Source organism: Microtetraspora glauca (assembly GCF_040656155.1).
GTDB lineage: Bacteria > Actinomycetota > Actinomycetes > Streptosporangiales > Streptosporangiaceae > Microtetraspora > Microtetraspora glauca.
The window spans coordinates 217,283-270,436 of the sequence record NZ_JBFALK010000013.1; the positions used below are offsets into that span (position 1 = coordinate 217,283).

The 53,154-nt window shown below is 68.4% G+C and carries 47 protein-coding genes, 1 tRNA gene, 1 CRISPR repeat array and 1 riboswitch; of the genes, 19 read left to right on the plus strand and 29 right to left on the minus strand.

All coding sequences use genetic code 11. The features are described from left to right. The first annotated feature begins 90 nt into the window (after positions 1–90). Positions 91–213: riboswitch (TPP riboswitch) on the plus strand. Continuing rightward, positions 203–1,549, plus strand: coding sequence for a purine-cytosine permease family protein (locus tag AB0I59_RS24000; protein ID WP_358136140.1), 1,347 nt, complete (start codon positions 203–205; stop codon positions 1,547–1,549). Its footprint overlaps the riboswitch before it by 11 nt. Before the next feature lie 63 nt (positions 1,550–1,612). On the opposite strand, the gene AB0I59_RS24005 is transcribed toward AB0I59_RS24000, so the two are convergent. Further along, entirely contained in the window at positions 1,613–2,911 is a 1,299-nt protein-coding gene (locus AB0I59_RS24005; protein WP_082776909.1) for a lipase family protein, read from the minus strand. A gap of 176 nt (positions 2,912–3,087) precedes the next feature. Next, positions 3,088–3,651 carry a methylated-DNA--[protein]-cysteine S-methyltransferase gene (locus AB0I59_RS24010; protein WP_061255907.1) on the minus strand — a complete coding sequence of 188 codons (564 nt, stop codon included), beginning with the start codon at positions 3,649–3,651 and terminating at the stop codon, positions 3,088–3,090. A gap of 86 nt (positions 3,652–3,737) precedes the next feature. On the opposite strand from AB0I59_RS24010, the gene AB0I59_RS24015 reads away from it, so the two are divergent. Continuing rightward, positions 3,738–5,612: a PAS domain S-box protein gene (locus AB0I59_RS24015; RefSeq protein ID WP_358136144.1), complete on the plus strand. Its 1,875-nt coding sequence runs from the start codon at positions 3,738–3,740 to the stop codon at positions 5,610–5,612. A gap of 96 nt (positions 5,613–5,708) precedes the next feature. Then, positions 5,709–6,155, plus strand: a complete 447-nt coding sequence (locus tag AB0I59_RS24020; RefSeq protein ID WP_308066883.1) for an ATP-binding protein — start codon at positions 5,709–5,711, stop codon at positions 6,153–6,155. A 1-nt stretch (position 6,156) separates the two neighbouring features. On the opposite strand, the gene AB0I59_RS24025 is transcribed toward AB0I59_RS24020, so the two are convergent. Then, on the minus strand, positions 6,157–6,324 hold the full coding sequence (locus AB0I59_RS24025) for a hypothetical protein (protein WP_228646313.1): 168 nt from the start codon (positions 6,322–6,324) through the stop codon (positions 6,157–6,159). Positions 6,325–6,423: 99 nt separating this feature from the next. Here AB0I59_RS24025 and AB0I59_RS24030 point away from each other — a divergent pair, with 99 nt between their 5' ends. Further along, positions 6,424–7,128 carry a winged helix-turn-helix domain-containing protein gene (locus AB0I59_RS24030; protein ID WP_358136148.1) on the plus strand — a complete coding sequence of 235 codons (705 nt, stop codon included), beginning with the start codon at positions 6,424–6,426 and terminating at the stop codon, positions 7,126–7,128. Here the strand turns inward: AB0I59_RS24030 and AB0I59_RS24035 are convergent. Continuing rightward, the gene (locus AB0I59_RS24035; RefSeq protein WP_358136151.1) at positions 7,121–7,501 is read right to left on the minus strand and encodes a hypothetical protein; all 381 of its coding nucleotides are present in this window, start codon (positions 7,499–7,501) and stop codon (positions 7,121–7,123) included. The genes AB0I59_RS24030 and AB0I59_RS24035 overlap by 8 nt on opposite strands. Before the next feature lie 155 nt (positions 7,502–7,656). Between AB0I59_RS24035 and AB0I59_RS24040 the strand changes: the two genes are divergently transcribed. Genes AB0I59_RS24040 through mptB form a run of 3 tightly spaced genes read left to right on the plus strand, consistent with a single transcriptional unit; the run spans position 7,657 to position 10,259 of the window. After that, entirely contained in the window at positions 7,657–7,998 is a 342-nt protein-coding gene (locus AB0I59_RS24040) for an STAS domain-containing protein (protein ID WP_082776933.1), read from the plus strand. After that, positions 7,995–8,741 (plus strand): glycosyltransferase family 2 protein, encoded by a 747-nt coding sequence (locus AB0I59_RS24045; RefSeq protein WP_061255901.1) that lies wholly within the window; start codon positions 7,995–7,997, stop codon positions 8,739–8,741. Before AB0I59_RS24040 ends, AB0I59_RS24045 begins: the two co-directional genes overlap by 4 nt. A gap of 54 nt (positions 8,742–8,795) precedes the next feature. Then, the gene (mptB, locus tag AB0I59_RS24050) at positions 8,796–10,259 is read left to right on the plus strand and encodes a polyprenol phosphomannose-dependent alpha 1,6 mannosyltransferase MptB (RefSeq protein WP_358136154.1); all 1,464 of its coding nucleotides are present in this window, start codon (positions 8,796–8,798) and stop codon (positions 10,257–10,259) included. On the opposite strand, the gene AB0I59_RS24055 is transcribed toward mptB, so the two are convergent. Next, positions 10,159–12,390: a hypothetical protein gene (locus tag AB0I59_RS24055; protein ID WP_358136157.1), complete on the minus strand. Its 2,232-nt coding sequence runs from the start codon at positions 12,388–12,390 to the stop codon at positions 10,159–10,161. The genes mptB and AB0I59_RS24055 overlap by 101 nt on opposite strands. A gap of 163 nt (positions 12,391–12,553) precedes the next feature. Between AB0I59_RS24055 and AB0I59_RS24060 the strand changes: the two genes are divergently transcribed. The 3 genes from AB0I59_RS24060 (at position 12,554) to serS (ending at position 16,134) form a co-directional block, all read left to right on the plus strand. Then, the gene (locus tag AB0I59_RS24060) at positions 12,554–13,822 is read left to right on the plus strand and encodes a glycosyltransferase 87 family protein (protein WP_061255897.1); all 1,269 of its coding nucleotides are present in this window, start codon (positions 12,554–12,556) and stop codon (positions 13,820–13,822) included. Positions 13,823–13,883: 61 nt separating this feature from the next. Beyond that, positions 13,884–14,804, plus strand: coding sequence for a prephenate dehydratase (pheA, locus tag AB0I59_RS24065; protein ID WP_061255894.1), 921 nt, complete (start codon positions 13,884–13,886; stop codon positions 14,802–14,804). A 67-nt stretch (positions 14,805–14,871) separates the two neighbouring features. Beyond that, positions 14,872–16,134: a serine--tRNA ligase gene (gene serS / locus AB0I59_RS24070; protein WP_061255892.1), complete on the plus strand. Its 1,263-nt coding sequence runs from the start codon at positions 14,872–14,874 to the stop codon at positions 16,132–16,134. 24 nt (positions 16,135–16,158) lie between these two features. Here serS and AB0I59_RS24075 read toward each other — a convergent pair whose 3' ends face one another. From AB0I59_RS24075 to AB0I59_RS24090, 4 genes are all read right to left on the minus strand, one after another. Then, positions 16,159–17,607: a beta propeller repeat protein gene (locus AB0I59_RS24075; protein WP_358136160.1), complete on the minus strand. Its 1,449-nt coding sequence runs from the start codon at positions 17,605–17,607 to the stop codon at positions 16,159–16,161. An 89-nt stretch (positions 17,608–17,696) separates the two neighbouring features. Beyond that, positions 17,697–19,142: a beta propeller repeat protein gene (locus AB0I59_RS24080; RefSeq protein ID WP_358136163.1), complete on the minus strand. Its 1,446-nt coding sequence runs from the start codon at positions 19,140–19,142 to the stop codon at positions 17,697–17,699. Positions 19,143–19,529: 387 nt separating this feature from the next. Next, positions 19,530–20,078, minus strand: a complete 549-nt coding sequence (locus AB0I59_RS24085; protein ID WP_061255884.1) for a hypothetical protein — start codon at positions 20,076–20,078, stop codon at positions 19,530–19,532. A gap of 332 nt (positions 20,079–20,410) precedes the next feature. Further along, positions 20,411–20,614 (minus strand): cold-shock protein, encoded by a 204-nt coding sequence (locus tag AB0I59_RS24090; RefSeq protein ID WP_061255882.1) that lies wholly within the window; start codon positions 20,612–20,614, stop codon positions 20,411–20,413. Positions 20,615–20,853: 239 nt separating this feature from the next. Here AB0I59_RS24090 and AB0I59_RS24095 point away from each other — a divergent pair, with 239 nt between their 5' ends. Next, positions 20,854–21,651, plus strand: coding sequence for an HAD family hydrolase (locus tag AB0I59_RS24095; RefSeq protein ID WP_061255879.1), 798 nt, complete (start codon positions 20,854–20,856; stop codon positions 21,649–21,651). Between the two features lie 18 nt (positions 21,652–21,669). On the opposite strand, the gene AB0I59_RS24100 is transcribed toward AB0I59_RS24095, so the two are convergent. Beyond that, positions 21,670–22,191, minus strand: coding sequence for a bacterial proteasome activator family protein (locus tag AB0I59_RS24100; protein ID WP_061255877.1), 522 nt, complete (start codon positions 22,189–22,191; stop codon positions 21,670–21,672). Between the two features lie 62 nt (positions 22,192–22,253). Beyond that, positions 22,254–23,207 (minus strand): NAD(P)H-quinone oxidoreductase, encoded by a 954-nt coding sequence (locus AB0I59_RS24105; protein WP_061255875.1) that lies wholly within the window; start codon positions 23,205–23,207, stop codon positions 22,254–22,256. 113 nt (positions 23,208–23,320) lie between these two features. Here AB0I59_RS24105 and AB0I59_RS24110 point away from each other — a divergent pair, with 113 nt between their 5' ends. From AB0I59_RS24110 to AB0I59_RS24120, 3 genes are all read left to right on the plus strand, one after another. Then, the gene (locus AB0I59_RS24110; protein WP_358136167.1) at positions 23,321–25,729 is read left to right on the plus strand and encodes a MinD/ParA family ATP-binding protein; all 2,409 of its coding nucleotides are present in this window, start codon (positions 23,321–23,323) and stop codon (positions 25,727–25,729) included. Positions 25,730–25,817: 88 nt separating this feature from the next. After that, a tRNA-Ser gene (locus AB0I59_RS24115) sits at positions 25,818–25,905 on the plus strand. 1,052 nt (positions 25,906–26,957) lie between these two features. Then, the gene (locus AB0I59_RS24120; RefSeq protein ID WP_358136170.1) at positions 26,958–27,563 is read left to right on the plus strand and encodes a hypothetical protein; all 606 of its coding nucleotides are present in this window, start codon (positions 26,958–26,960) and stop codon (positions 27,561–27,563) included. 177 nt (positions 27,564–27,740) lie between these two features. Here the strand turns inward: AB0I59_RS24120 and AB0I59_RS24125 are convergent, their stop codons facing one another. The 8 genes from AB0I59_RS24125 to AB0I59_RS24160 form a co-directional block, all read right to left on the minus strand. Further along, positions 27,741–29,111, minus strand: a complete 1,371-nt coding sequence (locus tag AB0I59_RS24125; protein WP_358136173.1) for a tyrosine-type recombinase/integrase — start codon at positions 29,109–29,111, stop codon at positions 27,741–27,743. Next, the gene (locus AB0I59_RS24130; RefSeq protein ID WP_358136176.1) at positions 29,108–29,299 is read right to left on the minus strand and encodes a helix-turn-helix transcriptional regulator; all 192 of its coding nucleotides are present in this window, start codon (positions 29,297–29,299) and stop codon (positions 29,108–29,110) included. The genes AB0I59_RS24125 and AB0I59_RS24130 overlap by 4 nt, the downstream gene beginning before the upstream one ends. After that, positions 29,299–30,690, minus strand: a complete 1,392-nt coding sequence (locus AB0I59_RS24135; protein ID WP_358136179.1) for a replication initiator — start codon at positions 30,688–30,690, stop codon at positions 29,299–29,301. The genes AB0I59_RS24130 and AB0I59_RS24135 overlap by 1 nt, the downstream gene beginning before the upstream one ends. A gap of 96 nt (positions 30,691–30,786) precedes the next feature. Then, complete coding sequence (locus AB0I59_RS24140) at positions 30,787–30,927, minus strand: hypothetical protein (protein WP_358136182.1); 141 nt, start codon at positions 30,925–30,927, stop codon at positions 30,787–30,789. Between the two features lie 5 nt (positions 30,928–30,932). Then, complete coding sequence (locus AB0I59_RS24145) at positions 30,933–31,094, minus strand: DUF3970 family protein (protein WP_157530828.1); 162 nt, start codon at positions 31,092–31,094, stop codon at positions 30,933–30,935. Between the two features lie 18 nt (positions 31,095–31,112). Then, positions 31,113–31,850 (minus strand): DUF2637 domain-containing protein, encoded by a 738-nt coding sequence (locus AB0I59_RS24150; protein WP_358136185.1) that lies wholly within the window; start codon positions 31,848–31,850, stop codon positions 31,113–31,115. A gap of 36 nt (positions 31,851–31,886) precedes the next feature. Next, a complete protein-coding gene (locus tag AB0I59_RS24155) occupies positions 31,887–33,239 on the minus strand; it encodes an FtsK/SpoIIIE domain-containing protein (protein WP_358136188.1) in 1,353 nt (450 codons plus the stop codon). After that, positions 33,232–33,573, minus strand: coding sequence for an SCO3933 family regulatory protein (locus tag AB0I59_RS24160; protein WP_358136190.1), 342 nt, complete (start codon positions 33,571–33,573; stop codon positions 33,232–33,234). The genes AB0I59_RS24155 and AB0I59_RS24160 overlap by 8 nt, the downstream gene beginning before the upstream one ends. A 108-nt stretch (positions 33,574–33,681) precedes the next feature. On the opposite strand from AB0I59_RS24160, the gene AB0I59_RS24165 reads away from it, so the two are divergent. Next, entirely contained in the window at positions 33,682–34,041 is a 360-nt protein-coding gene (locus AB0I59_RS24165) for a GntR family transcriptional regulator (protein ID WP_358136192.1), read from the plus strand. Positions 34,042–34,215: 174 nt separating this feature from the next. Here the strand turns inward: AB0I59_RS24165 and AB0I59_RS24170 are convergent, their stop codons facing one another. After that, a complete protein-coding gene (locus AB0I59_RS24170; protein WP_358136194.1) occupies positions 34,216–34,434 on the minus strand; it encodes a hypothetical protein in 219 nt (72 codons plus the stop codon). 152 nt (positions 34,435–34,586) lie between these two features. Between AB0I59_RS24170 and AB0I59_RS24175 the strand changes: the two genes are divergently transcribed. Genes AB0I59_RS24175 through AB0I59_RS24185 form a run of 3 tightly spaced genes read left to right on the plus strand, consistent with a single transcriptional unit; the run spans position 34,587 to position 36,328 of the window. Further along, the gene (locus tag AB0I59_RS24175; RefSeq protein ID WP_358136242.1) at positions 34,587–35,327 is read left to right on the plus strand and encodes a helix-turn-helix transcriptional regulator; all 741 of its coding nucleotides are present in this window, start codon (positions 34,587–34,589) and stop codon (positions 35,325–35,327) included. A gap of 2 nt (positions 35,328–35,329) precedes the next feature. Further along, on the plus strand, positions 35,330–35,806 hold the full coding sequence (locus tag AB0I59_RS24180; protein WP_358136196.1) for an NUDIX hydrolase: 477 nt from the start codon (positions 35,330–35,332) through the stop codon (positions 35,804–35,806). Between the two features lie 27 nt (positions 35,807–35,833). Further along, a complete protein-coding gene (locus AB0I59_RS24185) occupies positions 35,834–36,328 on the plus strand; it encodes a hypothetical protein (protein WP_358136199.1) in 495 nt (164 codons plus the stop codon). Positions 36,329–36,337: 9 nt separating this feature from the next. On the opposite strand, the gene AB0I59_RS24190 is transcribed toward AB0I59_RS24185, so the two are convergent. The 3 genes from AB0I59_RS24190 to AB0I59_RS24200 all read right to left on the minus strand — a co-directional run bounded on the left by AB0I59_RS24190 (position 36,338) and on the right by AB0I59_RS24200 (position 37,770). After that, entirely contained in the window at positions 36,338–36,886 is a 549-nt protein-coding gene (locus AB0I59_RS24190; protein WP_358136202.1) for an HD domain-containing protein, read from the minus strand. Between the two features lie 79 nt (positions 36,887–36,965). Next, entirely contained in the window at positions 36,966–37,442 is a 477-nt protein-coding gene (locus AB0I59_RS24195; RefSeq protein ID WP_358136205.1) for a GntR family transcriptional regulator, read from the minus strand. Further along, positions 37,429–37,770 carry a hypothetical protein gene (locus AB0I59_RS24200; protein ID WP_358136208.1) on the minus strand — a complete coding sequence of 114 codons (342 nt, stop codon included), beginning with the start codon at positions 37,768–37,770 and terminating at the stop codon, positions 37,429–37,431. The genes AB0I59_RS24195 and AB0I59_RS24200 overlap by 14 nt, the downstream gene beginning before the upstream one ends. Positions 37,771–37,933: 163 nt before the next feature. On the opposite strand from AB0I59_RS24200, the gene AB0I59_RS24205 reads away from it, so the two are divergent. Then, complete coding sequence (locus AB0I59_RS24205; RefSeq protein WP_358136211.1) at positions 37,934–38,665, plus strand: phospholipase D-like domain-containing protein; 732 nt, start codon at positions 37,934–37,936, stop codon at positions 38,663–38,665. Positions 38,666–38,882: 217 nt separating this feature from the next. Here the strand turns inward: AB0I59_RS24205 and AB0I59_RS24210 are convergent, their stop codons facing one another. From AB0I59_RS24210 to cas3g, 6 genes are all read right to left on the minus strand, one after another. Continuing rightward, entirely contained in the window at positions 38,883–40,811 is a 1,929-nt protein-coding gene (locus AB0I59_RS24210) for a hypothetical protein (RefSeq protein ID WP_358136213.1), read from the minus strand. 1,348 nt (positions 40,812–42,159) lie between these two features. Further along, positions 42,160–43,322, minus strand: a protein-coding gene (locus tag AB0I59_RS24215) for an IS3 family transposase (RefSeq protein ID WP_358136245.1) whose coding sequence is annotated in 2 segments (ribosomal slippage) — positions 42,160–43,055 and positions 43,055–43,322 — 1,164 coding nt in all. Because the reading frame shifts where the segments join, the coding sequence is not laid out codon by codon here. Between the two features lie 708 nt (positions 43,323–44,030). Next, positions 44,031–44,429: a CRISPR direct-repeat array (repeat unit 34 nt; unit sequence GCAATGGAGACCCTCGCCGAAGCGGGGGTGAAAC). Between the two features lie 207 nt (positions 44,430–44,636). Continuing rightward, positions 44,637–46,058, minus strand: a complete 1,422-nt coding sequence (gene csb2, locus AB0I59_RS24220) for a type I-G CRISPR-associated protein Csb2 (RefSeq protein WP_358136216.1) — start codon at positions 46,056–46,058, stop codon at positions 44,637–44,639. A 1-nt stretch (position 46,059) separates the two neighbouring features. Then, complete coding sequence (gene cas7g / locus AB0I59_RS24225) at positions 46,060–46,989, minus strand: type I-G CRISPR-associated RAMP protein Csb1/Cas7g (protein WP_358136218.1); 930 nt, start codon at positions 46,987–46,989, stop codon at positions 46,060–46,062. Continuing rightward, positions 46,986–49,184 (minus strand): type I-G CRISPR-associated protein Cas8g1/Csx17, encoded by a 2,199-nt coding sequence (cas8g1, locus tag AB0I59_RS24230; protein WP_358136220.1) that lies wholly within the window; start codon positions 49,182–49,184, stop codon positions 46,986–46,988. The genes cas7g and cas8g1 overlap by 4 nt, the downstream gene beginning before the upstream one ends. Next, positions 49,181–51,625: a type I-G CRISPR-associated helicase/endonuclease Cas3g gene (cas3g, locus tag AB0I59_RS24235; protein WP_358136222.1), complete on the minus strand. Its 2,445-nt coding sequence runs from the start codon at positions 51,623–51,625 to the stop codon at positions 49,181–49,183. Before cas3g ends, cas8g1 begins: the two co-directional genes overlap by 4 nt. Between the last annotated feature and the right edge of the window lie 1,529 nt (positions 51,626–53,154).

A 53,154-nucleotide genomic window follows, 5' to 3' on the forward strand; every position in this document is an offset into this window, starting at 1 on the left:
CGTCCCTCGCCCGCTCGCTTCTCGTCAAACCACCGCCGCGCCCCTCGCTGTTGGACATTTCGCTCGTGAATGCCATAATCCGGGGCGATAACTCGATACCGCGGGAGCTCGGGCGTTACCGGGCTGAGAGGGCGGCTCCTCCACGAGGCGTGCCGCCGACCGCATGAACCTGTCCGGATAATGCCGGCGTAGGGAGCGTGCGATGGCGTCTGCCGTCTTCGATGCGGAAGCCCCCCTCACCCTGGAGGAGGAGGCCCCGAAGACCCTCGGGGTCCTCGACCAGGGAGCCTTCTGGGCCAATCTCGGTGTCAGCCTCCTCGGCTTCTCCGGGGCGCTGTTCCTCCTCGACCCGCTCGGTGGCAAGCCGCTGACCTTCACCGGGGCGATCGTCGCGGCCGTCGTCGGCAGCCTGATCGGGACCGCGATGGTCGGGCTCGCCGCCATCCCGGGAGCGCGCACCGGGCAGCCGGCGATGGTGCTGCTGAGAGGGCTGTTCGGGGCCAAACTGTCCTACGCGCCGACCGTGCTCAACATCGTCCAGCTGCTGGGATGGGGGGCGTTCGAGTTGTGGGTCGTCGCCACCGGCGCCCAGGCGATCTTCGGGACCGCCGTGCCGTACGCGGTCTGGGTGATCGCGGCCGGGCTGCTGACCATCGCGTTGACGATCCGTCCGCTGGGCGCGCTCCGGCTGCTCAGGCGGTACGTCACGGTCGGCGTGATCATCTCGATGGTGTGGCTGTCGGTCGCGCTGTTCAGCCAGGGGCCGTCGCTGGGCGCCGGGTCGTGGGACTCGTTCGCGCCCGCGGTCGACTACGTGATCGCGCTGTCGGTGTCCTGGGTGCCCCTCGCGGCCGACTACGCGCGGCACTCGCGGTCGAGCGGCAGCGCCTTCGCGGGCGTCGTGGGCGGTTACACCGTCGCGCAGGTCGCGTGCCTGGCCCTCGGCATCGCGGCGCTCGCGCTGGTCGGCAACGACGCGGAGAAGGTCTGGGACCCGTTCGTCGCGGCGCCCCTCGGCGCCTTCTTCTTCGGCATCCTGGTGCTTCGCGAGGTCGACCAGTCGTTCGCCAACGTCTACTCGATCTCGATCTCGATCCAGAACTTCGCGCCGCGGGTGGACCGGCGGATCATCTCGGTGGTGATCGGCGTGCTCACCATCGCCATCGCGCTCTTCGCCGACGTGAACTCCTACGGCGCGTTCCTCAGCGTCATCGGCGCGGTGTTCGTCCCGATGTTCGCGGTCCTCGCGGTGGACTACTTCCTGCTCGGCGGCGCGGCCAGGTGGAACACGGCGCAGAACGCCCCGCTGCGCTGGGTGACGCTGCCGCCGTGGATCCTCGGCTTCGCCGCGTACTGGATCGTCACGGTGACCCCGACGGTGGCGTGGTGGGACGACGTCTGGGCGAGGGTCCGCGATGCGATCGGGTTCGCGCACCAGCCCTGGATGAACGCTGCGCTGGCCGCGTTCCTGGTGTCGGCCCTGACGATGCTCGTCGCCGGTCATCTGGCCCGCCTGTCCGGTGCCCGGGCCGTACGGCGTGGCAGGTGAGCGCCGCCGGGGCTCCGGGCGCGTGACGCCCGGAGCCCCGGCCCGACCGACTAGGTCATGCGTCTAGTCACCGAACTCGTTCTGCACTCCGGGCGGAGTGAGCGCGGAGAGATAGTGGTGCGGCAGGTGATCGTCGATGGAGTACACCGCGGGGAGTGATCGGGCCACGGGGAACATGCGGGCGACGAAGGCCGGTGCGGAGACGGGCATGCCCAGCAGGTGCGGCACCTGTCCGGCCGGGTGGCCGCCGGTCCTCCACTCGCCCGCGTGACCTCCCGCGTGGGATTCCGAACGGCCCAGCACGTCGGCGACGACGTTGCGGATGTGTGGAATCTCATAGCGGTACTCCCGGCCGAAGTGCCGGAAGGGGCCCGATGTCGAGGGCGGGAGGTGCGGGACGACATCCCGGTCGTAGATGTACCGGATGACGTTGTCGTGGAGGAACTCGTCCCGCTCGCACGCCTCGGCGAACCTCGGGTCTCCGATCATGGGCTGCCCGTATGTGTAGACGGCCTTCAGGCGGTCGCCGAGTGCCTCGCGGTACTTCCGCTCGTGCCGGATCATCACGCCCATGAGCGCGGCCATCGCGCCGCCGTGGCCGTGTCCGGTGATGTAGAGCGCCTCAAGCCGGCCGTCGACGCGCCCGAGGTCGAGGCCGGGAGAGCCGTTCGGCAGCGACGTGCGGACCGAGTGGCGGTCAGAGGCGTGCCGGAGCGCGTTCATGACCTCGTACCTGGTCGCCCGTACGTTGCGGTAGATGCCCGCGTGCACCGTGGCCGACGGATGGCAGGCCCGGTACGCGATCCGCTCGGGCTCGCGGTCGGCGTCGCCGAGCCGGTGGGCGGCGTCGTGCGGCTCCGCGCCCCGGTAACAGAGGATTCCGACTCTTCCGCTCTTGCTCTGTATCAGGAACGCGGTGGAATGAATCATCATCGCGTCGACGGATGCCTGGATCATGCGGCATTGATTGTCCTGGAGACCCATTCTCGCCATGATCATCGAGACCGTTTCCGGTCCCGAATAGGCGTAGGCCGCGCAGGCCGCCATGACGTGCGCGATTTCCGGATCCGGATGTGCGACGGCGTCGAGTAGCCGTTGTTCCAGGTCCTTGTATACGGGGAATCCGGCGGTTTCCCTGGGCCCGTACGGGCGGAGTTCCTCGTAGGTCGGTGCCTTCGCGTCGCGGGTCCAGAGGCCGCCGATTTCGAGCGTGTCCCGTAGCCGCATCTCCCATTCGAGGGAGCGGAACTCGCCCGGTGTCCTGGTCGCTGATGTTACTTTCGCCGTGCTCGCCTGCTCGGTGGTGGAGGGAACAGACTTGTCCGCCTGGCGGGTATTCCGCGCGGTGTCCACATTCGCCATGCCGTACACCTTCCGGTCATGAGATCAGGCGGTGATGACGACCATTCCCGGGGCCATGAAAAACCGGGGCGGCTTGTGCCGTCCCGCGTCGAGCGCCCCGTGGGTCCCGCCTGTCCGTCACAATTTCCATGACAAAGCGGGACAAATCCCTTAGGCGCGCAAAGTCATTTCCAGGGTCAGCCGAGAGCACCTTCGAGCCGGAGCAGATTCTCCTTGGCCACCGGCCCTCCGGCGTACCCGCCGAGCGCGCCCGGCGCCTCCACCGCGCGGTGGCAGGGGACGAAAAGGCACACCGGATTGGCGGCGAGGGCGTTGGCGATGGCGCGGAGCGCCTGCGGTCGCCCGATCCGCTCAGCGATGTCGTGATAAGTCGTGACCTGTCCGTACGGCACCGCGGCCGTCATCTGCACGACGGTCCGCGTGAACGCGGAGACGAGCTGGAAGTCGACGGCCGACGAGAAGGTCCGCAACCGCCCGTCGAAGTACGCGTCGAGCTCCCGGCGCACCGGGTCGAGGCGGCGCGGATCGGGTCCGATGAAGGAGCTGATGTCCCGGTGGATGCGGGCGAAGACCGCGTGCTCGTCCTCGTAGCTGCACGCCACCACGCCGCGCGCGGTGGCGGCGAGCACCAGGCGGCCCACCGGGCTGTCCACGGTGCCGAAGGCGACCTCGGGCGGGGACTCTCCAACATATCCCCGGGCGGTCACCCGCAGCAGGGCTTCGAGGTCCCCTGTGGACATGCGCCCCACTTCCTCTCAGTGCCTGAGCGAAGCGTATCGGATGCAAAACCTCAAGATCAGGCTGGGAAAGGGGGCACCATGGGGGAGTGGGTGACGACAGCAGCGACTACGAGGACGGCATAGCCCGCGCCGCCGTCGCGAGTTCCCCCGACGCCATCGTGGCCCTTGACCGTGATCTCTCCGTCCTCGGATGGAACCCCGCGGCGGAGCGGTTGTTCGGGTGGCCGGCGGAACAGCTCATGGGCAGGCGGGCCCCGATCGTCCCGGCCGAGTTGATGGCCGAGCACAACGCCGTCATGGAACGCGTCCGCACCGGCGGCCAGGTGTCGCTGCGTACCAGGCGTTTCCACCGCGACGGCCGTCTCCTGGAGGTCCGCGTCGACACCAGCGCCTTACGCACCGACACGGGAACCCTGCTCGGCTACGTCAGCGTCTACCACCTCGCGGAGGACGACGAGGCCGCGCGTGCGGCGCGGCGGGCCCGGCTGGTCCGGCGGCTCACCGACGTCGTCGGCGACATCAACGCCGAGCTCGACCTGCCCACCGTGCTCGACCGGATCGCCGGCAGCCTCACCGAGCTCACCGGCGCCGACGCGGGCGGCTTCGTCCTGATCGAAGGCGATCGGCTCCGGCTCGTCAGCGGGCACCACCTCCCGCCGGAGCTGCGCGGAGTCACCGCCGACCTGCACAGGAGCCTCGTCGCCAAGCTGCTGCGCACGGGCAAGACCGTGCTGCTGGAGACCAATCCGGATGGCCTGCAGGATCTCGTCTGGGCCCGGCTCCCCGGGTTGCACACGGTCGCGGTCGGCATCGCCGCGGTCGGCGGCCGCCCCTACGGAGCGCTGTACGCGCTCTTCGCCAAGGGCAAGGCCGGACACGTCGAGCTGGAACTCCTGGAACTGCTGGCCGGACACGCCGGCATCGCCGTCGGCAACGCGGTGGCCTACCAGGAGGCGGTACGGCAGCGCGCGCACGAGCGGGCGGTCTTCGACGCCAGCGCGGACGGCATCGGCGTGCTCGACGGGGCGGGTCGGGTGACCCAGTGGAACCCCGCGGCGGCCGAGCTGACCGGGTTCCCCGCCGAGAGGGTGATCGGCGGGCCCCCGCCCTTCCCCCTGCCGGACCCGGGCGAGAAGCTCACCATCCAGCTCGCCTCGGGCCGCTGGCTGGACGTGCTGTGCGCCGAGATCCCCGAGACGGGCGAGGTCGTGGCCGACTTCCGCGATGTGACCAGGGCGAAGGAGCTGGAGGAGGCCAAGGACCTGTTCCTCGCCACCACCAGCCACGAGCTGCGCACCCCGATCACCATCGTGCACGGCTTCGCCAGCACCCTGGACGCCCGCTGGGACGACCTGTCCGACGCCGAGCGCCGCTCCGCCGTCCACACCATCGCGGAGCGGGCCAGGTCGCTGGGCCAGCTCATGGACCATCTGCTGCTCGGCGCCCGCGCCGGAGCCGACGAGCTGCGGATCAGGATCGAGATGTTCGACCTGGCCGCGCGGGTCCGGGCGGCCACCCTGGGCCTGCCCGTACTGTCCGACCGGCACCGGGTCGAGGTGCGGATCCCCGACGACCTGCCCAAGGTCCACGGCGACTCCCTGGCCACCGACATCCTCCTCGGGCAGCTTCTGGAGAACGCGTTCAAATACTCCCCCGACGGTGGGCTGATCCGGGTCGAGGCGTGGGCGGAGGACGGCCACGTCGTCCTCGTGGTCGACGACGAGGGGGTCGGCATCGCCCCGGCCGACCGCGAGCGGATCTTCGAGCGGTTCGTGCAGGCCGACAGCGGCAACCGGCGCAGGTTCGGAGGCGTGGGCCTCGGGCTCTACATCGTGCGCAACCTGGCCCGCGCGCAGGGCGGCGACGTGACCGCCCACTCCCGGCCGGGTGGCGGCACGCGGATGCGTTTCGTCCTCAACGGGGTGACCGGCGTGTCCGATGGTGAGCACGGCATGATCTGATGTGCGCAAGCCGTAATCATGACGCGGTTTCTTGGACCCCAGAATGGGGCATTTCGGTCCTACTGGGGTGTGTTGTCTCCTCGGGGGAGGGGGAAGGTGAGTCCGTCGAGCGTCGTGATGTTGCCGTACGCGCTGGCGAGTGTCGCCACCGCGCGTCGGCGTCTCAGCTCGGATCTACTCGCTTCGGGGCTCATCAGCGCGACCGTGGACGACGCGGTCCTGGTGGTGAGCGAGCTGTTGAGCAACGCGTTGCGGCACGCACACCCGCTCCCATCGGGGCAGCTCAGGCTGGCGTGGACGTGCTCGGAAGAGCGGCTGGAAGTGGCCGTGAGCGACGGAGGCGCCACCACGGAGCCGCGGGCGGGCCGCCCCACGCTCTCGTCGCTGGGCGGCCGGGGCCTCGGGATCGTCGAATACCTCGCGGAACGGTGGGGCGTACGCCATGACGGCGAGACGACCACCGTGTGGGCGATCCTCGTTCTTCCACAGCCTGTCCGAAACGGTCAGACGCGAAAGGCCGAAATTCACGCCCTGCGGGGGTGAGTCAGCGGGACATCTTTCCCACGAGCGTGATCGCCGCCACGACCAGGAAGGCGATGATCGCGAACATGAGCAGGAACTTCAGCGTGGCGAACAGCGCCGGGATGATGAACGCGAAGACCAGCCAGAGGGCGAGGATGATCCCCAGGACGGTCAGTACGGTACGGGCCATAGGCACAAGGTACGCGCTGGCGCCCCTCGCCGCGAAGATCGGGACGTTTCACGTGAATCACAACTGACGATCGGGGCCGGCGACCGTGAGAATGGGCGCGTGACCGGAAAATCCGCCCGCATCCTGGTCGTCGACGACGACCCGATGGTGGCCGAGGTCGTCGCCCGCTACCTGGAGCGCGAGGGACACCTCGTGGAGTGCGCGGACGACGGCGCCGAGGCTCTGAACCGGGCGCTCGCCGACCCGCCGGACCTGCTCGTCCTCGACCTCGCCCTGTCCGGAACTGACGTCCTCCAGCTCTGCGGGAAACTCCGCGGGAGCGTGCGCGGTCAGGGTGCGCTGATCATGCTCACCGCCCTCGGTGAGGAGATCGACCGCGTGGTGGGGCTGGAGACGGGGGCCGACGACTATGTCACGAGGCCCTTCAGCCCCCGCGAACTCGCGCTCCGCGTCCAGGCCGTGTTGCGCCGCGCCCGCGGCGCGCCGGTCCCCGCGGGCACCGGCGTGCTCGTCGACGGTGATCTCGTCGTCGACGTCGGCACGCACGAGGTACGGCTGGCCGGCAAGGAGATCGGCCTGACCGCGCGGGAGTTCGACCTGCTCGTCCACCTGCTCCGCAACCCGCGCCAGGTGTTCAGCAGGAGCGCGCTGCTCGACCAGGTGTGGGGCTGGTCCTTCGGCGACTCCTCGACCGTCACCGTGCACGTGCGCAGGCTGAGGGAGAAGATCGAGGCCGACCCGGCCGAGCCGCGGCGCATCGTCACCGTGTGGGGCGTGGGCTACCGGTACGAACCCGTCACGTGAGGGCGTCCGACATCGCGCGGAAGGTCGGGCACGGCCACCGCCACATGCAGCTCCGGCAGCGCAGGATGGGATTCGCGGTGTCGCTGGTGATGCCGCCCGCGTCCCTCGGCTGGTGGAGGTCGAGCAGCCGGATGCCCAGCTCCGAGAGGCTCAGCAACTCCTCCCGAGCGGCGGAGAGGAACTCGAGGTCCTCACCGGCCAGCCGCGCCGTGACCGGGACGTACCCCTCACGGTTGATCAACGACTGGAGCCGTCCGGTGCTGTCCCGCCACGACGTCGCCTTCTCCGTGCGGATCTGGATGGCCTCCAGCCGCTCGCGTAGCAGCCGACGCTGCGGATCCTCGGGAGGTTCCATGCCTGCTGGGCCTGACACGCTCGTTCCTCCGCCCCAAGCCGGGTGTCGCTTTCCGTCAAGCTTCGCGCACCGCGCGTTTGCGTGAGGGCGGAATCGGGGACAAAGCGCGAACGACTCTTCGGCTAGCCTGGGGGAACGTGACCCCGGGCCGGTACGGCGCTAGTGTGCGCGCTGTGGAGCTCAAAGTCGCGACGCAATCACATGCTGGCCAGGCCGTTATGGCCATTGTCGGCGAAATCGACCTATATACCGCGCCTCGCCTGCAGGCCGAGTTCACGCGCCTGCTGGAAACCGGGCCGGAGCGAGTGGTGATCGACATGTCAGGAGTGGAGTTCTGCGACTCCACGGGCATGAACGTGTTGCTCTCCGCGCTCAAGCGGCTGCGCGAGCGCGGTGGCATCCTCGAGGTGGCCTCGCCCCGCCCCGCCGTACGGAAGATCCTCCAGGTGACCGGCCTGGACTCCGTCTTCATCGTCCATGAGAGCGTCCCCGCGGAGGTGGCCGAATTCCTATGAGTGACCTGGTGGAGCGGCCTGCGGACACCGCGGTCGTCATCCCGGCCAAGGACGAGGCCGACCGGATCGGCGCCACGGTCGCCGCGGCGTCGCGGCTTCCGGGTGTGGATCTCGTCGTGGTCGTCGACGACGGTTCGACCGACCAGACCGGCCGGGTGGCCAAGGCCGCCGGCGCCCGTGTCGTACGGCACAGCCGGAACACCGGCAAGGCGGCGGCCATGGAGAGCGGGGCCGAGGCCGTGCGCCTCCTCGACGAGGAGACGCCCCGGCACCTGCTGTTCCTGGACGCCGACCTGGGCGAGACCGCGCAGCAGGCCGCTCCGCTCATCACGCCCGTCCGTTCGGGTACGGCCGACATGACCATCGCCGTCTTCGCCACCAGGGTGAAGCTCGGCGGACACGGCATCGTGGTACGGCTGGCCCGCGACGGCATCAAACGGGCCACCGGCTTCGAGGCGGCCCAGCCGCTCAACGGCCAGCGCTGTCTGACCCGGGCCGCGTTCGAGGCGGCCCTGCCGCTCGCCCGCGGGTTCGGCGTGGAGACCGGGCTGACGATCGACCTGATCCGGAAGGGATTCCGCGTCCTCGAGGTCGAGGTCGACATGGCACACCGTGCCACCGGCGACGACTGGAGATCCCAGTTGCACCGGGCCAAGCAGCTCCGCGACGTGGGCTGGGCCCTCGCCGCCAGGGAGCCCTCCGTCATGAAGGGCGCCGACGTCCTGCGGACCATCCGGAACTGACCCGCTCACGGCGAACCATCCGGAGCCGACCGGCGCCTGTGATGGAATTCGGGGGTGAATCGGGAGAGCGCGCGGCGGTTGGCGACGGCGGTGCCGCCGGCCTGTGTCGCTGGGTCGATCCTGCTGACGATCACGATCGCCGCGCTCGGTCCCTCGGCGATGGTCCCGCCCCTTCCGGGTGCCGCCTGGCAACCGCCGTACTCCCTTGACCTGCGGCCCGGCGGGCATCTCGTCGTGGCGCTCGCGGCGGTGGCGATCGTGGCCGGCACGATCGGGCTCGTCGCCGGGCTGCGCGGTCTCCGCCGTACCGGGCCTTCCACAGCCGGTGGTACGCGGTGGCTGGTCGTGGCCGGCTGCCTGGCGGCGGGTGTGCTGGCGTTCCTGCCGCCGATCGGATCGGCCGACCACCTGAACTATGCGGCGTACGGGCGGATCGCCGTCCTCGGGCTCGATCCGTACGTCACCGTGCCGTCGGCCCTGCCGCAGGACCCGGTCGCCGGGGTGGTGGAGGAGTGGCGGAACACGCCGAGCGTCTACGGCCCGGTGGCGACGGCGGTGCAGGCTCTGGCGAGCTGGGTGGGCGGCGACTCGGTCCGGCTGACGGTCTTCGTGCTGGCCCTGGTCAACGCCGCCGCGTTCGTCGCCACCGCGCTGCTGCTCCACCGGATCACCCGGCGCGATCCCGTCCGGCAGCGCCGCGCCGCGCTGCTGTGGGCGGTGAATCCCCTCGTCGTCTACCAGCTCGCCGCGGGCATGCATGTGGACACCCTGGCGATCGCGTTCGTCGTCGGTGCCCTGGTCGTCGAGTCGGGTGTGCTTCTCGGGCTCGGGATCGCGGTCAAGGTCACCGTCGGCCTGGTCGCGCTCGGGCCCGCCTGGCAGTACAGGCGTGATGCCCGGAGGCTGGCGCTGATCGCGGGCGCGGCCACGCTGACCGTGGTGGTGGCGTACTGGCTGGCCGGCCCGCACGCGCTCGACCAGGTGCTGAACGCGAGCAAGACGGTGTCCTTCGCCACTCCGTGGAAGCTGGGGCAAAAGGCGCTCCAGGCCCTGATCGGCTCCGGCGCGTACCGCGCGTGGATCCAGGCCGGGTCGCTGGTCCTGATGGCCGTGCTCGCCTGGTTGTTGCTGCGCAGAGGGGCGGACGCGGACGGCCAGGTGGGCGCGGACGGCCAGGTGGACGCGGACGGCAAGGCGGACGCGGCCCAGGTGGCGGTGGCCTTCGTGGTGGCCTGGTTGTTCGCCACGCCGTACGCGCTGCCGTGGTACGACGGGCTCGCGCTCGCGCTGCTGGCGATGGTTCCCGCGTCGACTCTCGACTGGTTCGTGGTGGCGCGGATGGCCGCGTTGTCGATGGCGTACCTGCCGGCCAGGCAGCGTGACCAGCCGTCCGACCTGGGGTGGCTGGTGACGGTCGTCAGGGCGCAGGTGGTGCCGTGGCTGTTGCTTGCGCTGACGGCCGGCCTGGTGTGGTGGGCGGCGCGAGCTGGAGCGCGCGCACGGACGCGGCGAGTGTGAGCGGCACGGCCACGGTGAGCGCCATGGCCGGGATCGCGATCCCCGAGTCGTTGATCAGGAAGCCGACCATGGCGGTGGTCAGCGCGCCGAACAGCCCGGCACGCAGCGCCGGCGCCCGGTCGTAGGCCAGGGTGAGCGCGGAGGCGCCCCACCGCGACGGGCGGGACAGCACCAGGAACAGGAACGCGATCGCGACGACCGACAACAGCGTCAGCTCGGCGTTCCCCAGCGTGTGGAGCATCGCCCCGAGCTTGCGGCCGATGACGGAGGGGCCCTCGCCGTCGGCGACCTGCTGGACGAACGCGCCGAGGTGGGTCCGCCGATCGGCGGGGCGAAGCCAGTCGAGCACCGCGATGGCCCCGATCAGCACGGCTCCCACCGCGCTGACGGCGGCGAGCCTGCCGATCGACACCCGCCGGCCGTACAGCAGGAGCGTAAAGACGGCGAATCCGACGACGAACGCGGGAACGCCGCCGAAGTCGGCGCCCCAGCTCGGCCAGCCGTCCGCGACGATCGCCAGCAGGCCGTAGGCGAGCAGGACGAACCGCGGCCTGATCACCCGGGCGAGCCCGGCGAGGGCGAGGATCGTGCCGGTCGCGAAGATCGCGAACGCCATGTTGGAGAAGCCGTAGAAGCGCCCGCCGGTCACCGGCTCGTAGCCGGTCACCGCGTTCACCTGCAGCGTCGACCCCGTCATGACGTCGATCAGGAGGGCGAGCGAGCTGACCGCGGCGACCACCGTCAGGGGCCCGGCCACGTGGGTACGCCACGGCCCGGCGAAGGCGAGGGCCGCGATGACTCCGGCGAACCCGAGGATCGTCCCGATCAGCGCGGGCATGGGATGCGCCATGCTCCACCACGGCACGAGCTGCGCGAGGAACGTGGAGACCGGGATCGCCCCGCTGACCACGGCCACGACCTGGGTGGTCGACAACATCCGCCGGTGCCGCCTGATCACGACGGCGGCGAGGCCGTAGAACAGCAGCTGGATGGCGACGAGCGCGACGAAGAACGGCTGCCTGACGTCCCTGAGCACCTGGGAGGCCAGGTCCGTGTCGGCCAGTCCGGCGACGATCTCGCCGGTGCCGGGGGCGTCGCCGGCCCGCTGCCAGGCCCGGCCCACCACGCCCTGGGGCGGTTCGACCGACACCGCGCGCAGGACGGTCGCGGTCAGGTCGGTGATCGTGACCAGCGCGTCCTGCTGGGTCGAGGTGGCCGTCAGGAACCCCCGCGCGTACGGCCCGGCGCCCGTGCCGGAGGTGCCCCCGGGGGTCGTCGCGGCGACGGCGACGTGGAGGTGCGCGTCGAGCCCCGAGTCGGCGAGACCGGCGACGAGGACGGTGGACCCCGGAGGCACGTTCCGGAGAACGCCGCCGACGGTCCGGTCGGCGGCCGCCACGGCCTCGTCGCGGGCGTGGCCGGTCAGGTCGGACGGGGTCCCCTCGGGATGGCTCGCCGTCCGGTCCGCCAGGGCGGCCCGGGTGATCTCGCCCGCTTCGGCGAACACGGCGGTGTACGGCGTCAGGTCGGGCAGCTCATCAGGCGTTGCCGCATATTTCTGGACTTTTCCAGATGTGTCGGCGGCAGCGAGGGCCGCTCCCGGGCCGATGGCGGCGACATTCCCGCCCGCGGCGACGATCGTCCGGCCGAGCAGCCCGATCTGCCCGCCGTACGACTGGGACCGCTGGTAGGCCGCGAGCGCGTCCCATCCGGGAACCGTCGCCGAGCCGTCGGCGGCCGCTTCGGGCACCGGCGGCGCCGCGCAGTCGTTCCCCCCGGCTCCGGCCCGCTGGCCCGCCGACACCGTCAGCCACCCGCTGATCGGGCACGTCACGCTCAGGCCGCTGGGCGGGATGGCGCGGGTGGACAGCGACGCCGAGCTTCCTTCGCCGGTCAGCCGCCACAGGTTGGGGGTGCGCGCCGGGTCGATGTCGCTCCACACGAGGCCGGGCACCCCGATGACGACCACCCGTCCGGCCGGGGCCGCTCGTTCGGCGTGCGCCGGTGTGGGGAGCGCCAGGAAGAGCAGGCCGAGCACCGCCGCGAGCAGGGCGGCGACCACGGTGCGGGGAGCGACGGAGGACACGCTGAGTGGCCGTGACCGGGCGATGCTGGTCCCGAATGGCCTCACGCGCGCTCCTTCACTCTGGGCGGGTCTCCTGGCTGTGCTGTCTCTCGGGTTGTTCCGACGACGCGGTCCCGACAAGCCGGTTTCGACGATCTGACCCCCGACGGCCGGATCCGGCAAGCGAGCCCGACAACTGTGACGAAAGTCCACGGTAGCCTGCCTGGACATGAGGACAGGCGAAACGATCATCGCGAGGCGGCCCCTGTGGGCGTGGCCTCCGGCTCTGGTGATCGTCGTCTGCGCCGCGATCCCGCTCGTCGCGTACTGGTTGACGAACCCCGCTGACCAGCGTCTCGTCGACCTGGACGTCTATCGGATGGGCGGCGAGAGCCTCCTGCTCGGTGTCCCGCTCTATGACGCGATCACTCCGGCGCCGCAGTTGCTGCCGTTCACCTATCCGCCGATCGCGGCCATGCTGGCGGTGCCGCTCGCCGCGATCCCGTGGCCGCTCGCCCAGTGGGTGTGGACGGCCGCCATCGTCGTGTCCCTCGCCGTGACGGTCTGGTACGCCTTCCGGCCCTCGCTGGAGCGGGTCCGGGTGGCCATGCCGCTGGTGTTCGCGGTCCTCGTGGTGGCGTGCCTCTATCTGATGCCGATCAGGGACCAGATCCGGTTCGGCCAGGTGGATCTCTTCCTCGTCGCGCTGTGCCTGCTCGACTGCGTCGTGCGCCGCCCGTGGTGGCCGCGCGGGATGCTGATCGGTGTCGCCACCGCGGTGAAACTCACACCCGGCGTCTTCCTGATTTATCTCGCTATAACGGCGTTTTCCCGGCGGAAGCCGTACATGCGGGATGGGGAGCAGGGGCGGGCCTTCTTCATGGCGGTGTTCACGGCGGCGCTGCTCACCGTCCTGCCGTTCCTGGTCATCCCCGCCGACGCGAAGGACTTCTGGTTCTCGGCCCTGCTCGACCCCGGCCGCCTGGGGGCGAACGCGGCGACCACGAACCAGTCCGTCCGGGGCATGCTGATCAGGCTCTACCTGCCCGACTCGATCACCTCCGCGCTCTGGCTGGTCGCCGTCGCCGCCATCGGCTGGTACGGCTTCCGCCGGGCCCGCGCCGCCTTCCTCGACGGCGACCCGATGACGGCGGTGGCGTTGACCGGCCTGATGGCGGTGCTGCTCTCCCCCGTCGCGTGGATCCACCACCTGGCCTGGATGGTCGTCGTACTGGCCGCGCTGATGGGCACCGGGACGGACCGCGTGCGGCTGCTGGTGGCCGGAGGCGTGTGGCTCTTCTACGTGGTGCCCGTGCCCTGGTGGGGCGTCTCGCTGAAGGCTCTGGAGATCCCCGTGCTCAGCCCGGTACTCGGGAAGATCGTCCAGAACGGTTTCGGTCTCGGGGCCGTCGCCCTGGTGTGGCTGCTCGGCTCCTGGCTCCCCCGGCGCCGTGCCGTACACGCCTCGCGGGCCGTCGCCGGTGACGTCCGCGCCTGATGGGACGCGTTATCACCTAATCCCGGTGTGGGCACGTATGGGCGGTGGCTAACCTTGTGCTATGTCAAAGCTCGCGTACCTGGGGCCGGAGGGCACCTTCACCGAGGCCGCCGTGCGTGCCCTGGCGCCCGACGCCGAGCGCCTGCCGTGTGCGAACGTCGGAGCCGCCCTGGACGCCGTCCGGGCCGGAGAGGCCGACGGCGCCGTGGTCCCGCTGGAGAACTCGCTCGAAGGCGGCATCATCCAGACGCTGGACGAGTTCGCGTGGGGTGAGCCGTTGCTGATCGTCGCGGAGTACCTGCTGCCGGTCGAGTTCTCGCTGCTCGTCCGCCCCGGCACCGAACTCCGCCAGATCAAGCGGGTCACCACGCATCCCGCCGCGCACACCCAGTGCCGGGGCTTCATCGAGCGCGAGCTGGCCGGCGCGGTCGTCATCCCCGCCTCCTCGACCGCCGCCGCCGCGCAGGAGGTGGCGAACCCCGAGTCTCCGTACGACGCGGCGATCAGCCCGGCCATCGCGGGCGAGGTGTACGGCCTGACGGAGGCGGCGTCGAACATCGGCGACCGGAACGACACGGTGACCAGGTTCGTCCGGGTGGCCCCGCCAGGGCCGATCCCCGAGCCGACGGGTGCCGACCGCACCTCCCTGGTGGCTTTCCTGAAGGAGGACCACGCCGGAGCCCTGCTGGAGATGCTGAGCGAGTTCGCCGTACGCGGTGTCAACCTGACCCGGATCGAGTCCCGTCCGACGGGCCAGGGCATCGGCAACTATTTCTTCCACTTCGACTGCGAAGGGCACGTCGCCGACGCCCGGGTCGGCGAGGCGCTGTCCGGCCTGCACCGGATCTGCGGTGATCTGCGCTTCCTCGGCAGCTACCCGCGGGCCGACCAGGTCGTCACCCAGATCAGGCCGGGCACGGCCGACACCGACTTCGACGAGGCGGGCGGCTGGCTCGGCCGGATACGATCCGGTCAGGTCTGATCATCCATCGGGGCGTCGCCGACAATCGGGGCGCGCGCGGTATCCGTACCTCGGTAGCCTTTGTTTCGTGATTGACCTGCGTACCCTTCGTGAGGACCCGGACCGGCTCCGGGCGTCGCAGCGCGCCCGCGGTGAGGACGACTCGGTCGTCGACACGCTGCTCTCCCTCGACGAGCGCCGTCGAAGTGCGCTGACGGCCTTCGAGTCGCTGCGCGCCGAGCAGAAGTCCATCGGCAAGTCGGTGTCCAAGGCCTCCGGGGACGAGCGCCAGGCGCTGCTCGACCGTGCCAAGGACCTCGCCGCGCAGGTGAAGTCCGCCGAGGCGGAAGCCGAGAAGGTCGCCGGCGAGCTCGACGCGGTGATCGAGGGTGTGCCCAACCTCGTGGACGAGGCCGCCCCGATCGGTGGCGAGGACGACTACGCCGTGCTGGAGGAGGTCGGCGAGCCGCCCTCGTTCGACTTCGCTCCCCGCGACCACCTGGAGCTGGGCGAACTGCTCGGCGCCATCGACATGGAGCGCGGCGCCAAGGTCTCGGGCGCGCGGTTCTTCTTCCTCAAGGGCGTCGGCGCCCGGCTGCAGCTCGGCCTGCTCAATATGGCCATGCAGCAGGCGATCGAGGCCGGGTTCACCCCGATGATCACTCCGGTGCTGGTGAAGCCCGAGTCGATGCAGGGGACCGGTTTCCACGTCGCCCACGACAAGGAGATCTACCGCCTGCCCGACGACGACCTCTACCTGGTCGGCACCTCGGAGGTGCCGCTGGCGGCCTACCACGGGGACGAGATCCTCGACGCCGGGTCGTTGCCCCTCCGCTACGCCGGCTGGTCGTCGTGCTTCCGCCGCGAGGCCGGTTCGTACGGCAAGGACACCCGGGGCATCATCCGCGTCCACCAGTTCGACAAGGTCGAGATGTTCTCCTACTGCCGTCCGGAGGAGGCGGGTGAGGAGCACCGGCGCCTGCTCGCCTGGGAGAAGGAGATGCTGGCCAAGGTCGAGCTGCCGTACCGCGTGATCGACACGGCCGCCGGCGACCTCGGCTCGTCGGCGGCGCGGAAGTTCGACTGCGAGGCGTGGATCCCCAGCCAGGGGCGCTACCGCGAGGTCACCTCGACCTCGAACTGCACCGACTTCCAGGCCCGCCGCCTGCGCGTACGCTACCGCGACCAGGACGGCAAGCCGCAGCACGTCGCGACGCTGAACGGCACGCTGGCCACCACCCGCTGGATCGTCGCCATCCTGGAGAACCACCAGCAGGCGGACGGCTCGGTCGTGGTTCCCAAGGCGCTGCGCCCCTTCGTCGGGCTCGACGTCCTGGAGCCGGTCAAGTAGTTCTCGGCTTCCCGAAGGCCCCGTCTATCCGGCGGGGCCTTCTCCTTTTCCGGCACTGGAAAGGAGCTTGGCGAGGGCTCTGCGCGCGATCACCCAGGCCGTGGGCATCGCGCCGAAGACCACGGCCAGCAGCACGGCCAGATCGTACGAGTCGGGCCAGCCGGAGCTCCAGCCGAGGAACGGCAGGTAGATCCCCGCGAAGGTGAGCAGGGCGACGAGGCCGCTCCGCCCTCCCCATCGCCCGTTCTGAGTCAGGGAGAAGGCCCACCCCAAGATCAGCCATATGCCGCCGCCCACCGCCACCGGCACGCCCGCGAGGACGACCAGAAAGCCGATGAGCCCCAGGGCCGGGCCCAGGGCGACCAGAAGCAGCCCGACCCACAACAGCAGGCTCGCTCCCATGAAGCTCCCCAGTGATCCCTCCCAGCAGTCCTCCACGGCGATCCCGACGATCAGGACGAGAAGCGCGATCAACACCGCGGCCCACAGTTCGCTCCTGATCCGCGCGCCGGGATCGGTGAGGGGCACCGCCGCCTTCGCCGAGAAGCCGCCGTCGGGCGCGGAGCCCAGCCGCCGCCAGTGCCCCGAAGGATCCCGTACGGCGATGCCGTCGGGGCCGTTGGCGACGACCACGATGTGGGCTCCTACGCGACCGGGCACGGTCTGTACGGCGATGGCGCGGGAAACGGACCGATCCTCCCTCGACCGGTAGTGGCGGCCGTCTTGGTATGTCCGGTCGAGCCACTCCTTGCGGCCGGGAGCCACCTGCCAGGCCGTCGCCCATGTCCTGCCGCCGTCTGTGGACTCGTCGACCCGGAGCAGGCCGGGGACGATCCGGTAGCAGTGCTGGTGGTCGCCTTGCACGCAGGCCGCGCTCTGCCCCGCTCCGGCGGGTGGCCCGTTCCACTCTCGCCAGGTCGCACCGCCGTCGGTGGAGGTGAGCGGCTGGTATCCGCCTACGTCCACGATGACGGCCGCGTCACGCACCGCCACGCCGGTCGCCGACCGCCCGTAGGGCGCGGCCGAGGTCGCCGTGGCGGCGAACAGCGCGACCGGGACGATGAGCACGGCGTGTGGGAGTCGTACGGGAGGGCGTCGGGCGGTCTGGCGCCAGGTGAGCCAGGCGAGGCCGAGGGCGGGTAGCGCGATCAGGTCGGTGGGGTCGGCCACGACCCGCGACGGGATGAACAGGGACCACAGCCAGGACGCGGTTTCCGCGCCGATGGTGGTGGTCTTCATCAGGGTGAAGAGTGTTCCGGTGGTCAGGATGGCGAGGGGTGGCGGGCATCGGAGGAGTAGCGCCAGCAGTGGTGGGGCCATGGTGAGTCCGGCGAGGTCGCTGAGTTTGCCGGTGATCGGGCCGGGCCACAGCCCTTTGAGGAGGTGATCGTTGAGGAGGAGCAGGGCCACGGCCAGCATGGTGACCGGATGGCCGAGCCACGCGAGCGTGTGGCCGGAGCTTCGCATTGTCACGGTTTGTTCGATCTCCGGTACGGGGATCGGGTTGTCACGATGCGGTCCCGGAGTGAGGACGACTCGGTCATCCCTCCCGAAGGTCCCGTCTACTCGGCGGGGCCTTCTCCTTTCGCGGGGTGGTTTCGGCGGACCTTTCTCGCGATCATCCAGACGTTCGGCGTCACGGCCAGGATCATGGCCAGCACTATGGCCAGGCCGTACGGAGCGGGCCAACCGGCACTCCAGCCCAGGAACGGCAGGAGAGTCCCACCGAAGGTGAGGAGGGCGACGAGGGCGTTCCGTCCTCGTGATGCCTCTTCCGTGGCCTGGGTGGAGCCCCGCACCGATGTCCATGCCGCGAGCACCATGATGCCGCCGGCCAGCGCCATCAGCGCACCGACGATGAAGGTGGAGATGCCGGAGGGGCCCGAGCCGATGCTCAGGGCGACCACGAGCGGCCCGGTCAACAGAAGCACGCTCCCGATCGTGAAGATCACTGGGGACTTCCTCCAGCAGCCGTCCACGCCGATCCCGATGAGCAGGGCCGCGAGCGCCGCGAGGGCGGCGGCCCACACTTCCTCGCCGATCCGTCCGCCGGGATCGGTGAGGGGCGCCGCGGCCTCCGCTGTGAAGCCGCCGTCGGGCGCGAAGCCGAGCCGCCGCCAGTGCCCTGACACGTCCCGTACGGCGATGCCGTCGGGGCCGTTGGCGACGACCACGATGTGCGCGCCCACCTCGCCCGGTACGGTCTGCACGGCGAGCGCGCGGGAACCGACGGGATCGGCGTCCAGCCCTAGCGGGTCGGGGTTGCGGAATCCGCGATCCAGCCACTTCTCGCGGGGAAGCCGCCACGCGGTCGTCCATGTCCTGCCGCCGTTCGTGGACTCGTCGACCCGGAGCAGGCCGGGGACGATCCGGTAGCAGTGCTGGTGGTCGCCTTGCACGCAGGCCGCGCTCTGCTCCGCTCCGGCGGGTGGCCCGTTCCACTCTCGCCAGGTGGCGCCGCCGTCGACCGACGCATATCCGCCGGCCCCCTCGCCGTACACGACGACGGCCGCGCCGTGGACCTCCACGGCGGTCGCGGACGGCGGCGGCTGAACAGGCGAGGTCGCCGTGGCGGCGAACAGCGCGACCGGGACGATGAGCACGGCGTGTGGGAGCCGTACGGGAGGGCGTCGGGCGGTCTGGCGCCAGGTGAGCCAGGCGAGGCCGAGGGCGGGTAGCGCGATCAGGTCGGTGGGGTCGGCCACGACCCGCGACGGGATGAACAGGGACCACAGCCAGGACGCGGTTTCCGCGCCGATGGTGGTGGTCTTCATCAGGGTGAAGAGTGTTCCGGTGGTCAGGATGGCGAGGGGTGGCGGGCATCGGAGGAGTAGCGCCAGCAGTGGTGGGGCCATGGTGAGTCCGGCGAGGTCGCTGAGTTTGCCGGTGATCGGGCCGGGCCACAGCCCTTTGAGGAGGTGATCGTTGAGGAGGAGCAGGGCCACGGCCAGCATGGTGACCGGATGGCCGAGCCACGCGAGCGTGTGGCCGGAGCTTCGCATTGTCACGGTTTGTTCGATCTCCGGTACGGGGATCGGGTTGTCACGATGCGGTCCCGGAGTGAGGACGACTCGGTCATCCCTCCCAAGCGGGTGGGTCGCTCAGCTCGAACGCGCGCGGGACCGCCTCGGTGTGCCGACTGAACTGTCCTTCGGCGAAAGACGAAAGGCGAAAGAGGGGCCGGGGTCGTCGGCCAACTGCTGGGTGATGATCTCGGCCAGCGGGATCGAGAGGATTTCGCGTTCGGCATCGGTGTCGACGTCCGGGACCGTGTCGGCGCGGACGGCGGCCAGGTCGTCTTCTAGTGGGGCGTCTCCGAACCTTGACCCGGTTTCGTTCCCAGGACTGCTGGTCGGCGACCGTGAATTACCTGGCCAAGGTTGAGTGACGGGCCACTAGCGCACCTTGATCCAGGTGTTGCCGATGAGGTCCTTCCTGGTGATCTCGTCCAGGTAGTCGCGCGTGCTGCCGCCGTAGTCGAGCGTCACGGGCCGCCAGTAGTGCCCCGAGCGGAACTTCCCGTTGTAGCTGGTCTTGATCCACACGTTGAACGACATGGTCAGCTTGCTGTGGTTGAGCGAACGGATCACGCAGTACACCGCGTAGTTGCCGACCGAGTTGCGCTTCTGGGTGCCGCACGTGGCGCCTCGCGGCTTGGTCACGAAGCGGACCTTCGACACGATGCCGCGAGGGAGGTCCGTCTGCAGGACCAGCGCCTCGTCGCCGAACTGGTCGGGATGGCTGACCTTGTAGGTGATGCGGGCGGGATGGCCTCGCCTGATCGCCGAGGGGTAGGTCACCTTCACCTTGGGCACCCGCCGTTCGACCCTGGAGGAGTCGGCGGCGGCATGGGCCCGGGAGGACGCCGCGGTGGCGTGGGCCGGTGCGGGGGACGCGAGGAACGCCGCCATGAGGCACGTGGCGGCCACGAGGACTCTGCGCATGATCGCTCTCTGCTGGGGGAGTGCCGATTCGCCGGTGCCCTCCCACGATCACAAGAGCGAATGCTCACGGCAAGCCCCTTTTGTTCCTCCGATCGCCGGGGCAGGCGGTCAGGCAGCGCTGCGGCGTCGGAGCGACCGTCCGCCGGTCCGATCCGTGGGGGCGGCGCCTCGGGCCGCCAGCCCGATCCTGAGCCGCGAACTCTTGCGTCGGGTGTCGGGCCCGGTCTATCGGTGAGGCCGCCTACAGGGCGCTCTCAGCCCCGGGAAGGGGCATGGAAAGCGCGAAGGCGGGGCCCGCGGATGCGGACCCCGCCTTCAACGGTGTTCAGAGATCAGAGCGCACGGACGTTGGACGCCTGCGGACCCTTCGGACCAGAGGTCACCTCGAACTCGACCCGCTGGCCGTCCTCGAGGTTGCGGTAGCCACTGCCGGAGATCGCGGAGAAGTGGACGAAGACGTCCGGCTCCCCGCCGTCCGGTGCGATGAAGCCGAAGCCCTTCTCAGCGTTGAACCACTTGACGGTTCCCTGAGCCATTAATGCTCTCCCTAAGGAAGTGAATCTTGGGGCTCACACCTCGTGAACCCCGGTGTGTCGCACAGCTCCCCGGGTGGCTCATACAGTCAAGCTGGCTTTCGCTACGGGAACAGCTAATACAACGCCATCACATCTAACACTATGTCGCCGGTGGGTGTTCCACGTCCGGGGGAAGATTTCCCCCGCCTTCCTCCCCGAGGACGGACGCGGGTACAACAGCGTGCAAACTGGAGGCTGTTATGACCAGCCCCCGCCTTGTCGCCACGGACCTGGACGGCACCGCCCTGCGGGCCGACGGGACCGTCTCCGCCCGTACGGCCGCCGCCTTCGCTCTCGTGGAGAACGCCGGTGGGACGCTCGTCTTCGTCACCGGACGGCCGCCCCGCTGGATGCACAGCGTGGCGGGAGCCGTACGCCACCGAGGCTTGTCGATCTGCGCGAACGGGGCGCTCGTCTACGATCTGCACACCGAGCGGATCGTCGAGGCCCGCATGATCGCCCCCGACGTCCTCGACGAATCCGTCCGCCGCCTGCGGGAACACCTGCCCGAGCTGGTCTTCGCCGTCGAATACGAGGGCGGTTACGCGCACGAGTCCGACTTCGCCGTCAAGGGCGCGGAGGCCAGGAGCGCGCCCGGGCTTCGGGTGGGGACGTACACGCTGACGTCGCGGCCGTGCGCCAAACTGCTCGCCCAGCACCCGTCGATGAATCCGGACGAGTTCTACCGGCTGTCGGTGGACCTCGTGGGCGACCTGGTGACCCCGACGCACTCCAGTGGCCGGGCGCTGATCGAGATGAGCGCGCACGGCGTCACGAAGGCGTCGGCGCTCGCCACCCTGGCAGCCGAGCTCGGGATCAAGGCCGGCGAGGTCGTGGCGTTCGGCGACATGCCGAACGACCTGCCCATGCTGGCCTGGGCGGGGACGTCCTACGCGGTGGCCAACGCCCATCCCGAGGTGCTGGCCGCCGTCGATCACGTGACGGCGGCCAACAACGACGACGGGGTCGCCCTGATTTTGGAAGCTCTTTACAGATAAGCGCTTACAGGCCCGGTCTTACAGGTAGGGCCCAGAGGCGCGGAGGTGCTGCTGGTCGTCCTGCCCCTGCGACATGCCGCCGGGCAGAGCGCGGCGCATCTGCTCCAACTGGGCACGCGCCGCCATCTGCTGGGCGAACAGCGTGGTCTGGATGCCGTGGAAGAGTCCCTCAAGCCATCCGACGAGCTGCGCGTGCGCCACCCGGAGCTCCGCGTCCGAGGGCGGCGCGCCGTTGTCGTCGGTGAAAGGCAGCGACAGCCGCTCCAGCTCGTCGACGAGCTCGGGCGCGAGGCCGTCCTCCAGCTCCTTTATGGAACTTTCATGGATCTCCCTGAGGCGCTTGCGGCTCGCCTCGTCCAGGGGAGCGGCACGGACCTCCTCGAGAAGCTGGCGGATCATGCTTCCGATGCGCATGACCTTCGCCGGCTGCTCCACGAGGTCGGCGACGGAGCGCTCCTCGCGCTCGCCGTTCTCGCCGGACACGGACAAGCCGTCGGGCCCCACGACCACGATCTGCGGCGTGCTCTCTTCTGCGTTCATCGGCCGCTCATCACTCCTCGTCCGCGTCGGGCTCGGTCGGTACTCATGCGTTCAAACCTAACTCACCGAACCAGGAGGATTTTGCCGATGTGGTCCCCGGACTCCAGCAGCCGGTGCGCCTCGGCGGCGTCCCGCATCGGCACGGTGGCGTGGATCACCGGCTTGATCGCGCCCGCGCTGATCAGAGGCCAGACGTCCTGCACGACTCCCCTGCAGATGGCGCCTTTCTCGTCCACCGGCCGGGCGCGCAGCCCCGCCGCGGAGATCGACGCGCGCTTGGCCAGAAGCTTGCCGAGATCCAGCTCGCCCACCCTGCCGCCCTGCATGCCGATCACGACGAGGCGGCCGCCGACCGCCAGGGCGTCCAGATTCTTCTTCAGATATGCCGCGCCGATGATGTCGAGGATCACATCGGCCTTCTTGACCGAGAAATCCTCCTCGCGGTAGTTCAGGGCCTCGTCGGCGCCGAGTTCGAGGCACCGCCGCACCTTCTCCGCCGAGCCGGCCGTCGCGATCACGCGGGAGCCGTACGCCTTGGCGAGCTGGATCGCCATGGTGCCGATGCCGCTCGCGCCGCCGTGGACCAGCAGGGTCTCGCCCTTGCGCAGGCGAGCGGTCATGAAGACGTTCGACCAGACGGTGCAGGCGACCTCGGGCAGCCCCGCCGCCTCCACCGGCGACACCCCCGCCGGAACGGGCATGACCTGCTGCCAGGGCACGGCCACGCGCTCGGCGTACCCTCCGCCGGCGAGCAGCGCGCAGACCTGGTCCCCCGGCCGGAAACCCTCGACGTCCGCGCCGACCTCGATCACGGTCCCCGAGCACTCCAGGCCGGGAATCTCCGAGGCGCCTTTCGGCGGAGGATAGTGACCCTGGCGCTGGAGGAGGTCCGCCCGGTTGACGGCGGAGGCGGCCACGTCGATGACCACATCACCCCGCCCGGGCTCGGGATCGGGGACTTCCTGCCAGTCCAAAACCTCAGGTCCACCAGGCTCCATAATGACGATCGCGCGCATGGGACCAAACTAGCGGGGCCGCGAACTCGGCGGTTGCCCGCATTCGCTGCATTAGAGGGCGCTAATCTGCAATGTGTTTGCTGCCCCTTTAGCCCATCCCGAGGGGGAACACGGTGGCAAGACACGATCGTGAGGATCCCCACTCTCTCGAGGACCAGCTCGCCTGGCTCGACGCGATCAAGGAGATGCCCGACGAGGTGGACATCGCGGTCAGCGCGGTGACCTCGGCGTCGTTGGCGCCTGCTCCGCTCACGGAGCCGGAAGTGCCTTCACCGTACCCTCAGGACCCCTGGCGTTCGGTGCCGTCGGAGCCCGCCTCCCAGGCGCTGTTCCGTACGGCGACGGATCCCGCGTACGGCGCCACGGTGGTCGTCGCTCCGGCCGGCGGGGCAGCGGACACCTCTGGATCGTCCGCCGGCTTGTCCGGGTCTTCCGGGTCTTCCGGTTCTGGGGGTTCGGGGCTTTCCGAGGACGGTGGGCTGCCCGGTTTCCCCGGTACGCCTCCGGCGGGCCTCGGGCGGGGCCCGCTGTTCCAGGACTCCCCCGTCGACACCGACTCCTTCAATGTGGGCGCGTTCGGGGAGTCCGACGTCCGGACTTCTTACAAGGAGCACCACACACAGCCGGTCCGGTTCCCCACCGGGGAACACCGCCTTGAGGACCTCCCGTCCGACGAGAGCGGATCCGAGGAGAGCAGGACAGAGGCGTCCAAGTCCGACGAGCCGGTGCGCGGGTGGCTGGAGCCGGCGGTGCCGGTCGTCGAGACGGATGGATCTTCCAGCACCGGGTCTTCCAGCACCGGGACTTCCGGTTCGTTGAACTCCGGCACCGGAACTTCCGGCCTCTCCGGTTTCGGATCATCGGGTTCCGGGTTCTCCGGCTCCGGAGTTCCTGGGTCCGGGCTCTCCGAGTCCGGGGTTTCCGGTGGGGTTTCCGGTTCGGGGAGCAGTGGTTCCGGGGCTTCCGGTTCTGACAGCGGGACGCCCTTCTCCGGCGGACTGCTCGGTGCGGTCACCGAACGCTTCACCGGGCCCTTCCCGGAGGAAACGCCGGTCGAGGAGCGCAAGCCGTACGAAGGGGAGCGGTCGTTCGGCGGCTCCTTGCACGAGGAGACCGGCGGTCAGTCTTTCGGCGGTTTCTCGCGTGAGGAGACCGGCGGTCAGTCCTTTGGCGTACTGGGCGGGGATCTCCCCCCCGGTCAACCGTTCGGGGGGTCCCTGCGGGACGATTTGGCCCCTGGACAGCCCTTCGGCGGCTCCTCGCGTGAAGGTTTCGGTGGCTCTCCCCATGAAGAGACTGTGGGCCAGCCGTTCGGGGGGTCCCTGCGGGACGACCTGGCCCCCGCGCAGCCCTTCGGGACGGCCCCGAGCGCGGATCCGCTGCCGGACCGGCGATCGGACGGAACCTCGCGTGAGGCTCCGTCCCCCACCTCTTCGGAGGATCAGGCCCTGGAGGAGCGTGAGCCGTACCAGCCTCGCCGCAGGCAGGCTCCGGCGGTTACCACCTTCGGCGCTCCCGGGCGTACAAGCGGGGCGAAGGCGGGAGGCAAGCCGTCCGCGGACAGCCTCGACCCGGGCAGCCTGCTCAAGGGCCGCAGGAACGCTCCCGCGCGCGGATGGCGCCGGTTCGTCTACAAGGCGTCCGGTGGATGGATCAAGCCGGGCGAGGCCCCTGACGTCCGGCGGCGGCGCGAGCTGATCTCCCGCGCCCGCACCCCCGTCGCCACCGGGCACCACAGGGTCGCCGTGCTCAGCCTGAAGGGTGGCGTGGGCAAGACCACCACCACGGTCGGGCTCGGGGCCACGCTCGCCCAGATTCGCGGTGACCGCGTGATCGCCGTGGACGCCAACCCCGATCGTGGAACGCTCTCGGACAAGGTCGAACTGGAGACCTCGGCTACCGTGCGCGATCTCCTCAACGAGCGGAGCCAGATCAAGCGATACGTCGACATCCGGGCGTTCACGTCCCAGGCGCCGTCGCGGCTGGAGATCCTGGCGTCCGATCGCGATCCCTCGGTGTCGGAGGCGTTCAGCGCGACCGACTACCAGGCCGTGGCCCAGGTCCTGGAGAACTTCTACTCGATCTGCATCACCGACTGCGGCACCGGACTGCTCCATTCGGCGATGTCCGGAGTCCTTGATCTGGCGGACCAACTCGTGCTGGTCAGTTCCCCGTCCGTCGACGGAGCCCGGGCGGCCTCGGCCACCCTCGACTGGCTGGAGGCGCACAACCACGCGGAACTCGTCAGGGCCGCGACCGTGGTGCTTTGCAGCGTACGGCCGCGCTCGAAGTCGGCTGTCGACCTCGACCGGCTGGAGGGCCACTTCGCGGCGCGCTGCCGGTCGGTGATCCGCGTGCCGTACGACCCGCATCTGGAGGAGGGCGCGGAGATCGATTTGGACCGGCTGCTGGAGCCGACCCGGGAGGCGTATCTCCGGCTGGCCGCCGCGGTGGGCGACGGCTTCGCCGGGCCGCAAGCGATTGCGGAGCGCCGGTACTCCGAGATCCCCGACCAGATCTGACCCGATGCTCGGAGATCGTCTTTTGTCGCGGGCACCCGGCGCGTGGTGAGAGACTATGGTGATGTTCCGTGCCTTTGGGCATCGGCCAGGAGAGCTCGCCTAGTGGACGATGGCGGCGGTCTTGAAAACCGCTAGGGGCTTGACGCTCCTCGTGGGTTCGAATCCCACGCTCTCCGCTCCCACCTCCGGAAACGGCGTCTGACCAGCGGTTTCGCTACGGTCGGACGCCGTTGATCGTTTCCACCCATGTGCAGCCATACGCCACCCTTAGCAGCCCTCGGCCGCTGATCACGTTATATTCACGGGATGATCTTGATGTTGTCTGCCCAGGTCACGAGTGCATAAGAAGGCGATGGGGATGAGGGGGCTGAGAGTCTCGTTCGACCGGCGTGCTCATCAAGGCGAGCGACATCGGATTGACACATCACGCGACCTGTTGAGCTCTTCCATAAAGGCAGCCGACCGCCGACGTTCCATTACAGACTTTGTGTCGGATTAGTCGTATTTGTGCCTTAATTTCTTCGCGTTTCCGCGTCTGAGAATGTGAAGAATGCCCCGTCAGAGCACCATGACCCTCTAGTGTGGTTCTGTCACATCCTGTGCGTGCGGGGCCTCCACGGGGCCGTACTGGCAAGGCTCAGTCCAGCTCCGTGGGGTGTCTCGCGTCTCGCGTGGCGCGGGCATCCTCCGCCCCAGTAGTTCACTGGGGCGGCTCAACCCGCAACCGAAAGGGGAGGCAAGTGCCTCCTTCTATGGAGCGCGCCGAGGGGTGGCGCTGGCCCAACCGGCGAAGGATTCGTCGCTGGACCAGGTGGCTACTTGTGAGGCTTGGTCTCACCGTAGTCATCAAGGTTCTCAGCGACGAGATCATTCGCCGGCTGGGCAACTGACTAGCAGCTTGGCTCTAGTCACTTGAAGGATGGCTCTGTCTCTCGACTGCTGGGCGCGGGAGGGAGGCAGAGTCATCTAACTTCTTCCTTCTAGCTCCTCGGACCTTAATGTACACACACTTAGTGGTGTACCGGGAGTATTCCATTTATTTTTCGGCCCCATGTGTACGAAAGTCGTACCCATCTTCTGTATGAGTCTCGTACGTATGGATCTGATGTATCGGTCCGGCTTGTGGGCGGGCAAGCATTCGGCAAGATGTACGATAGTCGTACAGACGCGATGGAAGAGGTCGTTGTTCGACAGGCAGACTGTGCGGCTCGGTGGAGGAGGCTTTGCAATGTCGAAACTGACGGAACTCCTGGCTCACTGGTCGGTAGATGAAGATTTTTCTGATAGATCCGACTTTCTTGCGATTAACTCGGAAAATTTTGCCGAAGGGAGTAAGGTGCTCGCTAGTATTTCTGATGAGACTGATTTAGATGTTCTTGCTCTTTGGGAGGCGATGAGACTCTTGAATGCGGCCGCATGGGTTCGATCGATCGCTGAACAGATTGAAGAGTCTGCTGCCGCTGCCTGCCGATTTCATTACAAGGTTTCCTGGGGAAAAATTGCTGAACTGAGTGGTCGTCCACGTTCCACGGTGTCCAGTTCTGGTGGAAAGATCGTGAAAGCGGTGAGCAATCTCGGATTCCGCAACCTTGACGATGATCCAAGGGGCCCGTGGCGTGCAACCGACCTGACCAGTAGTGTCGACAACCCTAGCTTCCGATACTCGGTCGTCGCGCCATCTGGTCATCAGATAGCCCCACCTGTTGGAAGGGCGTGGCGTTTTTCTAGGAAAAGATTGGAGGAGTTGAATGCGGATGGTCGTATCTATTGGGGGCCTTATGGAGATAGCATCCCTCGCTTGAAAGACTACCTTTCTGAGCGTCCAGCTGAATGACGATGTTGTTGGGATGTTCTGTCTATGGACTGTCTATTGGCGGCTGTTGGGTAGCTTGTCATGCGACGGCATCTCTTTGGTGGTAGCGATACAGGTGTGATAGGAGACTCCGGCCAGCATGATTAGGCACAATAAAGGGGTCCCGCGATGAGCGAGACCCCTTGAGCGTAGAAACGGTTAGAAGGTGAGAGCGTCGTCAATACGTCCGTTGGCGATCGCGGCGCCGCCGTCGATGCACTTGGCGTAGACCCTTAGCAGAACGTCCACGCCGTGCCCTGCGCGTTCGGCGACTTCGGGGGCGGCTACCCCGGCGTTGAGCCAGAGGGAGACGGCGGCGTGCCGCAGGTCGTATGGCCTGGCCGCCAGCGGGGACACGACCTGTTCCGGCGTGAGGGCAAGGGTTCGAGCCTTCTGCCACGCCTCGCAGTACGTCCCAATGGAAATCACGCCACCTCGTGATGTACGGAACAGCCGCCCGTCATCGTGAACGCCGAACTCGTCGATGTGCTCGCGGAGGATAGTCACCAGCTCCGGCGGGATCGGGACGGGGCGCCCCTCGTCTTCGGCACGGTGCTTCAGTCCGCGATCGTCGTGCGCCTCTCCGCTGTCTGTCCATCGCTTGTTCGCTTGCGGCTTGGACTTTGCGAGCACCAGGCGGCCCCATCCGGACTCCGGAAGGTGGCAGTCCTGCTTACGGAGGCCGAGCGCTTCGGCCGGGCGAAGGCCCGCGAAGTAGAGGCAGGCGAAGAAGGCTCGAAGGTGCCGGCCGCGGGTTACACGGCCCGCGTAGGTCACCGCGGCGAGCAGTTCCCGAGCCTGAACGGGGTTGACGACTACCCGCCGGTCCACGGCCTCGCGAACCTTCGGAGGTTTCCACGCCTTGACCTTGTCGATGGGATTCGAGGACAGCTCTTCCAGGTCTACGGCGTACTGAAGGACGTTGTAGAAGACCGAGCGTTTCCGAGTGATCGTCGTCGCCGCAGCTGCACCGCCGTCGAGCCGGAGCGTCAGCGCGTCGAGGCCGAGCCGTACGTTGCGGACCTTCGCCAGGTCGGCCACGGCTAGCGAGTGACGTTTGAGCCACGCGACGGCTGCCGCGATATCAGCCGGGCGCGCCAGTTGCCGTGAGGCCGGGGGGAGAACGTACTGCCGGAGTGCTTCCCGGAGGATGAGCTGATCCGGCTTGTCGGGCGCGTCTTCGTCGACGAGTGCGGGGGTCACGGTCGCGAGAGCATCGGTCAGGCTGTCGCGCGTCTTGGCCGCCGCGTGAGGCCACTTCATATCGATGTAGGCCAGGACGAAGGCGAACCATGTGACTGCCTGCTTGACCTTGACCATGGAGACGGGGAGACCAGTTTCCAAGTCGAAGACCTCACCGCGCTTGGCGGCCTGGCGCAGGTCGAAGAGGAAGCTGTCGGCGAGAGCCTTGGTCCGGAAAGCCTTGGACTTCTCTTTGGGCCCCACCTTCCATCGCACGATGTATGACGGGGCTTTGCTGGTCCGGTTCTGCCGGATGTCCCAGAGCTTCACGTCATAGGAGGTGTTCACACGACCTCCCGGAGGGTTTCCAGCCAAGTCGCGAAGTCGCTTCGCCACACGCGAAGTTCGCCGTTCGGGAGCTTGATGCACTTGGGCGCGTGGCCCAGTTCGCGCCAGCGGTAGAAGGTCCGGCGGGAGACGCCGCCGAGTTCGTCGAGTACCTCCGGCAGGGTGAGGAGCTTGTCATTGCGCGTCATCAGGCATCACCTCCGAAGACCGCTATGGCCGGGGGTAAGGCCGTGCCGGTCAACGAGGCGGCGAGGAGGGCGTCACCGGGGGTGAAGCCGCGGCCGACGTATTGCCACTCGGAGATCACGAGGACGGTGTCTTCCTCGAAGAGGGGAAGGCGGCCGGTGGTGATGTCCTGGTCGATGGCGTGTTCGGCGCGGTCGGCCCTGATGTCGCTGAGGGTGGTGGAGTAGTGGCGTGATCGGGTGGAGAAGTGGCCGCGGAAGCCGAGCATGTGAGCCCATTGGGTCAGCCGGAGGCCAGCAAGGTCATCCAGGGCGCCCAGGCGTAGGCATTCGGCGATGAGCCGTCGGGCGTGTTCGCGTACGGGCAGGACGGCCAGGTCCTCGGTGGGGAAGACGCGCCGGTCGAGTGTGCCGACGCATTCGGCGGCCTTGGTGGCGTACTTGGCGATGTAGCCCGCGACGGCTTGTTCGGTCAATTCGCCGTCGAGGGTGATGGGGCGGGCGTCGACCTGGTGGCCCCAGCGCAGGACCTGCGCCGTCTGACCATCGATCGCTGGGACCGTAGCCGTGATCGCCGAAGCCGCGTGATGTACGGCTTGAGCCAGTAGGGCCAGGGTCGTCCAGGCGGGAGGCGTCGAAGTCGGCCCGTCCGGTCCGTCGAGCCGAATCACGGCATGGAAGTGGACGACGCCGCGCCGCTGGTATTCGGCGACCTTGGCGAAGGACACGACGAGCTGGGCGCGCATCTCGGCGAGGGTGAGACCGCCGCTCTTGGCCAGGTGCCGGCGAAGCGCCTCAGCGAACCGCTTCCACAGCAGCGGAGCTGTGGCGTTGAACATCACCGAGCCCGCGTAGTCGTAGCAGTCCGGGCAGAGCGGTTCGCCGAGGCAATCCTCATCGGCTCCATGCCGGGCGGTGCAGGACAGGACCCGCCCATGGGGACACTTCTGAGCGTTGCGGCGGGCGTGGCACGGGAGGATCTTGCCGTTCTTCTCACGTCGGGTGTGGACGAGACCGAAGGACGGCGCGGTGAGCGTGACGAACAGGCACGGGTGACCGGTCACTGACTCGGGAACGCCTTTGCCGCCGACGAGGCCCGCGCGGATCAGGTGGTAGGTGTCGGCCCGGTAGGTCTCGGCGCAGGACGGGCAGCGCGAGGCGCGGCGGGTCTTGCACGGGACACGAAAGACGCCGTCGGGTTCGGTCCGGGTGCTGTAGCGGTGGAGGAGTTCGCCGGTGGCGGTGTCCCAGTGCTCGACTCGGCCGCGAAGGTGGATCGGCTGTCGGCAGCCGCCCGCGCGGCGGATCTGGGCTTCCCACCGGGAGTAGTTCGGGTCATCGAGCCGGGCGATAGCCCCGCGGATCGCGTGCGCATTGGTGAGAGATGCGGGCAAGATGGAGACCTCCTTTCACTCGTTGCGGGTGGAGGGACGGCCCCCGACCTGGCGCATGTCTTGGCGGATGTACGGCCAGGCCGGGGGCGCTGACGGTCAGCAGAAGCCGAGCCCGTCACAGTGGCGGCAGGTGTCGCCGTAGGAGTCGAGGCCGCCCCCGCCGCAGTGGCAGCACTGCCAGCGCAGAGGCGTGATCTCCGTGGTCTCCGGGGCGGGAGCCTGCTCGGTGTCGTTCACGCGGGTCACCTCCTTTCGCGGGGTGTGGTGGAGACGAAGACCCGCCAGTGATGCGGCCGGGTCCGGTCGAGGTAGGCGCGGGAGACGCCGGAGACGGTGAACGTCTGGCGCAGCCGGAACAGGGCGTCGGCGATCTCGGCGCGGGTGCCGTCGAGGCGGATTCGCATGGTCGGTTCTCCTTTCAGTCAGGCGGGTTCGGACGCGGTTCGCAGGGTGCGGAGCAGGTCTGAGGCGAGTTGATTGGACACGCCCAGGCGGGCGCGGAGCAGATCGCGGGTGATCGGCTTGCCATGCTTGGCGTGGTGTTCGTCGGCCACTCGCCGGGCGTAGTCGACGAGCGCCGGGGACGGTTCCGGAGCGCCGTCCTCGTCGGCAGGGACGGACACCGGTACGGCGGACGACCCAGCGGCCATCGGGGACGAGCCCGGGACGGTCGAGGACGATGCCGGAGCGGTGGACGGTGCAAGGGCCGGCGATGCGGACGGAGAGGCCATGACCAGTGAGGACGCCGGGACGGTGGCCGAGGACGGTTCAGGACGAGGGCCGGAGGCACGGCGCTCCAACATCGAGACCGCGATGAGGAACGCGCCCGCCGGAGTCGCGGCGGTGAGCCAGCCCCACACGGTCGGCTCGGCCTGGTGGAGGTTGGCGGCCAGGGACAGGACGATCCCGGCGACCAGGACGAGCGTCGGCCACGACGCCCAGCCCTGCCGCAGGCGGCCGGTCTTCTTGTCCCGCTGACGCTCCCGAGCCGCCATCACACACGTGAGGTCGACACAGACGGCCACCGCCCAGGACATCCAGCCGGTTTGCCCGTGATCGGTGGCCGTGTCGCGGATGTGGGTGAACGATCCGGCACCCGCGATAGCGGCCAGGATCAGGACCGGCCCGGAGTCGAGCAGCCATGAGGCGAGGCGTCGCATCGTTACCCCCTTTCTGTCGGTTCAGGTGATCCGGTTTCAGGCGGTGAGGAGTTCGGACAGGTCGGCCTCATCCAGCCCGGAGGAGTGGCCGGGCCGGATGACCTCGGCCCACTCCGGAGCCAGGTGGGACCAGGTGCGCGCCGCGTACTCGGCGGCGTGCTCGGAGACGTAGAAGGACCGGGCGCGGTACCACTGGCCGTCCTGAGAGGCGACGATCGCGACGCCTGGTGTCTCGGCGGGTATCGCCCGCGCGGAGACGAGGGCCGCCGGGTCGAGGTCGCCCAGCGTCATCGTGGCCGTCTCCGGGTCGTTGACCCGGTGGCAGATCCGGCCCGAGCACTGCGCCCGCAGTGCCGTGACGCCGGGGCCGAGGTCGGAGCCGATCCGCTGACCGGACAGGAACAGATAGATGCCGAACGCCCGCCCGAGCTGGCCCACCCGCAGCAGCGCCGTGGACGTACGCGCGACCTCGTCTTTCTCGGACTTGTCGGCCATCAGATACAGCTCGGCCAGCTCGTCGACCAGGACCACAACGGGCACCGGCCGCACCCCCGGCGGAAGCTGCCAGATGTTCCGCGCGCCAGCAGTACGGCATAGACCCATCCGGTCGACCATCAGCGCGACCAGGTCATCCAGCAGCCCGACCGACTCCCCGCGCGTGGTGGCCAGCGCCGACAGGCGCGGGGCGTACGGGGTGAACTCCACGCCGCCCTTGAGATCGAAGCCGACCAGCGCGACCGGTTGCGGGGCGAGCCCGACGATCAGCGCGTTCGCGAGGTTCGACTTGCCGGACTGCGTCGCGCCCGCGTTGATCCAGTGCGGGACGGTACGGAAGTCGATCGACCAGAGGCCGCCGGTCTCTAGTCGCCCCACCGAAACCTTGAGCAACTCCCCCGAGCGCGGGATGTGATCGACCCGCACCAGCGGATCGCGCATGGTCGCGGCCAGGACGACCCGCCCGGGACGTGGTGAGGAGACGCGGACCGCGTGGACGCCCCAGGAGTGCGCGAGCCGCTCTGCCGCTTGGGCGTAGTCGGCCGGGATCTGGCCCTCAAGCGTCCACAGGGTGACCCGCCAGCCGTGCCGGGTCGGGCGAGGCAGCCACATCCACGGCTTGGTGTCGACCGCGACCCGCTGGAAGCGCCGCCGCACCTTCACGATCCCGGTCGAGGCGATCGCGCCAGGGACGGTGGTGAACCACCAGCGTTGCCGCTTCTTGGTTAGCCCGCAGCCGAGGGCGACTTTCCGCCAGGTTGCCCGTACGGTCAGCGCGACGAGCGGGAAGCCGATGAGTAGCCAGTACGAGTGGTAGTGGAAGCGCTGCCAGGCCCAGAGCCCGGCCATCAGGGCGGCCAGGACTCCGAGCGTCTGGGCGAGCGTGTCAGGCATTGGCGCCCTCCTCGGCAGGGAGCAGCGCGGAGGCGCGGTAGGCGATGCCCCACCTCACCTCGCCGTCGCGGGTCTGCTCCCAGGGGTAGCCGATCAGCCCGACGGGGTTGATCTGCTGCCCACGCGTGACCGGGGGCTCCCCGGAGATGCCGATCTTGACGAGTTCAATGCGGCCGAAGTCGTCTTCGACGGAGGTGACGACCTCGTAGACGGTCTGGCCGTTCTTGTCGGTCTTGACCTCGCCGGTGTGCTGGTTGAGCAGGCGCGGGCGCGGGTCCTTGACGCAGGTGAAGGTGAGCTTGGCCGTGTCGACCGGGATCGGGATGGCGCGCATGGTGGAGACCTCCTTAAGGCTCGTAGTCCAACATAGTTAACCTAGTTGGCCTGGTTGTCAATGTTCTCTCGGTTGGCTTGGTCGTTCTCCTGTGCTGAGATAGGAGCGATGGTCAAGAAGACGGGACGACCGGGTTACCTCCAGATCGCCGACGATCTGCGCGAACAGATCCGCGGCGGGGCTCTCGCGCCCGGCGCGCCGCTGCCGTCGACCACCCAGCTCGCCGAGCAGTACGACGCCTCGCTGAGCATCGTGAAGATGGCCGTCGGGATCCTGCGGAACGAGGGCCTGGTCATCGGCCAGCAGGGCAAGGGCGTCTTCGTCCGGGAGGACGAGCAGCCCGAGGAAAGGCCGGCGACAGATCTGGCGAGCGAGGTCATCGAGCTACGCACCGCCGTACGGGACTTGTCGGAACGTCTCGCCCGGGTCGAGTCGACGCTGGCTGAGTCCAGGAGATCCCCGAAGTAGAGCCGCCGCGCGTGTGGCAGCCGGTCACTCGGCGGGCCAGCGACGCCGCCCGCCCGTCCGGGGGAGTGCCGAGGCTCATCGCCTTGTCCTCGCGCCGGATACCGATCAGGACCGTCACGTAGCCAGCGCCCGCGCCGCCAGACAGCAGAAGCGCCAGGATCAGGGGCAGGGTGCTCACGACCAGATCACCCCAGCCTGCGCGAAGCCGATCGGGCCGCGCGGGGGACGCCGGGTGAAGCCGCGCCGCTTGTTCTCCCTGCGCCGGGCTGTCTGACGGCGGGTCCACCGGTCGCGGGCCAGGCACTTACGGCAGCGGATCTGCCCCTGCTCCAGGAGTGCGCCGCAGTCGCAGCCGGGGGTCTCCTCGGGCGGGTTGATCGTGGTGGTTGTCATGATCACGTCTCCTTTCGTCGCGGTCGGTGCTGCGTTGTGACACCGAGATTGCGGCGAAAGGGCAGGACGAGATCACTACACGACGGGACATGTTCAAGACGTCCCGTCTACGATTGCCAGGTCCCTGGACGTCCTCGAACGTGGCAGGTGAGATGGCGAACGAGCGGTTACGTGCGGCACTTCTGGAACGTGGGGTGAGCATCGCCGATCTGGCGACCGCCATCGAGGTGGACCCCAAGACGGTCGAGCGGTGGGTCACCAAAGGCCGCGCACCGTACCGAAAGCACCGGTATGCAGTGGCTACGCACCTGGGGATGGACGAGAGTTACCTGTGGCCGGAGGCTCTGACCCGGGAACAGGTGGCGTCGGCGTCGGAGAGTGAGATCGTCACCGTCTACCCGCACCGCTGGGCCGTACCCAGGGACGCGTGGGGACGTCTGTTCGCCCAGGCGCAAAGTGAGATCGGCGTGCTCGTCTACAGCGGCCTGTTCCTCGCCGACGACGCGGGCATTGTGCGGATGCTCGGCGAGAAGGCCGGCGCCGGGGTACGGGTGCGGATTCTGCTCGGCGACCCCGATAGCCCCGAGGTCGCGCAACGGGGCGCGGACGAGGGCATAGACGGCGGCATGGCCGCCAAGATTCGCAACGCCCTTGTGCTCTACCAGCCGATCCGCAGGCTCGCCGGGGTGGAGATCCGGCTACACCGCACTGTGCTGTACAACTCGATCTACCGCGGAGACGATCAGCTTCTCGTCAACACCCATGCATACGGCACGCCCGCGGGCAACGCGCCCGTCCTGCACCTGCGTAAGGTCCTCGGCGGCGGCATGGTCGCCACGTATGCCGAGAGTTTCGAGCGGGTGTGGGACCAGGCCACACCGGTAGAGTCCTGACCATGGCGCGCCGGATCGACTTCTACGACGACCCCCAGGCCCCGAAACCGAACAGCCTCGTCCCGTCCGTCAACGTCGTGGTCACCAACGACGCGGGGGACATCCTGATGATTCGCCGCAGCGACAACGGCAACTGGGCTGTCCCCGGCGGCGCGATCGACCTGGGCGAGTCCCTGCCGCAGGCCGCTATGCGGGAGACCCTCGAAGAGACCGGGATCTTTTGCGAGATCACCGGCCTGGTCGGCACCTACACCGACCCCAAGCACGTGATCCTCTACACCAGCGATGGCGAGGCCCGGCAGGAGTTCTCGATCGTGCTCACGGCCCGAGGCGTGGATGGCGAGCCGACTCCGAGCGACGAGTCCCGCGAAGTCCGCTGGGTGCCCCGTGACGAGGTCGAAGCACTTTCGATGGACCGGTCAATGCGTCTGCGTATCGGCCATTACCTTGCCGGAACCGGCTTGCCGCGCATTGGCTGAGACAGGCATGAGGAGAGAGGCAGCCGCGTGACCTTGCTGGTGCACGTCACCGCAGCCAAGAACGTCCGCTCGGTGCGACGCGCCGGAATCCGCGCGGACAGCATCGGACATGGTGGCATGACTGGCGTCTATTGCCTGCCGGTTCTGCCGTCCTACCAGATCACCTATCAGTGGGTGCGGGAGCTACGGCGAGGTGGTCAGAGGGCCATGATTGCCGTGCATTTCCGTGTGCCAGATGACGAGCCGGTATTGGTCGGGCACTACAACCGCACTCCTCTTCAGCTCAGCAGCGCTGAAGCCGCCGCCCTGGTGGCCGAGCAGCAGGACGCCCGGGGATACGAGCTGTTCCTCCCTCGCCCAGTGAGCGCGAAGGAGATCCATCGGGTGCGGAGCGTGAACCAGGTGACGGGCTGGCGGTACATGCCCGGCGCCCACGGATCGCCACCATGCGCCTGCCCGGTGTGCAACTTTCCCGGACAGTACGGTGCTGCCAAGATCCGCAAAGCGTTCGGTGAACCGTGATTGGGACGGTCAGACTCGCGTGATCTGTTTCTGAATTGCTCGAACGGCAGCCAGGATGCACGGCGTTGACGCAGTGATCGAGCGGCTGACCAGGTGCTCGGGGCCGTAGCGGGAATGGATCTCGGCGAGTCGTTCTGTGACGTCGAGGTGTCGTCCGTCGGGGCCGGTTGTCATGTCGCAATAGGTGAGCGCGTCCATCAGGTCCGGCCGCTCCGGCATGAACTCCTTGTTCAAGACGTCGAACAGGCCGCGTTCGGTCGCCTCGTTCACGGCGCAGGAGTGATGCGCTACCAGGCGATAGAGCGTCGCGTCGGCCTGGGCCACGTCGCGGAGGTAGCGCGCCCCATCGAGGGGGTGAAACCCGGTGTCGACCAGTTCCGGCGAGTAACCGATGTCGTGCAGGCACGCGGCGGCGGTCAGAGTGTCGGCGTCGTCGCCGAGGATCGGAGCCAGCGAGGCCGCCCGCGCGGCGACGCCCTGCGTATGCGCCCACCGCCGAGGAAGCGGCTTCTCAAGAAGCTGTCTGGCCAGGTCGCGCGCCCACTCAGCTTGTGTCACGCCCCCGACAATAGGCACCAAACCCCCGAACACGCCTAGAGCGTCCGGTGAGACGTCCTAGGACGTCTCACCCTGAACGTCACTGCGAGGAGCGCACGAACCGGCCCTTGCCATGCCGGGACACGATCAGCCCCTCGCTCTCCAACTCCGCGAACGCCTGCCGGACCGTGCTCCGGGCCGCGGAGAACAGCCAGCGAAGTTCGGCCTCACTGGGAAGGGCGTCGCCCGGCCCGAGTTCGCCCCGCTCGATCCGGCCGCGCAAGCTCTTCGCGATCTCCTGATAGCGATACGAGACCTCGGCCTCCTGAGCGGCAGGCCGTACGATCCGTCCCTTGGACGGGACCGTGAGGATCAACCCGCCCTCCTCCAGGGCCGTCAACGCCCGACGGACCGTGTTCCGCGCCACGTAGAACTCTGCCGACAGGACCGCCTCTGACGGCAGTGTCGAGCCGGGCGCGTACTCGCCGGAGGTGATGCGGTGGCGAAGCCGTTCGGCGATCTGGGCGTAGACGCGCCAGCCGGTCAGCGGCTTTGCGGGCCGGTCAGGAGTGCGCACCGATGACCTTGTCCAGGTCGAAGCCGATCTCACCCTGTTCCCCCTCGCGCCAGCCCTCTTGCGCGGCCTGCTCGATCCGATCGGCCGCCGGCGCAAGGCGCAGGCATGACACCCGCTCGTCGCTTTGGTCGCCCCAGTAGAACCACAGGAACGCCAGGTGGACGAAGACCCGGCGGGGGCGAAATCGGCTGTCCGGCACGTCCAGCGCGGGGCGTCCGTTCTGGTCGACGAGCAGGACCGTGACGATGCCCCTCCGCTTGAGTTCGGCGCGCAGCTCCTCTAACAGCTGTTGCTGGTAGGCGCGCTGCTGAATCTTGATCACGTTCACGATGGGTGACGCTCCTTCGGCTTGGAGATGGGTGGCTGTGGCCGCTTCCCTGCCGATGAGCTTCCGTCACGGTCCGGAATCTCTACACCACGACTAGGGGACGTCTAGGGACGTCTCGTGTTAGCGTCGCGCGCAGAGCCGATCTCTCAGGAGGCACGCCCCCATGAGTGAGAACCTTCGCCGCGCCCTCGCCGCCGCCAGGCTCCAGGCCGTCGACGTCGCCGCCGCTCTCGCCGTCGACCCCAAGACCGTGAACCGCTGGCTGAAAGGCCGCACCCCCTACCCACGCCACCGCTGGGCCCTCGCCGATCTCCTCCAGGTCGACGAGGCTGAGCTATGGCCCGAAGTCGCGTCAGGCCGGCCGATCTCCGACGACGTGCGAGCGGTCTATCCGCACCGCTGGGCCGTGCCGCACTCCGTCTGGCAGCGGCTCTTCGCGAGAGCTGAGAAGAGGATCGACATCCTGACCTACAGCGGCCTGTTCCTCGCCGAGGACGCGGGCATGGTTCGCTTGCTGGGCGAGCGAGCTCGCGCAGGCGTCCAGGTCCGGATCCTGCTCGGCGATCCAGACAGCCCCGAGGTAGCCGCCCGAGGGCAAGACGAGGGGATCGGCCCCGACGTCATGGCAGCCAGGATCAGAAACGCTGTTGCGCTCTATCGCCAGCTCCAGGACATCGAAGGGGTCGAGATCCGGCTACATCGAACCGTGCTCTACAACTCGATCTACCGCGCCGACGACGATCTTCTCGTCAACATCCACGCCTACGGCACCCCAGCCGCACAGGCCCCGGTCATCCACGTGCGAGTCACCGAGGACGAGGGCACCGCAGCGGTCTACCTCGCCAGCCTCGAACGTGTCTGGATAACCGCAGAGCCAGTCGAGAGCAGGACCTAAGCCGATCCACCCAAGTGTCTAGTCCCACCACATGCTTGACGGATCCGTCCCAGCACATGCACGACAGCCGGCCTTGGTTGCTCAGTCGTCCTGGTTACAGTCGGTGGCACCTGAGCGGCCGTGGGCGCACTCACATGCCGAGAAGAGCGCGCTCCTCCGCATCGAAATTCTGCGATCACGGGGGAGTTAGGGACGCGAAACCGTCAGTGAAAAATGATCACGGCCCGGTGCCATACGCCGCGCCTGAATGATTCTGTGCAGCGATCCGCGCACGCCAGAAGCTTGCGGCATCCTGGCCATCCTGCATTGCGACGAACTCGTCCGTTCTGATCGCCAGAGCTGCGGCGGGTGGTGTGCCTTCGACGAAAGACTCGAGACCACGGTTGAGAGCGCTGCCGCCGAGGAAGTCGGCAAACTCACGGACGGACTGCACCACCGTGAAGCTCGCGGGGTTTCCGTGGACCAATGCGTTGCGAACGCGGCGGCGGCGCGCTTCGAGCACTTCGCCCTCGGCCGTGTACTCATGGATGAGGGTGCTGTAGGTGGCGTGATCGCCAACGCTCGTGAACATCCGCGCGATCCAGGCGCGCTCATGCTCAAGGCGGCACAGCGACAGGAAGTCATCGGCTCGATCGGCAAGAAGCAGGATCCACGGCTGCTTCGGTCGGCTGGAAAGCCATTCACTCGTGAGCTCGGTGAGCAACTCATCGCGCCGACCACCGCCGAGTAGGCACATCCCCGCTGCGCGCCGAAGATCCGTGAGCCATCGGGCATGCGGCCAGCGCTCCCCGAGCAGTGCGAAGAGATCGTTCGGGTCCATGGCCGCGTGTGCAGCGATGTGCTGCGCCACTCGGTCCGAGAGTGGGATCACGCTGCTGATGTCGGCTTCCGACGGCTTCCGCAGCGCCATATCGCGGCTGAAAGGGTGATCGGCTGTTGTCTGCACTTCGATGGCCGCAGCCAGGAACCTGGGGAGTTCTGCTCGGGCAAGTGCCTCGGCGATCCGCGGTCCATGTTGTTCGATCGCCTCAGCGGTAATCCCAGCTCCGTAGTAGTCGTCGGGAAAACCGGTCTCACGCCAAACGGCCAAGAAGCCGGCGGAGCCGGGTTTCCCCGAGCGAATGACGGCGTGCTGAGCTAGCCGCGGACGGATCCCGCCAGCGTTGTGTATCGACACATTCAGGATGGTGTCCACGATGTCGACGGCGCGCAAGACTGCACCAGCAGCCGTCGTGTTGCCGAGGTCGACGCGCACAAGGATGTCGACGTCGGACTCCTCGTCGACCATCTTCGCAACCTTGAACATAAGGCCGTCCCGGACCAGCTCCGAGAGCTCTGCCTTGTGGGCGAAGTCCTGCCTGCCAGGCTCAGCGTTCGGAACGGCCCAATGCGCGTCGAGGAAGGACACACGCCCGGCAGAGAGATGAAGATGAATACGTCCTTGGTAGCCCAACCAGACGACGATCGGTTCGACCTGGGCGGGTGTGCCGACGAAGGTGCGCGCGTTCATCAGCCGCTGATCGAGGGGCACGTCCTTCTCGCCGATGGGGATATCGTTAGGGTCGCGGCCGAAGGCCACGATCGACACGAGATCGCGGAAGGCTCCCTCCGCGCTGAGACCCCGCCGCTGCAGCTGCTCGAACAGAAGCTCAGCGATAGGGCGATACTCTCGCCGCGCCAGGGTCCGATCCTGCGCGGTCGCGACCAGATCGTCCCAGCTGGCGCGTGCCGCATCGTCCGAGTCGAGCTCTTCGAGAAGCTCGCGCGCGGTGGAGAGCAGGTTTGTCCAGGCCGCGTCAGTACGAGTGCCGGGCGGCTGGGCGAGCACCGCCGAGGGGCTCGTGGAGAGCTGCAATAGGGCTGCTCGAAATGCGGCGAGCTTCCCTGCGATGTGATTGCTGAGTGTTGCGCCAACCGCGCCTACCGACTCGTCGAGGTCTAACCGGAGAGAGGAGCGGTTGGCGGGCTTCTTCCACGCGTCGGTGCCGCTGGCAAGCTCGACCCACTCGGCGATCTCCTCGACGATGACCGTGAGCGGCAGAACGCTGCTGAGGCCGTGACGGCGGTCGAGCGAGGAGACCAGGGACTTCGGCCAATCGGGATCGTCATCGGACCAGTGGTCGCTGACGTTGTAGTCGATCATCACGGGCGTTCCGATCACACGGGTGTTGCCACGACGATGACACGGCTGTCGTAGCTGTAGTCACCACGGTAGCCACAACCGCACGTCAAGAGGGTCAGCGATTCTCTGCCGACGCTAGAGAGCGCTTCGGACCTGCCGATGGCGTGAAGCCTCGGGAGCGCATCCTGTCTGGTCAGCGCGGGTGGACTCGTGAGTGCGCCTGCGACGCATACGTAGGCTGCGACAACAGCTTCACGGGGCGCGATCGGCGGATCGGCAAGCAAAGCCAAACTGCGAGCTCGGATACCGGCTGGAAAGCCAGTCGCGGCTGTGGGGCGTCACGTTCGCCGAGGTAGACCCAGCCTCTTTGAGATGGTCCGGGCCCGCAACCGAGCAAAGGCGCTCCAGAATCCTGCCACCCGTTCGGGGTCGAGGCAGTCGGTCGTCACACTGGACCACACGACCGCCATGGGCTCGATCCTGACAGGTCACCGGCTCGAGTTTGACGCGCACTGATCTGCCGCGATGTGCGCCCTTATCGCGGACCGTGAGGGCCTCCGCAACGCCTCTTGAGGATCATGTCGAGCATCAGGTGGGACACGACACAGGCTTCACGTCAATGTCGATCCACCCAAGATCGAAAGCAACTTTTCTTCTCGTTATTAAAGCGGCCCGCCTGCGGCGGCCCGCACGCGCGCCGGTCGGCCAGCCGGCCGGGCATGCGGCTCTTCGGCCGGTCCCGGCCGTCGCCGCCCGCGCGCTCCAGGAACGCCGAGATAGACACCGTAGACAAGCGAAACCCATCGGAACGAGAACGACGACCAGGGCGAGGCGGCTCGGCCTTCACGGAAACTGGGAAGAACCGCAAGGGGCTCCGCCCCCTGCACCCCCGACCCTCCTCGGAGATGAGCCGGAAAGGGTGCGGGTGGCCGGGCGGTCATCTCCTCGTCGGTCACCCGAAGGGATGCCAGACCGGCCGCCCAAGGTCAAGCCGTCGAGTGCGGGTAGGCCAACCAGCAGGCGCGGAAGGTCACCGGGAGGAATGTACACGCGAACGACGTCTTGACCCCAGGCGTCCGGCCCGGCTCGGCTACGCCTGCCCGACGAGGAGATGACCACAACCTCCGGCATCATCTAGATGATCATTGCGACATCCAATCTGGAGGTTCGGTCGAGGTGGCACGTCGCCATGCTTTCGTGGTCTGTGACGGGTTCTGCTGACACGCCCTTCGATGGGCTGAGGCGCCAGCATTGACGAGATCGGGAAGCTCCCCTTTCTAGGGCGATGCCGAGTCCTCGCAGGATCGACCAGATCGCTTCGTCTGTGATCGTGGGGTTGCTCCGGTTTGACGGACACCGCTGATGTGGTGGATCAGGCCGCGAGGGCCTCGTAGGCGGCGGGACTACGGTAACCAAGGCTGCTGTGGATCCGGTGCAGGTTGTACCAGCTCTCGATGAACTCGAAGATCGAACTGTGGGCGGCAGCCCGGGTCGGCCAGACCTGCCCGTCCAGCAGTTCTCCCTTCAACGTCGCGAAGAACGACTCGGCCAGCGCGTTGTCCCAGCACTGCCCCCTGCGCCCGACCGAGAGCCGCACCCCCAACTCCCGGGCAAGCTGGGCGTAGGAGCCGCTGGTGTATTGACAGCCGCGGTCCGAGTGAAAGATCACCTCTCCTTGCGGGCGCCGTTGCCGGCACGCGGCCCGCAGGGCGTCGGCAACCAGTTCGGTGCGTAGGTGGTCGGCGGTGGCCCAGCCGACCACGCGGCGCGAGGCGATGTCGATGACCGTGGCCAGATACAGCCAGCCCTCGCCGGTGGGGATGTAGGTGATGTCGCCGCACCAGCGGGTGTCGAGTGCGGCCGGATCGGGCTGGAAGTCCCGCCCGATGAGGTCGGGCTGTCCATCGGCGGCGGGGTCGGGGATCGTGGTCAGTGGGCGGCGGCGTCGGTGACGGCCTTCCAGGCTGGCCTGGCGCATGAGCCGGGCCACCCGCCGACGGCCGCACCGCCGGCCCTCGCCGTGCAGGACGGCGTGGATGCGGGGCGCGCCGTAGGTGCCGCGGGAGTGGCGGTGGACCTCGGTGATGCGCTCGGTGAGCGCCGCATCCGCGACCGCGCGGGGACCGGGAAGTGCCCGGCGGCGGGCGTAGAAGGCGGCACGGGAGACTTCCAGCAGCTCACACGCCCGTTTGACGTTGTGGCCGCCCTGCTTCTCCGCCTCGATGAACGGGTGCACGTTCACCGGGTCTCCCGCACGAAGAAAGCCGTGGCTCGCTTGAGGATGTCGACGTCCTCGCGCAGTCTGCGGTTCTCTCGCCGCAGCGCGGCCAGCTCTTCCCGTTCGCTGCTGGTCAGGCCGTCACGCCGACCGTCATCGACCTCGGCTTGGCGGACCCAATCTCGTACGGCGGTCTCGGTGAGATCGAAGTCTTTGGCGACCTGGCCGACCGAGCGGTCCCCGCGCTGGCACAGCTCGACGATCTCGGCTTTGAACTCGGGGGTGAACGAGCGTCGAGGACGGGGCTTCTTCCTCATGTTCTCCATGACGGACATCCTTCCGGGGTGAACCCCTGATCTCGGGTGTCCGTCAAACCGAATCAAGCCCATCGCAGTTTCGGTCAGCATCACTCCCTTGACGAGACTGCTTCTGGCCAGGTCAGGTAGGTAGGCGTCTGGGTTGGTCTCCCGACGCCCCACCTCAGCCACCTGCCCGACAGATTGTTTATCGAAGAGGCGAGGGCGGGCAGTTAGGCGACCGGATTCGCCTCGGCCAGCCGCTCATACACCTCTGGTCATTTTGCCGCAATGGAGACTCTCGCCGAAGCGGGAGTGGAACTCTCGACGGTCTGGAACAACGGCATCGTCAAGGTGTGGCCGCAATGGAGACCCTCGCCGAAGCGGGGGTGAAACTCGGAGGAGGCCGCGACCAGCCTCGCCCGGATGATGCCGCAATGGAGACCCGCGCTGAAGCGGGGGTGAAACCATACGTATCTCCATCGTCCGTCCGTGTGATTAACTGTGCCGCAATGGAGACCCGCGCTGAAGCGGGGGTGAAACCGACGTCCCTGGCGTTCTCCGACCTGGACGCGGGCGCGCTGCAATGGAGACCCTCGCCGAAGCGGGGGTGAAACGGTCAGGCCCCGGCGCCGATGGACGCGGCCAGGGTGCCGCAATGGAGACCCCACCGAAGCGGGGGTGAAACACCGTGAAGCTGATGACGCAGATCGCGAAGGAAGTCGCGCCGCAATGGAGACCCTCGCCGAAGCGGGGGTGAAACCTGCACCCTGGGCGTCGTCTTCGACGTCATCGGCAAGCTGCAATGGAGACCCTCGCCGAAGCGGGGGTGAAACGGTGGCTCGTCCACCTCCGGAGCGGCTAACTCCGGGCCGCAATGGAGACCCTCGCCGAAGCGGGGGTGAAACAGCACGACACGTCCACCGGTGAGTTCACCATCAGCAGGCCGCAATGGAGACCCTCGCCGAAGCGGGGGTGAAACTCCGGCGCTAGCGACGACCGGACGGGCCCTTGATCAGGCCACAATGGAGACCCTCGCCGAAGCGGGGGTGAAACGACGGGTGCGCCCCGTCTTGGAACCACTGCTCACCGCCGCAATGGAGACCCTCGCCGAAGCGGAGGTGAAACGCTTCGCAAGCTGCGGAAATAACTGAAGGTATGCGCCATGACACACCACCACAGGGCGATTTATGCCCGAAACGGATCGTTTGTGGTTCGGAACCTCTCAGGGAAACCATGAGAGCTTGAGGTTCCGAACCACTTCGGCACGGTCACAGAACACGGCTCGGGGGCAGAGCAGCGGTATGCAGTTGTCAAGCAGCCCGGCCTGGCCAGTCAGTCGATCGCTTCGAAAAGACCCAGGCCGAAATGGGAGAGGTGTCCGAGCGCGATCGGGCCACTGAGCGGTTCGGGGAACTCCAGCTCAATCGCGTGACCGCTGCGTGACCCGGTGGCCTTCTTGTCGCGCCATCTGCGACGGATGAATCCGACGAACGCCGGGTTGAACCTCTCCACGACGCTCATACCGTCGGCCGACCCGTCGCGATAGCCCAGTTCGCGTACCACCTCCTCGTGCAGGTAACCCTCAGGGCTCTTACTGCGCTTGCGGTGGCGGGACGGCACGAACGGAGTAACGGACCGCCAACGGCGGGCGAGACGGGTCCACTCCTCCGGGAGCAGGTCGTCGCCTCCGGAGGCGGTGAGAAGGACCCGTAGGTCGCGTGGCCCTGTCACCCCGTCCGGTACGCCGACGCTGCGCCGGCCGAGAATGTCCAGCACCTCGACCTCGCGTGCGGTCAGGCCGCCCGGCGCCCAGATGACGATCTCGTCGATGCGCCCATCCCCATCGGAGTCGTAGGGCAGGAAGTGGCCGTGCCGGTGCGCGTCGGCGAGTGGCCTGCCGTCGGCGGACTTCCCGGCCAGCAGGCTGTCGAATGCGCTGCCCTGCCGGGTGAGGATCTTGATGCATCCACCGCGTAGCGCGTCCATCAGCGGAACCGCGTGGGCGAGGCGGGGTTGCCGGATTCCGCTGATAGTCAGCCGTACCACGGTGACTGCCGAGTCCGTCTGTGTGACCGCCTGGAGCGGCTGAGACGGCGCGGGTACCGCGTAGGTGATCTTCCGCGTGCTGCTGGGGTAGAGAAGTTTGGCGGCGCGGACGTCGACTGGGCGTTGGATCAGCGTGTCCAGGTCGAGCGGCAGTTCTGGGCAGAGGACTTCCGTCGGCTGGTGGCTGCGGCCGAGGGCATCGTCGTCCAGGCCGATCGGCTCGGCGTACTGGTGTCGGACCTCGGGCGGCACCTGGTCGAACACCTGCACCTCGCAGGTGGACTCGGCCCGACCGATGTAGGGGATGGACTTGGCCAGTCGGGCCAGTGCCTCCCGCTGCTCGGGGTCGAGGTCGATGGGCCAAATGGCGTAGATGGTCTGATCGCCGTCCAGGACGGCGAAGGCATCGACGGCCTTGTCCGTGCTGGCCGATCCACTGCGGTGTTTGCTGTCGGGGTAGTAGTGGCGGGAATGCCCGATCCGGTACGGCGGGATCCGGTAGGACGGCGGGGCCGCGAGCGCGCTCAGTAGGGAGTGCACCACACGTTCTTCCAGCTCGGGGGCGCGCAGTTGCCAGGCGGAGTACAGGGCGCGTAGCAGCCGCCACGGCGAGGGCGGGATCTCCACCAGGCCCTCGTTCACGTAGCGTCCCCAGGGGGTGGCGTGGTAGCGGCCCCAGGGGAAGTGCATGGCCAAGACGACGGGCATGTCAGCCCTTCCACAGCACGGTGATCGCCTCCGCGCCGACGCCCTCTGTGGTGATGAGTTCGCCTATGCGGGCCTCCAGTTCGGCCTGCTCGGGAAGTTCCTTCGGCTGCTCGGCCACCTCAAGGTCGCAGGCGGTGCGCAGCCGCAGCCCGCGCGACAGCAGAGTGCGGATCTCCCAGAGCGCGAGCAGCGTCAGCAGCTCGGTCACGCCCGCTCCCAGGCCGTAGGAGCGCAGCAGATCGACATCCACGACGAACATCGCCTTGATGTCGCCGGCGGTCCACTCGATGCGGTGGAAGGGGATGGAGCCGTAGCCTTCGCTGGTTCCGCCTTCGCCTTCGGTGAGCTGGTGGCGTACGTGGTCGGCCTTGCGTCCGCCGCTGATCACTTCTCGGACGTCGTGTGCCTCAATGACGGCGGACACGGCGCGGGTGAACCTGGGCTGGCCAAGCCACGTCTTGTGGCTGAAGAACACGCCGTGCAGCAGACAGAACGGGTCCAGCTCCAGCAGCGCGCGGGCCATCCCGGGATAGTTGAGCGGGGTGTCCTTGACCAGGCCGAGCCGGTCGCGGATGACCTCCAGCATCGGCTGCCCGTCCAGGGTGGAGTCGCGGACGAACGCCGAGGCGAGCCGGTGGGCCTCCTCGCGGGAGGAGGTGAGGTGTTCGTCGGGGTTGTCCCTGCGGTGCACCCGAACATACGGCAGGGCCTCGACCAGGGCGGCCGGGCGGCGGGAGGCGCGGTCCCAGGCGGTGGCCTCCAGCCGGTTGGCCATGGACTGCACCGACTCCACCAGCAGGCTGTCACCGCCCTGGGCGCGGGAGAACTTGGCGGCGCCGATGTCGGGGAAGCTGGTCGGCTGGAAGGTGGAGCCCAGCACGGACTGCAGGTGGGCCGTGTAGCGCAGGCGTGGCTCATCCAGGGGGATCACGCGGGGACTCCTTCGGTGTCGGGGATGGCATGGTCAGTGGTTTCCGCGATGCAGATCCGGGCCAGCGACCGTTCGCGGGTGCGCCGGGTGACGGGGAGCAGCAGGGCGGCGGCCAGCCGGGGGCCGTCGGCGCGGGAGGCGGGCAGCCGGGAGACGCGGGGGCGCAGCCCGGCCATGCGCAGCCGCAGCAGCGCCTCCCGGACCACGGCGTCCACACCTCCCGCGGCCAGGCGGGCGACCCAGCCGGGGCGCGGCGCGAGCCGCAGCGTCTTCAGCGGCTGCTCGCCGCTGCGTGGATCGGGCACCCGTACGGTCAGCTCGCCAGTGCCGAAGAACGGCAGCAGCAGAGACAGGGTCCAGTCCGGCAGGTGCCGTTCACGGCTTGGCCAGGACGTGTCGGTGCCGGGGCCGCAGCCCAGCGCGAGCAGGCCGCGCAGATAGTCGGCGACCACGTCGTCCCGGACATCACGGGCGGCGAACGCGGCCAGCAGGTCGATCGGGAGCCGCTCGCCGTACAGGTAGCCGGTCTGCACACCTCGGGTGGCCTCGTCCCCGCCAGCGCCGGGAGCCGCGTCCTGGGCCTTGATTACTCTGATCCGGTGTGCATCGGTGAGCGCCCGCACCAGGGTGGTGCCGTACAGTTCGACGCCGCAACCGGGCGTGTCCTGCCAGCCCTTGTTCCCGGCCCTGGTCAGCAGCTCCCGGATGCCCGGGCCGGCCGCTTTGGGAGTGTCGCGAAGCCCGGCGAACCCGGCGGCCAGCCACAGTTCCCGCGAGGTGTGATCCAGCGCCGCGAGCCAGTCGGCTCGTCCGTTCGCCGTGTACGGGGCGACCTCCTTGCGCAGTCGCCCGGACTTGCCGACCAGCTCGTGCAACCGGCCGAACTCGATAACGAACCGGGCCAGTGCGGTGCGGCCTTCTCCGGCGGCGACCGCGAACGCCTCGCGTTCCACCTGGCGCAGCGCGGTGGCGATGCCGCTGGGCAGGGTTGTTCTGCGGACCTGCTCCAGCCACCGGTACGGCCCGCGCAACAAGGCTTCCTCGGGCCGCGGTGTCACGGTGATCTTTCCGGCGTGGATGGCGAGCGGGTTCTGCCCGAGCCGTTCGGCGATCACGAACCGGTGGAACGCGGTCAGGCCGCGATCCACGCCGAGTGAGGCCAGCGCCATCGCGAACTCCAGCCCGGAGGTCGCCTGCCGGTGTCGCCACTGCGCCCGGCCCTCGCCGATCAGGTGGGCCACCTCGCCAGCCATGGCGGGCTGATCCCACAGCGGCACCCATTGCTCGCCTTTAACTGGCTCGGCCTCGGCGGCGCTGCCGTGCCCGAGTGGGGTCGAGCGGGTGAAGAACGGCTTGGCCTCGCTCGCGTTGCTGGTCCCGTTGCGGCGTACCGCGGCGCTGGCGAACAGCAGCGTCCCCTCCAGCACCAGGACGAACGACCATGGGTTGGCGAACCCGTCGCCTTTCTCATCAGAGGCCGAGTGGATGCCGCCCGCGCGTCCCGGGTCGTACTGGCCGACGGTGTCGCGCAGGTAGGCCACGTCCTCGCGGCCGAACAGCGCCGCCTCCGCCCACCTGCGGCTCTGGGCAGGCTTGGCTTTGGGCCCCATCAGATGCAGCAGCCGGTCATAGTAGGTGGCCGACAGATCCTGCCGCCCGAAGTTACCTCCCGTACCGGCCAGCGCGTTGAACGCCAGATCATCCAGGGTGAGCGTGACCGCCACATCCAGCCAGGCCAGCGCATCGTCGGGCAGCGTGTTGCGGCACAGCCGGACCACGTCGATCTTGTGGGTTTTGTCCCACAGCTCGTCCTTCTTGCCACCCCAGCCCCGCCGTCGGCCCTCGGCCACCACCTGCCGGCCGACCGTGATCGCTCTGCGCAGCGGCCGGAACCGCTCGTCAGCAAGATCGTGTACGGTCTGCAACGCCTGCTCGGCGCTGCGGCTCTTGCCGTTCCCGGCGAACCCGGAGCCGGAGTTCCACGGCGAGACGATCGGAGCGGGCACATACGTGCGAGCCAGCCAGGCCGGCAGGTCCTCCTCGCTCAGCATCGTGTCCAAGACGGCGACATCGCCGCGCCAGTGCAACCGCGCCCCCGGATCGGCCTGGGCGGAGACCACGCGCAGCAGGCCGAGCGCCTGCAGATAGCCGGCCAGCACATCAGCCCGGCACCCGCGCAGCATGATCTGGTTCATTCGCCCTCCCGGTACCTACGGCTGACCCGCATGTCGGCGATCCGTACCAGCGCTTCCAGGAACGCCAGCCGGAACGGCCCAAGATCCGGGCGGTCCCGCAGCGCCACCGCCCGGGCCGTCCACGAATCCCCCTCCACGGCTCCGATCCGAAGCTCCGCCGCCGACAGCGTGAGCTTGCCGACATACTCTCCCGGCACGGGGGACACCGGAGGCGTCTCATCGCCGTCGGCAACCCCAAGCACCGTCGGTGGCGTTGCGGTGGTCTCCTCCCTGATTGATCGCACGCTGAGGCGGACCTTTCCGTGGTGCGCGGCGGCCAGGTAGATGATCAGGTCGCGTTCCGGCTGCCCGTCCAGCAAGCGGCAGGATCGGTGGGAGAGCATCAACGCGCTGACCAGCTCGTGGCGGAAGTACGGCCGGGAATGCCGAACCTTCCCGCCGGGCGACTTCGCCAGCAGCTCAGTGATCGGACGCTGCCCTGACTTGTGGAGGGTCTCCTGGAACACCTGATGGCACTTGCCCAGATCGTGGTAGCGGCCGGCGAGCGTCGCAGCGGTGATCTGCCCGACGTTCAGCCCCGGCCCACGCACCGCGGCGGCGACGTCGGTCACCTCGTTCTCGACGTCCTGCAAGTGCTGGGTCAGGCTCACCCACGGCTGCCCACGCGAGGACAGCGGATCCTCACCGATCGCATCCTCGCCCGACTCCGACCGGGCAGGCCGCACCGAGGTGAGAACAGTGACCGGATCACGGCTGCCCGGAGCCCAGCCAAGCACCGGGTCGTACCCGCCCCCGGAGGCATCGGCCAGCAGCACCACGCCAGGCACGACATCCTGACGGATCGCGCGCCGCCAGACCCCCTCGACCCGATCCCGCACCCACACCCGCCGCACAGCGCTGTCCCGAGTGGTCAGTTTCCGCACGTCGGCGATTGGTGCCGGGCACAACTCCTGGCGCGACGGCCACGGTTCGTCCTCGCCCGGCTCGCCGCCGGTGGCCGACCAGTCGCGCCACGCCACGAAGACACCGCCGTCGTCGCCGTCGCGGATCCACGGGCTCACGTCGATATCGGCCCCGGTCAGATCCGGCATCGTGTCGAACAACTGGAGCAGGTCACGACGCCGCGCGACCGGATGCAGTTCCTGAGCCTGCTGCACCTGGCGCCGCTGCAAGTGGGTGGAGGTGACCGCCATCCCCTCCAGCTCGCCCAGCGCCTGCGCCGCGGCGTCCACATCCTCCTGCGCGTACGGCGCGGCCGGAGCACGCCCGGCCGGCGGCAGCCCCCAGAGTAACGACGCCACGGGGTACTCCCCGCCGCGATTGCACCGCCCCGCCCGCTGCACGATCGAACTCCACGGCGCGACCTCGGTATAAAGCGTCCGCGACGTGATATCCACGCCGGCTTCCAGGACCTGGGTAGAGATCACGATCCGGCCGACCTGTGGCGGGTCTTCGGTGATCAGGTCCATGAGCGTGCTCCGCTCGGCCGGGCGGAACCGGGAATGGATCAGCACCACATCGGCCTGCGGGTCCGCCTTCCGAACCGCCTCGCACACCGCCGTGGCACGCTCCACCGTGTTCAGCACCGCGATCGTCCGCATCCCCGGCCGATGCTGTGCCAGCAACTCGCGGGCAACCGCGGCCGGATAGCTCTTGGCGTCCGTCGGCAGGGCCAACCGCTGAACGGTCCTGGTCGCGTTCAGCCGCCTCGCCAGGCCACCGGCCCGGTCCTCGGCCGACAACTCGACCGTACGCAACGCCGTGGTGTCATGATCGACCGTGGCTAGGCCGTCCTCGGCCAGCGTCGCCGACATCCACATCGTTCGAGTCGGCGCGACCGTGCCCATCGCGTCACGCAATCCCTGAAGCTGCGCGCTCGTCGGCAACGCCGGCCCGAGCAACTGCGTCTCGTCAAACACCCACTGCGTATCCGCGTGCAGCAGCGCATAGGAGATCGGCCACTTCGCCCGAGCCTCGGCGTATCCACGCATCAACGCACGGCTGAGGATCATGTCCTGCGTCCCGACGAGAACGGCCCGCCTGCCCGGCTCAAGCTGCCAGAGATCGTCCTGCCGATCCGCGCCGCCCATCAACACCTGGAGAACGACCTCGTCCTCACGAGTGGCTTCCTTGAAATTCGGGGATGCGCGCAGGCCGAGGTTGAACAGCCACGTCGCCACTGTGTCCGCGGTCTGCTCGACCAGCGTTCGCAACGGCAGCACGTACACCAGACGGCGAGGAGTCACCTCCGGGAAGACGTCAGTGCGCCACAACCACGGCAACACTGCCGCCACCGTCTTGCCGCCACCGGTCGGCACCCTTAGCAGGTCCGGCAACCCCTCATAAGCAAGCTTCACCTGGTACGGGTACGGAGTAACCTCCTCGCCGACCGCATCCGCGGCGAAGCCGCCGAACTCGGCAGGCTGCTGGTCAGCATGCATAGGGCGCACCTCGCAGATGTAGACAGTCCACGAATCAGGCGAAGAAGCGCACTCTACTGACCGACACCGACAATTCTCGGACGGTTCGTGATATCCCAATAGGATTGCAATCATGTGGGTCGGCTCAGACCCTCGCTCCTCAGACAGTCGCCTCTTGACAAGAAAACACACTGCATAGGCCCGGTCGCAAAGTTCGGAACCACCGGTGCACACGATTTCCCCGTGAGGTTTCGAGGGACGAACAGTCTGTCTATGGCCCAAAGCGGACAGTATCCACTATCAGACTCGGTTACCTTCTGCAGTAACGCCAGGTCGCGAACCGTTCCACCCCGGCCTCGCCGTCGGGCTCCATTGCGGCAGGGTCATTACGCGGGCGACCGCGGTGATCTGGCGGTTACACCCCGGCCTCGCCGCCGGGCTCTATTGCGGCGTCATATCGATCCACGTCGGGTCATCCCGAAGGCGTGTTTCACCCCGGCCTCACGGCCGGGCTCCATTGCGGCGTGCCGATGATGCCGATCAGCCGCTGGGGGATCTGGGTTTACCCCGGCTTCACCGCCGGGCTCCATTGCGGCGCGAGGTCAGCGATCGCCCAGCCGAGGTCGTCGTCGTTCCACCCCGGCCTCGCCGTCAGGCTCCATTGCGGCTGGTTGGCCACCGGCAGGCCGCCGCCCGCCTTGTGCGCTTCACCCCGGCCTCACCGCTGGGCTCCATCGGGGCGCCGGGTGAAACACCCCAGCTTCGGCGAGGGTCTTCATTGCGGCGGCCGGGCGCCCGCCTGCCGTAACGCGGTCTTCTTGAGGTTTCGCCCCCGCTTCGGCGAGGGTCTCCATTGCGGCGACCCGTACAAGGAGCCGATCGTGGAGATCGGCCGTTTCACCCCCCGCTTCGGCGAGGGTCTCCATTGCGGCTTGCTTCCTTGGGGCGCCGGGTCTCCGTAGACCACGGTTTCACCCCCGCTTCGGCGAGGGTCTCATTGCGGCGATCTGCGCGGCGGCGGCCTCCGGGTCACCGGCGACCGTTTCACCCCCGCTTCGGCGAGGGTCTCCATTGCGGCTAGTCCCCGATCAGGGCCGTGCGGTCGCCGGGCCAGCAGTTTCACCCCCGCTTCGGCGAGGGTCTTCATTGCGGCTCCACACCGGGCTCCTCCCGGAGCACTCCGGTGGCGAGTTTCACCTCCGCTTCGGCGAGGGTCTCCATTGCGGCGTGATGCGCTGTCCGCCCGTGTCCACGGGCGCGGCGGTTTCACTCCCGCTTCGGCGAGGGTCTCCATTGCGGCCGCTCGACGATCCCCACATGGTCGATGGCGGCGATGATTTCACCCCGGCCTCACCGCCGAGCCTCATTGCGGCACGCAGCAGCACATCGGGAGCGATTTCGCGAACGTTTCACCCCGACCTCGCCGCCGGGCCTCAGTGCCGGCACCGACGGCTAAGAACTCCTAACAGAATGATCAGCGGACGAGGCGTCGCCAGCAGATGATGGCGGTGGCAAGGGTCATGAATGCCTCGTGCATGTCGTCGCGGATC

Bases quoted from the DNA above. Each gene is read 5' to 3' on its own strand.
- AB0I59_RS24010 (WP_061255907.1), bottom strand. From the start codon at position 3,651: ATGTCCACAGGGGACCTCGAAGCCCTGCTGCGGGTGACCGCCCGGGGA.
- cas3g (WP_358136222.1), bottom strand. From the start codon at position 51,625: ATGCATGCTGACCAGCAGCCTGCCGAGTTCGGCGGCTTCGCCGCGGAT.
- AB0I59_RS24175 (WP_358136242.1), top strand. From the start codon at position 34,587: ATGGCGAACGAGCGGTTACGTGCGGCACTTCTGGAACGTGGGGTGAGC.
- pheA (WP_061255894.1), top strand. From the start codon at position 13,884: ATGTCAAAGCTCGCGTACCTGGGGCCGGAGGGCACCTTCACCGAGGCC.
- AB0I59_RS24090 (WP_061255882.1), bottom strand. From the start codon at position 20,614: ATGGCTCAGGGAACCGTCAAGTGGTTCAACGCTGAGAAGGGCTTCGGC.
- AB0I59_RS24005 (WP_082776909.1), bottom strand. From the start codon at position 2,911: ATGGCGAATGTGGACACCGCGCGGAATACCCGCCAGGCGGACAAGTCT.
- AB0I59_RS24025 (WP_228646313.1), bottom strand. From the start codon at position 6,324: ATGGCCCGTACCGTACTGACCGTCCTGGGGATCATCCTCGCCCTCTGG.
- AB0I59_RS24095 (WP_061255879.1), top strand. From the start codon at position 20,854: ATGACCAGCCCCCGCCTTGTCGCCACGGACCTGGACGGCACCGCCCTG.
- AB0I59_RS24060 (WP_061255897.1), top strand. From the start codon at position 12,554: ATGAGGACAGGCGAAACGATCATCGCGAGGCGGCCCCTGTGGGCGTGG.
- AB0I59_RS24130 (WP_358136176.1), bottom strand. From the start codon at position 29,299: ATGACGCGCAATGACAAGCTCCTCACCCTGCCGGAGGTACTCGACGAA.
- AB0I59_RS24000 (WP_358136140.1), top strand. From the start codon at position 203: ATGGCGTCTGCCGTCTTCGATGCGGAAGCCCCCCTCACCCTGGAGGAG.
- AB0I59_RS24145 (WP_157530828.1), bottom strand. From the start codon at position 31,094: ATGCGAATCCGCCTCGACGGCACCCGCGCCGAGATCGCCGACGCCCTG.
- AB0I59_RS24180 (WP_358136196.1), top strand. From the start codon at position 35,330: ATGGCGCGCCGGATCGACTTCTACGACGACCCCCAGGCCCCGAAACCG.
- AB0I59_RS24045 (WP_061255901.1), top strand. From the start codon at position 7,995: ATGAGTGACCTGGTGGAGCGGCCTGCGGACACCGCGGTCGTCATCCCG.
- AB0I59_RS24155 (WP_358136188.1), bottom strand. From the start codon at position 33,239: ATGCCTGACACGCTCGCCCAGACGCTCGGAGTCCTGGCCGCCCTGATG.
- AB0I59_RS24160 (WP_358136190.1), bottom strand. From the start codon at position 33,573: ATGCGCGCCATCCCGATCCCGGTCGACACGGCCAAGCTCACCTTCACC.
- AB0I59_RS24165 (WP_358136192.1), top strand. From the start codon at position 33,682: ATGGTCAAGAAGACGGGACGACCGGGTTACCTCCAGATCGCCGACGAT.
- AB0I59_RS24205 (WP_358136211.1), top strand. From the start codon at position 37,934: ATGAGTGAGAACCTTCGCCGCGCCCTCGCCGCCGCCAGGCTCCAGGCC.
- AB0I59_RS24150 (WP_358136185.1), bottom strand. From the start codon at position 31,850: ATGCGACGCCTCGCCTCATGGCTGCTCGACTCCGGGCCGGTCCTGATC.
- AB0I59_RS24085 (WP_061255884.1), bottom strand. From the start codon at position 20,078: ATGCGCAGAGTCCTCGTGGCCGCCACGTGCCTCATGGCGGCGTTCCTC.
- AB0I59_RS24120 (WP_358136170.1), top strand. From the start codon at position 26,958: ATGTCGAAACTGACGGAACTCCTGGCTCACTGGTCGGTAGATGAAGAT.
- cas8g1 (WP_358136220.1), bottom strand. From the start codon at position 49,184: ATGAACCAGATCATGCTGCGCGGGTGCCGGGCTGATGTGCTGGCCGGC.
- AB0I59_RS24100 (WP_061255877.1), bottom strand. From the start codon at position 22,191: ATGAACGCAGAAGAGAGCACGCCGCAGATCGTGGTCGTGGGGCCCGAC.
- AB0I59_RS24105 (WP_061255875.1), bottom strand. From the start codon at position 23,207: ATGCGCGCGATCGTCATTATGGAGCCTGGTGGACCTGAGGTTTTGGAC.
- AB0I59_RS24170 (WP_358136194.1), bottom strand. From the start codon at position 34,434: ATGACAACCACCACGATCAACCCGCCCGAGGAGACCCCCGGCTGCGAC.
- csb2 (WP_358136216.1), bottom strand. From the start codon at position 46,058: ATGCCCGTCGTCTTGGCCATGCACTTCCCCTGGGGCCGCTACCACGCC.